This is a genomic window from Apilactobacillus zhangqiuensis (genome assembly GCF_019656215.1).
Taxonomy (GTDB): domain Bacteria; phylum Bacillota; class Bacilli; order Lactobacillales; family Lactobacillaceae; genus Apilactobacillus; species Apilactobacillus zhangqiuensis.
In genome coordinates this window covers 57,672-115,342 of sequence record NZ_BPLK01000002.1, presented here as the reverse complement: position 1 = coordinate 115,342, position 57,671 = coordinate 57,672, and the positions used below count along the sequence as shown (strand labels likewise).

Genomic DNA, 57,671 nt, shown 5'->3' with positions numbered 1-57,671 from the left:
TTGCAAAGAGAGTTCATGGTTGGTGGAAATGAACGTTTCAAAGTTATCGAAAATGGTCTCTGAACCTTCGGGAGTGAATAATTTAGCTTCCGACATTTGTGTATGTTACAACACGAAGGAATCAACAGGTTCTGGATAAGATAGTTAATGATATCAATGTATCATTTTAGCTATAAAACTAAGGTGGTACCGCGAAGCATTCGCCCTTTTGTAAGGGACGGATGCTTTTTTTATTTCTAAGGAGGTTTATTTATGAGTTCACATCAGTTTTCAAAAAATTTAAAGGCCAGAAATCTAATCACCATGTCACTTGGTGGTGTAATTGGTACTGGTATCTTCATGAGTACAGGATATTCAATCCAAACGGCTGGCCCAATCGGGACAATTTTAGCTTACGTAATTGGTTCAATTCTGGTCTGTATGGTAATGGCGTGTCTGGGTGAACTATCTGTTCACGATCCAAATACCGGTGCATTTCATACATACGCAAGTAAATACATAAATCCCGGAGTTGGTTTTATTACCGCCTGGATGTATTGGCTAACTTGGACAATTGCGTTGGGTTCCGAATTCATCGCCCTTTCCACCATTGGTCAACAATACTTTCCAAGCATCCCCGTTTGGGGCTTCAGTTTAATCTTCACCGTCATCATTTTATTGCTAAACATCATCAACATGAACCTATTTTCTTCGAGTGAATTCTGGATGTCATTGATTAAGGTATTAGCCTTGGCCGTTTTCTTAGGACTGGGTATCTTAATCATCTTTAAGATCATCCCAATTCATCACACCCAGTTCAAACCATTCTTCGGTCAACTAACCGCTAATGGTATCTTCCCCAATGGTCTAATTCCAGTCATTTCAATCGTGCTATCAGCTAACTTCGCCTTCTCAGGTGCTGAAATGATTGCTGTCGGGGCTGGTGAAAGTCAAAACCCAGAAAAGACCGTCCCACAATCAATCAAACATACTCTAATCATTTTGGTAATTTTATTCATCGGTACCATCGTGGCGTTGGGTTCAATTTTGCCACAAAATGATTCATCACTGGCACAAAGTCCTTTCGTTACTATCTTATCTAACATCAATATTCCATATGCATCAGACATCATGAACCTAATCCTATTTATCACCATCTTCTCGGGTGCTAATTCAGGAGTATATGCTGCTTCAAGAATGCTTTGGTCACTTGCCGACAAGAACACCCTACCAAAAGGACTAGCCAAGTTATCCAAGAACGGCATTCCCGTTTATGGTCTAATCCTAACCATCGCTGGAGGATTATTGGCACTATTCTCTAGTATCTACGCACCCAACACCGTTTACCTAGCGTTGACCGCGATTTCAGCGTTTGCCGTCGTCTTCGTCTGGTTGGTAATTGGTTGGGCGCACTTCAACTTCAGACGCCATTTTATCAAGGTTGGCCACTCCACTAGCGAGTTGAAATACAAGGCTACACTATTTCCACTCCTACCAATTTTAGTCATCATCATCTGTTTGCTTTCATTGGTCGGAATCGCGTTTGACCCTAACCAACGTATCGCCATCATCATCGGAGTGCCATTTGCCATCATCTGTTATGTATGGCACGCACTAGTATATAGAAAGAAGGATCATCATGAATAAAGTAATTAACTGGATTAATCAACGAGACCACATCTTAATCGACAGCTCAATGTCTACCGGTTTGGAAGAACGTGGATTAAAACTAAACTCAAACCTATGGACTGCAGCCGCTCTTGAATCACACGAGAACCTAATCGTCGACGTCCACAAAAAGTACTTCGACGCTGGTTCATCAATGACTACCACCAACACCTACCAAGCCAGTGTGCCTGGTTTAATTAAAGCCGGCTACAGTGAAGAACAAGCTATCGCGTTAATTAAAAAAGCCGTTGAACTAGCCACCCGTGGACGCAATGAATCGACTAACCCTGACCCCAAGTGGCTATTGGGTGGTGTTGGACCTTACGGTGCCTTTCTTGCTAACGGTTCCGAATACACCGGTGACTACTCATTGACAGATGAAGAATACGTTGCCTTTCACGAGGGTCGTATCAAGGCGATGGTCGAAGCCGGCATCGATGTGTTAATCTTAGAAACATTCCCTAACGTCAAAGAACTAAAGGCAATCACCGAGTACACCAAGCAATTCGATGTTCCGGTGATTGTAGCGGCGTCGTTGAGGGATGAATCACACCTAGCTGATGGCAGTTCACTAATCGAGGTGGCATCATTTTTAGAATCACAAGAACACGTCATCGCTTATGGTATAAACTGTACCAAACCACAACTAGTTTCCCCTGCATTAAAGGTATTAAAGCAAAGTCACCCTGCACACAAACCATTCATTGCCTTTCCTAATTCTGGCGCAACCTACAATCCAGAAATCAAAGAATGGAATCATGACGATTTATCATTTGAAGAATTCGATGCATTAATTAATGAATGGTTTGATCTAGACCTTAAGTTTGTCGGTGGTTGTTGTTGCATGACAGAGGCACAAGAACAACACATTCACGACAAGTTTTTTTAAGTAATAAAAGCACCTGATTCCTTTCAAAAATATTTTTTCTCTACTATAATAAAGTCTAGAAAAATTAAGGAGACTTATTATGCGTAGTTTTGAAGGATTAAGACCAATCATCACTGAACATTTTTACATGGATTGGTTAACAGAATTTAAGCTTCAATCAGTCATCGATTTTCAAAAACAACAAGATGAAAAAGCTGATATTATGAGCACTTCCAATTTCATCAATGCAATCATGAATGACATCATGAGCCAAAAAGGATTACTATGGGGTGTCATGGATAAGAACACCAAGCATTTCATCGGTGTCGCTGGTATCTCTAACCTACAAAGCGAATCGCCCATTGTTTACGTCAATGTTTTAAACATTTCTGATGATGCCGAACTGGAATTAATTAGACGAATTGTTCAATTCAAGCATCAATACTGGCCAGAAAAATCGGACCAATTTAACATTTCACCTCTAAACGATAAAATCAAGAGCGCAATTGACGCTTTATAGTTGATTTTATTTGATTTATTAACTTTTTAACCTTATTATTAGGATAGAATAGTTATAAAGTAATAATCAAAGGAGGTAGAGTGTTTGTCTAACGAAATGTATGAAAAGGCATTGGAAACCTTGCGCAGTAACAATGTAAGAATTACGCCTCAAAGGCAGATTATATTAAAGTATTTAATTAATCATGATAACCATCCTTCTGTAGATACTATCTACGAAGCTTTGAAGCAAGAATTTTCTAACCTAAGTATTGCAACCATTTATAACACGTTACAATTATTCGAAAAGTTAGATATCATCATTGCACTACCTGCTGAAGACGGTGGAATTAGATACGATTTCTTTGGTTCTCCTCACTTCCACGCTATTTGTGATAATTGCGGTGAAATCGAAGATATTGACTTCCCTAACTACAAGCAATTAAAGCAAGAATTAGCCAAGGAAGCGATGGATCAAGCCGGTTTTCAAACCAATAAGATTCATATCGAAGTCTTTGGTTTGTGCAAGAATTGCCGCGAAAAATTAGCTAAAGAAGATAATCAATAACAACAAAAAAGAGCTACATTCAAATTGAATGTAGCTCTTTTTATTTACCCTTTAACCATGGTAGTAGTTTTCAGGGACACGAACTAAATCACGCTTTACTAATTCTTCGGCGTTTTGAACAGTGTTCCAAGCAGCACCCTTTAACAAGTTATCCGCTACCACCCACATGTTAAAGCATCCAGGATTTTCTTGGTCTGCACGAATACGACCAACGAAAGTTGAACGCTTGCCTTCTGCGGTAATTGGTTGTGGATATACTTGATGATCTGGGTCATCTTGTAGAACTGCACCATCAAATTGATTGATAACGCGTTGAATATCTTCCTTAGTAGCTGACTTGTCTTCTACTTCGAAGTATACGGATTCACCATGAGAGATGGCAACTGGGACACGAACACAGGTAGCGTTAACCTTGATGCCGGTAGCATCCATGTCGTTTAGCATAATCTTCTTAGTTTCATGAACCATCTTCCATTCTTCATGGGTAGAACCATCTTCTTCAAAGACGTCAATTTGTGGTAATAAGTTAAATGCTAAAGGATAGTGCTTCTTGTCACCCTTAGTAGGCAAAATATCAGCGCTCATTTCTTTACCATCTAGGTAATCTTGAGCTTGACCATAAAATTCATTTAATGCTGATTGTCCAGCACCTGAAGCGGCTTGGTAAGTGGATACAACAATTTGGCTTAAACCAAACTTTTCAAAGACAGGTTGTAAGGCAACCACCATTTGAATGGTTGAACAGTTAGGGTTGGCGATAATCCCGCGATGGTTAGCTAATTGATCAACGTTTACTTCTGGAACAACTAGTGGGACATCTGGGTCCATACGGTATGCACTGGTGTTATCGATACATACTGCACCACGCTTTACAGCTTCTGGTAAGAACTTCTTAGAAGTTGAACCACCAGCTGAAGCTAACACGATATCAACTCCTTCAAATGAATCCGGAGTAGTTTCTTCTACTTCGATTTCTTCACCCTTGAATTCAATCTTAGTTCCGGCTGAATGGTTTGAGGCAAGTAATTTCAAATTCTTAACTGGGACGGTGGAGTCCTCTAGTTGTCTTACCATTCTCCTACCAACTGCACCTGTTGCTCCTAAAATCGCTACGTTATACTCTCTCATTTTTACAAACCTCACTTTTTATCTATTTTGAATAGACACCTGTCTTTTATATACATACACTTTATTATTAATATACTTTATTTTTCAGATTTGTCAATTCATTTTTCTAATAATTGGATAAATTTATTTAGTCGATCGAGACCGGCTGTTAGTTTTTTCTCACTAGCTGCGAAGGAAATTCTGATGTAGCCTTCCCCACTCTTACCAAACATGCGACCTGGGATTACTCCTAAGTCGACCTTTTCTGCTAAATCTAAACCAAATTGATAGTCATCTTTACCATAGCTATCATCAATTTTGATGAAGCAGTAAAAAGTAGATGTTGGCATGACGTAGTCGACACCCATTTCATCTAGTCTGTTTGATACTAGGTCTCGACGTTTTTGATAAATTGCCTTAGCTTCATAGGCGTCTTCTTGACCGTTCGTCATGGCTTCTAGTGCTGCGTCTTGAACGTTATCGGCAACACAGGTCACCATGTATGCGTTAATCATTTTGATTCGTTGCATAATTTCGATTGGACCACATATGTATCCAAAACGCCATCCGGTCATTGCATGTGATTTTGATAAACCATTGATGTATAGCACTTGATCTGGAATTTCTCGTGCTAATGAGTAATGGTCGTGGTCAAAAGTCAATTCACCATAAATTTCATCTGAAAGAACCCAGATCGGTGATTTTGCGATGACTTGTCCTAACTGTTTAATCTCTTCTTCGGTGTAAGATACACCGGTTGGATTGTTAGGATCGTTAATTACTAATGCAACAACGCCTTGATGTTGTTTTATGGCATCTTCAAGCAATTTTGGTGTTAATTTAAAGCCAGTTTGACTGGTATCGACATCAACTACGTGGCCTCCCAAAATTTCAATGATTGGTCCATATAATGAAAAGATTGGGGTTGGAATGATGACTTCATCCCCGGGGTTCACGATTGCTTGTAGTGCTGAATAAATTGATTGCGTCGCACCATTAGTAACCACGACTTCTTCGGCGTCGTATTGAAGGTGCCAACGAGTAGATAAGTAATTGGTAATTGCTTGTCTTAATTCGACCTTCCCAGCTTGAGCTGAGTAATGTGAATCGTTGTCGTTAATTCCTTGAATCGCAGCTTGCTTGATATGTTCAGGGGTATCTAAATCAGGTTCCCCTAAAGTTAACTTGAGCAAGTCTTTATTTTGCGAAATCGTGTCGTCGAAGTGACGAATTTTAGATGGTGCGATTCCGTTTAGACGATGGTTATAAGTTCTCAAAAGCTGTGGATTATTTCTTGGCATACAATCACTTCCTACAAAATATTTTCTAAACCATCGACTAGACCGTGTAGTTCAGGAAGCTTTTCTAGTGCTACCCATACTCCTTGCATGAATGATTCACGATCGAATGAATCTTGTCGAATGGTTAATGCTTCACCGGGACCACCGAATAATACTTGTTCGTGGGCCACGTAACCTGGCAAACGAACGGCATGAACGGGAACGCCCTTGTAGTACATCCCTCTGGCTGGTTCGTCTTCTTGGTTGATGTTTTCACCTTGTTTGGTTTCACTCATCATGTCTACTGTATGAATTGCAGTCCCCGATGGTGAATCAGTCTTGTCTTCATGGTGCATTTCGATTACTTCTACGTCTGAGAAGTACTTAGCAGCTTGTTGTGCGAATTGCATTAGTAGCACTGCTGATAACCCAAAGTTAGCAGCGATTAGACCGTTAACATTTTCGCGGTCAGCTAAGCTGATTAGTTCTTGTTTTTGGTCCTCGGATAATCCACTAGTACCGACGATTGGTGAAATGTGGTGATGAATTGCGTATTTGATATTGTCAAAGACAATATTTGGTTGAGTGAAATCAATCCAGACATCGTAGTCACCTTCGATAGCATCTAAACTATTAAAGACATTAACGTCGTCAGATAGGTTGTAATCACTTGGGTTCACATCTGTTTTACTAGTTAGAATCCCTGTGATGTCATAAACTTCTTTGTCCGCTAGTAAGTGGACCACCTTTTGGCCCATTGATCCGGTCGCTCCTGCAAGAAAAATATTCATTAGTTTCTCATCTCCAAACCTAAGTCATGTAGTAATGCGTCTTCTGGTAGTTGCAAGTGACGTGCTAAGTTTCTGCGTTCTTCGTCGTCCAATGGCAAGATTGGTAGACGGCATCCCCCAACCGCAAAGCCTTGTGCGTTTAACACGGCCTTAACTGGTGATGGTGATGGATACATGAATAATGAATTCATACGTGGGGTTAGCCATCTTTGTAGTTCACCGGCATGCCGGTAATCACCAGATTCTAGTGCTTCATACATTTCACGCATTTGAGCGCCATAGATGTGAGCAGCTACTGAGATGATTCCATCAGCTCCAATCGCCTTGGCGAATAGTGATTGAGCATCTTCACCGCTGTAAACGTGGAAACCATCTTCAGTATGGTCTACCAAGTATTCTAGGTCTTCCATTGATGTACATTGCTTTAAACCGATGATGTTTTGATGGTGTGATAGTTCAACCACAGTGTCGTTTGCCATGGTTACACCAGTTCGTCCTGGAATGTTGTAGATGTAGATTGGAAGCGTTGCTTGATCAGCAACTGCGGTAAAGTGAGCAATCATTGAACGTTGATCCGGCTTGTTGTAGTATGGTACGACTACTAACAAGGCATCGATTCCATCAATGGTTTGTACCTGACGGTTAAACTCAATGGTCGCTTCTGTGTTGTTACTACCAGTTCCGGCAATCACGTAGGCGCTATCGCCAACCATGGCACCAAAGTGGGTGTATAGTTCAATCTTTTCTTCTGTGGTTAGTGTTGGTGTTTCTCCTGTAGTTCCACCAATCACAAATCCACGACTGCCATTTTCTAGACAGTGTTGAGTGACTCTTTCTAATGCATCGTAATCAATGTTGCCATTGCCATCAAACGGTGTGATGATGGCGGTCATAATATCAATATTTTGTGTCATTTTAATCGTCTTCTCTCATTTCGAATTCTAAAAATGAACTGATTGCGTTAATTCCCTTTTCAATGCAGCTTTCATCTGGATTGAATGTATCGGTGTGAAGTGCCGATGTGTTACCAACACCCAGCCAAAACATGGTTCCATCAAAATGGTGAAGAATGTATCCGAAGTCTTCTCCAGTCATTGCGGTCATTGTGATTGTGAAATCCACATCTGGATTTGCTTGCATAAAGTTCATAAAACGGTCGGTCAACTTTTGGTTATTGTTAACTGGGTAGTAACCACCTTGGTTGATATCAACCTTAACCTGGCAGTTGAACCCAACTTCAATTCCCTTACATATTTCAATAATTCTGGTCTTAACAGTTTGAATCATTTCTTGGTTCAAACCACGAATAGTTCCTTTGATATCTACCCTACCGGCAATTACGTTTCTAATCGTTCCACCATTGATTTGACCAAAGGTTAATACTGCTCCTTGGATTGGATCAACGTTTCTTGAAACAATGGTTTGTAATTGGGTAATTAGCATTGCTGAGGCCACCACCATGTCGTTTGCTTGGTGTGGGTAAGCAGCGTGGCCACTCTTACCAATCAATGTAATATCGACCTCACTGGTTCCAGCAAATAATGTTGGGTAGCAACAACCGATGGTTCCGGCTGGTAGTTCTGGTGTGTCGTGTAATCCGTAGAATTCGTCGACATTCCAGTCATCTGAAAACAAGTTACTATCAACAGCAGCCTTCGCTCCACTTTCACTTTCTTCGGCTGGTTGGAAGAAAAAAATCAAGTCATCAATTGGTTGGTGTTGCACAAAGTGTTCCAACAATCCGATTGCAACCGTCATGTGGATATCATGTCCACATGCGTGCATCACCGATTCGTGCTTTGATGAAAATTCTAAACCAGTCTTTTCACTAACCGGTAGGGCATCCATATCGCAACGGTACCCAATGGTTTTACTTGAGTTACTTCCTTTAACCTTTACCAAGATTGCAGTTGGTAATTGTTCAGGCGTAAAAACTTCCATATTATCTGTAGCAAATTCGTCGATTAATTCTAATAGGTATTGATGGGTTTGACTTTCGTGCATCGCCAATTCTGGGATTTGATGCAAATGACGTCTCACCGCGATTAAATCTAAGGTCATATCATCACAACTTTCTTAGTGCGTCTTCTAATTGAGTCTTTCCTTTTGTTTGATCATCAATATCTTTAATTTTACGGGCCGGGTTTCCAGCTACTAATGTGTTTGGTTCAACGTCATGTAAAACGATTGATCCGGCAGCAACAACTGCACCTTCACCAACGTGAACACCTTCGATAACAACAGCGTTAGCACCGATTAATACGTTGTCGTCGATGCGAACTGGAGTTGCTGAAGCTGGTTCAATCACACCCGCTAGTACTGCACCTGCACCGATGTGACTGTGCTTACCAACGATGGCACGACCACCCATGACAACTCCCATATCAATCATGGTGTCTTCACCGATTTCACAACCGATGTTGATAACAGCCCCCATCATGATAACGGCACGGTCACCAATTTTAACTTGGTCTCTGATAGTAGCACCTGGTTCGATACGAGCATTAACGTTTTTAATGTCTAATAATGGAACAGCTGAGTTTCTAGCATCGTTTTCCAATTCGTATTCAGTTACTAAGTCTGACTTTAGGATTGGTTCGATGTCTTTCCAGTCTCCAAAGACTGTTGCGCTTTGATCATTACCGAATACTTTTACTGATTCTGGGAAGTCAATTTGTGCAATTCTCCCATTAATATATGCCTTAACTGGTGTCTTCTTTTCTGCGTTTTGAATGTAGCTAATAATTTCTTGAGCGTTTAGTTCTGCCATAATAATTAATCTCCTAATTCTAAGGTATTATCTAGTTCATATAAGTTTTCAAATGATTGACGCTTTGTAACTAATTGCGCCTTGCCCTTTTCAACAAAGACAATTGCTGGCTTTAGGTTCAAGTTGTAGTTGGAAGACATTGAATATCCATAAGCCCCTGTGTCTAAGACAGCAACAACGTCACCGGCCTTTAGACTTGGAACTGATGCGTTCTTGATTAAAACGTCTCCTGATTCGCAATACTTACCAACCAAGCGAACCTCTTCAACAGGTTCTGCACGAGGACTGTTTGCTAATACTACTTCGTATTCAGCGTCGTATAACATTGGTCTGATGTTATCACCCATTCCACCGTCAACTGCAACGTATGGCTTGATGCCATCAACTCTCTTTTGTGATCCAACGGTGTAAAGGGTTAGCCCTGCTGAACCAACAATGCTTCGACCTGGTTCAATCCAGATAGCTGGAATTTGTAGATTGAACTCGCTAGCTTGTTCCTTGATGGTGTTGATAATACTTTCAACAAATTTTTCTGGCGCTAAGTAACCATCGGTTGAAACATATTTGATTCCAAATCCACCACCTAAGTCCAAGACTTCAGTTGTAAAGCCATATTCAATTTTGAACTTGTTGGCTAGTTGCATCATCTTAACAGCCAATGCGTTGAATCCGTCTGGAGATGAAATTTGTGAACCGATATGAGCATGAAAACCTAATACGTGAACTCGTAGGTTCTTATGTAGTAGTTCAAACCCTTCTTCAACCTGACCAGACACAAGATCAAAACCAAACTTGCTATCAACCTGACCGGTTCGAATAAATTCATGAGTATGAGCTGTAATGCCTGGTGTAATTCTCATGATGACGTTGGTAGTTGTGTCTAATTCTTCAACTACTTGATTGATTAGGTCAATTTCATGGAAGTTATCTACCATGATGACGCCAACGTGATTTTGAATTGCTAGTCTTAATTCTTCTAAAGACTTGTTGTTACCGTGGAAACTCATCTTTGCAGCTGGAAAACCAGCGTGTAGTGCAACTGCGATTTCTCCTCCGGAAACAACATCGATATGTCCGCCCTCTTGGTTCACCAATTGATACATCGCTGTATTGGCGAACGCCTTGCTGGCGTATGAGATTTCGTAATCAATATCGTTTTGTTCAAAAATCTTATTGAACTGATGAAATTGATTGCGAATAGATGAAACGTTGTAAACCATCAATGGTGTACCAAATTGATGAGCAAGTTCAATTGCATCGCAACCATCTATCTGCAAATGTCCATCTGCATTAATGTCATTATCTGTAATTTGATTTGTCATAATAAACAGCCTCTCTAATCGAATGATTTTTAGGTCGTTTTAAACTCGACAGATTGAAAACAAAAAAGGTTCTTTTGGATGAGTGGGCACACTATCCAAAAGAACCTTTAAAATTTTTACTAATCAATTTCTAATTTTTAGGATTCAATTGTCGAAAGCGCTCCACAAGACATATTTTCTTGTGACAGTCCGTGCATTCTTAACACACGTCCCAGCAAATGATCTCTGCAAAAAATCATTAACTTCGGCAAGTTCACCTTTCAATAAAGCTCTTAGTCATTGCAGTGACTGACTTTATCTACTATTCTCGCTTGCGACCTCTTCGATTAATGTTAACTATATTCTAATAGTTGGATTACGTCAAGGAATTTTTTTAATAAAATTTTTTAAAGTTTTTTTATTACTATATGAGCAACTTGAATTTCGTTTATTTTTTAAAATGATAACTTGTCTAATTATTTTTTAATGTTAAAATACAAATCAATAATTCAAGATTGCGAGTTGATTTACATGTCAAAGTTAGTAAAATTTGGCGGAAGTTCGCTAGCTAATAGCGAACAATACGCCAAGGTTATAAACATCATTTCAGAAGATGACCAACGTAAAGTCATTGTCGTTTCCGCTCCAGGTAAACGCTTCAGTGATGATGTCAAAATCACAGATTTATTAATTCAATACGCAACCCAAGTAATCGATAAGAAAGATTATCAAACTACACTCGATGAAATCATTGATCGTTATGCAGAAATCGCCAACGCATACAACGTTGACGAAGATGAATTTAACGGAATTAAGGACACATTCACTAATCTAGCCACAAACGATTACAAAAATGACGAATACCTAATGGCCGCTTTCAAGGCTAATGGTGAACGAATGAATGCTAAGTTAATGGCTGCCGTATTAAACAGTCGTGGTATGACAGCTCGTTTCGTCGATCCAAAGGAAGCTGGAATCGTCTTAGACAACATTAATCCGAATGCCGCCAACCTACTCGATGAGACCTATACCAATTTGGAAAACTTCGAATGTTCTGACGATGAAAAATTAGTTTTCCCTGGGTTCTTCGGATACACAAAGCAAGGAAATATCGCTACATTTGCTCGTGGTGGTTCAGACATCACAGGTTCAATTGTTGCTACTGGTTTACATATCGATACATATGAAAACTTTACAGATGTTAGCTCAATTTATGCGATTAACCCACACCTAGTTGATAACCCTTATCCGATTACTAAGATGAGTTATCGTGAAATGCGTGAACTTGCCTATGCTGGCTTCTCAGTCTTTAATGATGAAGCAATCATCCCTGCCATCAACGGCCACGTGACAATTAACGTTAAGAACACCAACCGTCCAGAAGATAAAGGAACATTGATTGTTCCAGAAGACGAAGTAAAGCACTCACACGTCATCACCGGGATCTCAGCCGATGACCGTTTCTCAGCTTTATACCTTCACTCATACCTATTGAACAAACAAATTGGTGCCACATTGACCATTCTTTCAATCTTCAAGAAATACGGAATTTCTTATGAACACATGCCATCAGGTATCGATGACTTGACCATCATCTTTGATAGAAATCAAGCACCTGACGAAACTATTCATGCACTATGTAAGGAAATTTCAGATGCTATTCATCCAGACAAACTGGAATGGATTCACAACTACGCATTGATTATGGTTGTCGGTGAAAACATGGCGGTATCAGTTGGATCAATAAGCCAAATCATCAAGCCGTTAGCTGAAAAGAAAATTCCAATTAACATGATTAACCAAGGTGCTTCGAAGATTTCGATTATGATTGGAATCGACCAAGAATACACAGATGAGGCTGTTGTAAGCATCTACAACCAATTCTTCAAGGAGGATTAATATTATGACAAAGTTACATTATGTACACGGTTCAGAGAACCATTTCTTCTTATTGGATGTTGATGAACTAAGAGATTCATTAGATGATACTCAATTAAGTCATCTTGCCCAAAAGTTAGCACAAAGCGACGTTCTACCTTATTCAGACGGATTACTAGTCGTTGATCACTCATATCAAGCTGAATGTATCGGTCAAATGAAGGTCTTTAACTCTGACGGAAGTGTTGCTTCTATGTGTGGTAACGGTCTTCGTTGCGTTGGTCGTTATTTGGCAGAAAAGTACAATCAAACAGATTTTAAGGTACAAACCATGCAAGCCAATTTAAATGTCCAGGTCTTTGCCAACATTGCAAAGGGCGTTTCATGGGTCGGAGTTCAAATCGCACCAGTTAAATTTGCACCATCAGATTTACCCTATACCAATTTAGATTTTGACCAAATTATTAACGAAAAAATTCCAGTATTTAGTGACCATCTAAAGTTCACTTCAATGGCCGTTCCTAATCCACATTTGATTAGTTTTGTTGAAGATGACGCTGCTTTAGAAGAACCCCTATTTAACTTAGGTACCCGTCTAAATCAACCTAATGACTACTATCCTGACGGAGTAAACGTTAACTTTGCCAAGATTTTAGGCAAGAACAAGATCTTCGTTAGAACATTCGAACGTGGTGTTGGTTTTACCAACGCCTGTGGTACTGGAATGTCTGCTACGTCAATGGCATTTGCCATGAACTATCCTGAATTAGTCGACGTCAACGAACCAATCGATGTCTTTAACCCCGGTGGTAAGGTACAAACTAAGGTACACGTAAAACTAGACAATCGTTGGATTCAACTAATGGGAAATGCGACATTTGTTGGCTACATCGAAGCCGAAGAAGTCGATTTATTATCAGAACCAGTTGAAAATAACTTAGTAGAATCCGGTGAAGAAGCTGATTACCTAACTTTCATCGATACAATTAAGCAATAAAAAAGACTAGCTGATGCTAGTCTTTTTTATTCTTTAAAATACAGGTGCTCGTGTAGTTCACACTTGGGATTAAATTTAGCGAAGCAATATGGACACACCTTTTCTTGGTACTGTTCATAGTTTAATTTGTGTTTACAGCGGCCACACATCACCGGAGTGGTGTCCTTGGTAGTAATTGGTACGAAGTCGTGATCAACGACTAAATTGTGGCATTGATAACACGCAAAGTATTGGTGACACTGACCACATTCCATGGCCGCTACATCGTTTGGCTGATGATAGTGAATACAGCGACTGTCACTATCTAATTGAATTCCATAAATCATCGAATCATCCCGATTTCTTTTATTGATTGTTTTCACTTGTCTTCTTTAGTAGGTATTGCTCGTATAAATGATTATTCTTACTCAAGAAATTAATCTCGGTGGTCTTATTAATCCTAATGGTCGTGTTACAGTTCTCATGCTCGTTTAAATCAGCGAGATACTCGGATTCGTTGAGGGTCATGACGTTGTCCGTCAATAGGACAATTTTGCCGTGCTCGACGTATTCACCCTCTAATGCACAAACACTAATCACCTTTTCGGCCTCAAAGCAGTTAAATAAGACCTGTTGAATCGTGTTAGCGTTAAACGTATCCCACTGGTTCATTAAATGATAAGGATCGTATAAATCATTTTCCATATTCTGTTCTATATAAGAATTAAGCATGTCGGTATATGCCGTTTCATACCTAATTTCTAAAATATCACTTTTTAAAAATGCTGTCACTGTGTCCAATGCACCATTCAAATCGATGGTCTTAACAACAACAAAATCACCTAAGTCCTTTAAAAAATAACCTAATGAAAAGCTGTCTAACTCGTATCCATCCCTGGATTTGAAGTACCATTCAGCTAATCGGCTATCTCCGATATATTGATCGTTTGTGACTATGTCCATGGCGACACCTTCTTTTTATCATTTACGATACTATACTCCATAATTTTTCTTTTGTCGCTCATCTGATACAATTAATATTATCAATTTAAGGAAGTGCTCAAATGAATCGCAAACAGTTTTTTATCATCCTGTCAGTGGCTCTAGTTTCCTTTCTAGGAACCGTTGACATGAGTATCGTAAATACCGCTTTACCGCAGATATCTAAAGACTTACATATTCCAATGAACCAAGCAGAATGGATATCTTCGGCCTACTTAATTCTAATCTGCATGTCTTTAATTTTATTCGGTAAACTTGGGGATCAAATAAGCAAGGCGAAAATATTTCAACTTGGAACTTTAATCTTTACCATCAGTTCACTAATCTGTGGAATCTCACAAGATTTAGTCGTTTTATTAATCGCCCGTTGTCTTCAAGGACTAGGTGCTTCAATGACGATGGCTACCAATTTAGGTATCATTACCGAATCAGTACCATTTAGTCTCCGTGGTCGTGCTTTAGGAATTAACACCACTATCGGTCAACTTGGCTACATTGCCGGTCCTGCCGTTGCTGGAATTATTTTATCTATCGCCAATTGGAACTGGATATTCCTATTCAATGTGCCAATCGGCATCTTCGCATATGTCTTTGGTGAATTTGTTTACCAAAAGCAATCAACTCAAACAAAGCAATCTATTCATATCGATTGGCCAGGTTTCATTATTTTGGCCGTCTTAATCGGTTTATTCTTTATTGGTGTATTTACTGGTCAACAAATTGGATTCGCTAATACCAGCGTTATTTTGGCATTTATCGCCAGTCTAGTTCTACTGATCGCCTTTATCGTAGTAGAACGTCGCGTCGACGACCCAATTCTAGCATTGAGCCTATTTAAGAATCCTGGTTTTTCAATCAGTATTATTGCCTTGATGTTCATGTACATCATTATCTACTTCAACAACGTCTTGCTTCCATTCTACATTCAAGACACTTTGAAGTTCTCACCATCCCACACCGGTCTATTAATGAGTGTCCTACCGGTGGTAAACGTCTTTACAGCTTACTTGGGTGGTGTGCTATGCGATAAGTACGGTGCTGTCATTATGTCATTACGTGCTTCACTTATTTTCGTGGCAGCAGAAGTCATCTTTGCCATCATGCAACCTAACTGGACACTAATGGTCATGCTATTAGGTTTTGTGGTCTTCTCGACTGCCAACGGTTTATTCCAAAACAACCCAATGGTGATGGAAAACGCAACCAAGGATCAGCAAGGCATTGCCGGTTCAATATTAGCGCTAAGTCGAAACATTGGCTTTACACTTGGTCTATCCTTCTCGACATCAATTCTATACGGTGCAATGAGCTTTAAGAACGGTAAGAAAATCACCACTTATCCATTTGGCAACGATTCCTTATTCGTCTATGGAATGCACTTCACCTACTGGGTGGCTGCCATCATCATGTTAATCGTTACTATTATGTTAATTTGGCTATTAAAACACAATCAAAACAAATACGCATAATAAAAAAGCTAGTGAGTAAATTATCACTAGCTTTTTTATTTAGAATTAACCTAAGAAATGTCTTAGACGTCCCATCTTTTCAATTAAGATTTCACGAACTTCTTGGTCATCAATACGAACTAAATCGTTTGCTAACTTAGCGTGTTCTTTTTCTTCTTCGTTAGTGGGTCCAGCCTTAATGTTGAATGCGTCTTCGATGGCCTGGATATCTTCTTTAACGCCCTTCCATGCAGCATTCTTTTCGATTAGTGAATCTAGGGCATCTGAGCTGTAGTACTTCAGGACATGGGCAAAGTCATGCTTCATGTTTGGATAGTATTGCTTCAATGCTCTGATTTCATCATCAGTTAATTGACTTAACACACGACCTGTACCTAATACTTCTGGTGGCACCCCAACTGAGTATAGTGATCCAGTGAAAGTAATGGCTCTTGGCATCTTGTATCCATCAACATCTCTAGAGTATCCGATGATACCAACGTGTTGGTGTCTATCACGACGCTTAGGGAATGAATCAAAAACTGATTGTAAGTCGTTGATTAGTGGATCTAGTGTTTCGTGGTATTGTTTTGCAGCCTTATCGGCAACAGATAGTAATGTCTTTTGGTCATCGTCATTGATGATTCTAAAGGCGTTGTGTTGTAATCCATCGCGTAACTTAGCTACGGCTGGTTTAACAACAGTTTCTAAGTCGAAGTCGTATCTGAATGCTGATTGGATGGTAGCAGTCTTTAGACCCGGGAATTCTTCTAAGTATCTGTCGACCATTAATGGAGATAGTCCTCCTCTAAAGATGGCACTACCAGTACCAGCGATTGGGTAAACATCGATACCGGTCTCGTTTTCAAATTCACCTAACTTAGTTAAGGCTAACTTGTTACCAATGATACTGTTTAAGAAACCATTTGATAAAGCTGAATCTGATCCAGCTAAGAACACACGAAGGTATGTTAAGTCTTCACCAAATTCTTCTTTATAAATTTCAACGTACTTCTTCAAAATATCTGGAGCGTTAAATTGAGCTTCAAAACTTTCGAATAATGGAATCATTCTTAAGCGGTCGCTGTTTTCATGACCATTTTCAAATTCCTCTGATTTAAAGTGAGCTAATCTTGAGAACTTTTCTTCCATGTTAACCAATTGTTCAGCGGTTCTAGCCATTGGCAAGATTGCTTCAAACAATGGACGGTCTTTGAAACCTAAGTCTTGAGCAAAATCTTCAGCTAATAAGATAGTAGTCATAGCTTGCATTAAGCTGTAACCAGTTTCTTCCCAGATGTTTGGCAAACGGAAAGTTAAGAACTTGTCGTTACCAAGTGGATGTTTACTGAAGTAATCGTAATGTTCAGAATACAAACGATCAATTACGGAAGAATCAGCATGTTTTCCTTCCCAATCCCACATGTATTCGTCTGCGTCTAATGTGGAGTAGTTTTGATACGCTTCGTTAATTTCATTGAATGCGGACACGAACTTGTCGTTATCGTTCTTAAAAAACGGAACGTTAGCGTTGTCCGGGTGTTGAGTCCCCATGATGTTTGGAATTCTTCTGTCCATGTTAATTACCCCTTTATTTCATAAAAATTTGTAATCGTTTTAGTGCTTCTAAAATAACTTCTTTAGATGAAGCATATGACAATCTGATGTACCCTTCTCCACCAGGTCCAAATGCGCTACCTGGAATAACACCAATTTTAGCTTTTTTGGCTAGTTCTAGTGCAAAGTTTTCATCGTCTTTACCATATTGAGCTGGAATCTTAGCAAACATGTAAAATGCTCCCTTTGGTTCTGGCACTGAGAAACCTAGTTCGGTCAAACCTTTGTATAGGATATCTCGTCTTTCTTGGTAAATTTTGGCCATTTCAACCGGATCATTTTCACCGTTGATCAATGCTTCAGTCGCCGCAACCTGGGCAGAATTTGTAACTGATGTAACTACGAACGCGTGAACCATTCCAACCTTCTTAATGAATTCAGCTGGTCCACAAATGTATCCAACTCGATAACCTGTCATCGCGTGTGATTTTGATAAACCACTTAGATAAATTGTTTGTTCAGGTAACATGTTGGCAATTGAGTAATGTTTTACTCCATATGTTAGGTCGCTATAAATTTCATCTGATAAAACATACATTGGATGTTGTTTAATTACTTCTGCAAGTCCGGCTAAGTCTTCTTTTGAATATTCAACTCCGGTCGGATTACTTGGATAGTTCAATAATAAGGCCTTCACTGAGTCACCATGTTCGTCTAGGATGGCCTTTAATTTTTCTGGTTTTAAGATGAAGTCGTCTTCAGATACATCGACCTTAATAACTTCTCCACCTAGGATTTCAATAATTGGGAAGTATAAAGCAAAAGTCGGCGTTGGAACAATTACCTTATCTCCCTTGTTAATAATTGTTTGGAATGTTGAGTATAAGGCTTCTGTGGCACCAACTGTCACAATCACTTCACTATCAGCATCATATTTTAAACCGTATTTATTAGATAAATGATTGGAGATTGCATCTCGCAATTCTTTTTTACCTGTTTGATCAGCATAATGGGAATCGTTATTTTTAATGCTATCGATTCCTGCTTGTTTAACGTGTTCTGGAGTATCCAAATCTGGTTCTCCAATGGTCAATTTAATTAAACCATCAATGGAAGAAATCTTTTTATCAAAGCTTCTAATTCCTGATGGAGCTAATGCATTCAATCGTTGGTTATGTTTACCAACAAGTGATGATGATAAGTTGGGCATGACAATTCCTCCTAAATATGCAAAAAAAGACCAATTGATTGTATTTAATCAATTAGTCCAATTTTCAATGAGCATCATATTGTTAAATACTATAATATAACTTCATTAAAATTACAATACAATTTTTAATCATTTTCTAATTCTATAGATCGTATAAGATATTGATATATCAACATTTTCAATAAATATTTTCTTAGCCATTGAAAAAATAATTGTTCGGTAGTACCTTAAAAATGAAGGGTTTACTTTACAAAAAAAGTGAATTATAATTATTACTAGTTAATAACCATTATAAACTAGAAAGGGCCTTCAATATGAAAAAGCAAACTTTAGCACAACGTATTAATATCATACGTGCCGGTGTCATGGGTTCTAACGACGGAATCCTATCGGTTGCCGGTATCGTTATTGGTGTTGCAGGTGCCACTAGCAACACCTTCTCAATTTTCATTTCAGGGATTGCCGGTATGATTGCCGGAACCGTTTCAATGGCCATGGGTGAATATGTATCGGTCAATTCCGAAAGTGATTCTCAAAAAAATGCGGTCGAAAGACAAAAGGACGCATTAAAAAATAACTACGAGACCGAATTTAACATTGTCAAAGAAAAATACATCAGCAGTGGTATTTCTGATGAACTAGCTACAAAAGCCACTACTGAAATGATGAACAAGGACGCACTAGTGACTACCGTTCGTGAAAAATACGGTTTTAACGTCAACCAATTCACCAGTCCTTATGCTGCCGCAATCGCATCGATGATTTCATTTCCAACCGGTTCAATCTTGCCACTGGTGGCCATCTCATTATTCCCTGCAAAAATTAAGATTATCGCAACTTTCATTGCGGTCCTAATCGCACTATCACTTACCGGATATTCTGCTGCCATGTTGAGTAACGCTAACCGTTTTAAATCAACAATTAGAAACGTTGCATCAGGTATGTTAACTATGCTAGTAACCTATCTAATTGGTTTACTAGTCGGAAGTCTAGCCTAGGGGAGGAATAACAATGGAAAAGAAAAAGCAAACCACCACTATGGACGAAAAGCTAAACACCCTAAGAGCTGGAGTGTTAGGATCTAACGATGGAATCCTTACCGTCGTAGGTGTCTTGTTCTCAGTGGCCGTAGCAACACCAAACATCTTTACAATCTTCATCGCTGGCCTATCGGATTTACTTGCTTGTGCCTTTTCGATGGCATCAGGTGAATACGCATCAGTAAGTTCACAACGTGACGCTGAAAGCTCCTCCGTTGAAAAAGAACGCTACCTACTAAAGAATGACTTATCAGGTGAAAAAAAGATTGTCCAAGAATTCTACATGAGTCGTGGAATTACCGAAGACACCGCTAAGCAAATTGCTGATGAACTAATTGCAAAAAAGCCATTGGAAACAATGGTCAGCATCAAGTACAACATTGAATTAAACCACTACATGAATCCTTGGTCAGCAGCCTTCTCATCCCTATTTTCAGCCGCACTAGGTGGATTATTCCCACTTCTTGCAATGAGTCTAACCAGTGGCATTTACCGCTGGCCAGCCACCATTTTAGCCGTTATCGTCTCAGTTGGTCTTACTGGTTTTATGAGTGCCAAGCTGGGCGACGGTAAGGTCAAGGTCGCAGTCATCAGAAACATTATCATCGGAATTCTAACCATGATCATTCACTATGCCATGGGAAAATTAATGAACGAATTCTAAATAAAAAAAGCCTAAGCGTTATCGCTTAGGCTTTTTTGTTTACTTCAAATAGTTAATCGCAATTTGTTTATATAGACGTATGAATGAATAAAATGATTCTAAATCAACGTATTCATCAGTTTGATGCGCAGTGTCATTTCCGGGACCTAGGATGATGACATCAACATTTTCGTTTCTAGCCTTAAATTTAGAAGCATCAGTTCCCATTGATAAGGCCTTCAAGTCCAACTTACCGCCCAGTTCTTGAACACTGGCATCTTGAGCAGCTGAGACGATTTCTGAATCAGGATCGTTTTTGACTGGATAACCACTGAAGTTAACTTCAAGTTCTAGGTTATAACCATCCTTTTGATTAAATGAATCTACCAATTCTTGCAAATCAGCAATAATTTGGTCGTTATTTAATTGTGGAATGGTTCTAACCATGACCTTTTGATAAGCAAAATCAGGAATGGAGTTAACCTGCTTACCACCCTCAAAGATATCAGGTGTGTAAATGGTCTTGCCCAAAATATCGTCTACTCCTGTTTGTTTAGCAAAGTATTACTTTTCAGCTTGACGATAGTTAATTAAGTTATCGATCGCATCGATTCCTAATTCTGGAGTCGAACTGTGAGCTGCCTTTCCGACACTCTTAACGGTGTAGATAAGGGCTCCCTTGTGAGCATAGACGATGTAATGGTGGTTTTGATTGCTTTGTCTTTGTCCGGTTGGTTCACCAATCACAATTGCGTCGACATCGTCAACATCCCCTCGTTGCGATAGGAAGTTGGCCCCACCTTGGGTTAATTCTTCCGAGATGGTTGCTAAAAATCTTAGTTGACCGTTTAAGTCAGCGTGTTGTTCATGCAATTCGATTAGAGCAATCACTTGGGCTGCTAGACCAGACTTCATGTCTGTCACCCCACGACCAAAAATTTTGCCATCTTCGACGACCGGAATAAATGGATCGTGTTTCCAATCAGCCAAGTTATTTTCGTGAACGGTATCCTCATGACCAGCAAAGGCCAAAACCTTGTCAGAAGAACTACCAATGTGAGCAACTAGATTACTTCTATTATCAAATTGGTCCACAATTTCACTTGCGATCCCATGCTTTTTAAATAGTTGGCTTAAATAATCTGCGATGTCTCTTTCGTTGGCATCCACCGTATTAAAAGCCACTAGGTCCTTTAATACCTGTAATTGTTCTTCTTTTTCCATTATTATCTACCTTCTTATTTTGCGTTTTCGTGATCGGTTAATCTGGCTAAGATATCACCAATGATTTGAATGACGAATACCAAAATCAAAATCAAGATTAATGATACAAAGGTAACGTCGTTTTCATATCTTTGGTAACCAACCATGACGGCCAAGTTACCAAGTCCACCACCGGCAACGGTACCAGCCATTGCAGTTAAACTGATCAAACTAATTAATGTTACCACGGATGAACGGATAATTTTAGGTAATCCTTCCTTTAGATATACTCTAAAGACGATTCCCCATGTTGATGAACCCATGGCTTGGGCTGATTCAACGATTCCACTATCCACATCTAGAAGGGCATTTTGCACTTGTCTAGCGTAGAAAGGAATTACAGCGATTACCAATGGAACGATACAAGCGGTTGTACCGATGGCAGTTCCAACGATAATTCTGGTAAATGGAGCAATCACAGCTAATAGGATAATGAAGGGAATCGCACGGAAGAAGTTCACAATCTTATCTAAGACTGTGTAGAAAGGAATGTTTTCACTGATTCCTTCAGGTCCAGTTAAGACTAGTAAAACACCGATAAATAAACCGATTATCCCACCAATTAGCGCTGTTACGAATGTCATGTACAATGTTTCGATTGTGGCTTGTTCAAAGTCCGGAATCATTGTCATAACATTTGGTAAATAGTGTGTTAAAAATGAACTCATCTGCTATCCCTCCTTACTATTTCTGATTTTTTCTTGATCCAAATTGATGTTGGTTAAATGAACATCTTTTGAAGCAAGGTATTGTTTAATTTCTTTGATAGTTGATTCTTCAGCATCGATTTCGATAATCAAGTTACCTAATGGAACATTAGAAATGAATTCAATGTTTCCGTAAACGATGTTGGCAACTGCACCAAATTTTTGGTACAGATCAACGATGATTGGTGTTTCAGTAGAAGCACCGATGTAATGCAATCTAAATAGTTGTTGGTTACGTGATAATTCAACAAAGCGTTCTTGAGAACTTAATGTTTCGACAGCTTCCTTAACGTTGTTGGTGGTGTCGATAAAGTCTTTGGTTAGTTGTGTCTTAGGGTTACTGAAAACCTCTAAGATACTTCCCTTTTCGACAACCTTACCAGTATCCATCACCGCTACCTTGTTACATAGTGATTTCACTACATCCATTTCATGGGTAATTAAGACGATAGTTACGCCTAATTGCTTGTTAATCTTCTTTAGTAATTGCAAGATTGCTTGCGTGGTCTTTGGATCCAACGCACTGGTTGCTTCATCACTAATTAGGATTTGTGGATTATTTGCCAAAGCCCTGGCAATTGCCACTCTTTGTTTTTGACCACCAGATAGTTGAGCTGGGTAGAACTTTTCCTTCCCGTTTAAGCCCACTAAATTAATCAAATGTTGAACACGTTTCTTGCGTTCTTCATTTGTAGTCTTAGTCCCAACCATTGGGTATAGGATGTTGTCTTCAATTGTTCTGGCGTTCATTAAGTTAAAGTGTTGGAAAATAAATCCAATGTTTTTTCTTAATTGACGAATTTGCGCATGACTGAATTTATCAATATCTTTGTTATCGATAATTACCTTACCATCACTTGGTTTTTGCAAGTGGTTAATTACTCGTACTAGAGTACTTTTACCAGCACCTGAATAACCAACGATACCGTAAGCATCACCTTTTTCAATCTGCAGTGTTACATCTTGTACTGCTTTTGAAACTTGGTGTTTTTGCTTAAAGGTGACATCAATGTGCTCTAGACTAATTTGTGCCATAATTTCACCTCTACCTCTATTTTGTTTCTAAACATTACTTGTTGAAGTTGATGTCCCATGCAGGAATGTTTTCACCCTTGTAAAGTTTCTTTAGAAGATCCTTAGTAGCTTGAGTTTGGTAAGCCTTTACAACCTTCTTGTAGTACTTGTTGTTAGCATCACTCTTGTTAGCTGAGATGATGTTGATGTATGGGATTGTTGCCTTGTTAGTTGGTTCCTTGAATAGGATGTCCTTTGAGCTTAGGTTTGAATCTAAGGCAAAGTTACCATTAACAACAGCAGAGTCTTCATCAGATAAAGCTCTTGGAGTTTGTGCAGCATCTAGAGGAACAATCTTTAGGTGCTTCTTGTTTTCAGTAATGTCACTTGGAGTTGGTAGTGCAGTGTTCTTTAGCTTAATTAGGCCAGCACTAGCAAGTAGTTTTAATCCACGAGCTTCGTTAGTAACGTCGTTAGCAACTGCAACTGAAGCACCATCTTTTAGATCCTTTAAGCTTGAAACCTTCTTGGAGTATAGAGTTAGTGGTGAGAAGATTGTCTTACCAATAGCTACAATCTTAGTGTGGTGAGCTGTGTTCCAGTTGTCTTGGAATGCATAGTTTTGGAATGCGTTAATGTCTACTTCTTTGTTAGTTAAAGCGTTGTTTGGTTGTGAGTAATCAGTGAATTGAACTAGTTGTAGATCAACGCCTTCTTTTTTAACACGTTGTTGAACGGCTTTCCAAACACGTGTGTCTCCACCCATGATACCAATCTTAACAACGTGTCCTGAACTCTTACCACAACTTGCCAATAGAGTTAGTGGTAAAACCAATAATAATGTAAATGCCAATAATAATTTCTTGTAATTCTTCTTCATAAAAATGACCTCCTAAAAAATATATGTACCGGATTTTTTAACTTAGCCAACAAAAAAACTCCGCTCCTAGATTAAATAATCTAGAAACGGAGTTCCGTGGTACCATTCTAATTCAGTGAAAGCTTGCACTTCCACCCTCAATAACGTCTATATAAACGCGTGCAATTAATAATGGTTGCCACCCCATCATCGCTTAATTATCAGCGATGCCAAATTACAGGCCATATTCATTATCTTCTGATTCATTCACTTTCAGCAAACGTGAACTCTCTGCGCAATCATTGGATAATTACTCTCCTGATCATCTTGTTTAGTTCGTATCGGTTAAGTTGTTTTATATACTACACCCATTTTCTAATATTGCAACACATTTTTATCATCATTTTTTAATTTAATATTTTTTAATAAATAAAAAAGAGCCGAACGTCGACTCTTTCAGCATTTTATAGCAATCTTACATTCTGAGAAAACATTAATTCAATGATTAAAATCAACACATCAACGGCTACAAAGAACCCGATGAATGCGAAAAATGTAAGACGAATTGCTTGAAGACGTTTATTTAAAACATCCCCGGTAAATTCACCATGCTTCTTTTCTAGGCTAGGTAATTTTAGACCTAAGAAGATGTAGATAGCTTCTAAAATGAATAGCACAATGATCAAGTAGTTATTGGCCATTTCCGGGAAGATGATACTTAAGACAAACGCCGTAGCAACAATTGCTAGAATTACATATTGTCCAGTTACCACGTTTAACTTCTTTTCACCAGATTTAAATGCTTCAATTTGCTTCTTGTCTCCACCAAATGAATCAAGTGTCTTTTGGTTGATGGTCTTATTCAACTTGTGAATCTTTGGTAGTGTTTCGTAGGCACCGAATAGTAATAGTGCAATTACAACAAAAAATAAAATTAAATAAATAACAGTATCCATTATCAGTCCTGCTTTCCTTATGTAATGACTTTATTATGTCATTTTTTATTTAATAAAAAAAGCTGAATGTCCCCATTACAGTCTTTCTTAATACTATCTTAAATATTTATCAAACCATTCATAAATATCGGATAATCGTTTGATTCTTAGATTTGGTAATCCGTTTCTAGAGAATCCATGGAATGATTGTGGATAACGAATGTAGTCCACCGGTGTCCCCGTTTGTTTAATCGCTGTGAATAATGCTTCACTTTGATTAACTGGACAACGCATATCGAATTCTCCGTGTTGAATTCTGGTAGGTGTCTTCACGTTGTGGGCGTACTTCAATGGTGAACAGTTCCAATAGTATTCCAATCCGCCTTCATCGTATAAATCCTTGCCAAGTTCTTTTCTAATGAAACGAACCCCAATGTCGGAAGTTCCATATAATGAGTGCCAATCAGATACCGGACGTTGCACAATCGCAGCGTTGAAACGGTCGGTGTGACCGATAGCCCAACTGGACATGAACCCACCGTATGATCCACCGGCGATAAATGTGTTTTGTTCATCTAAATCGGCGAATTGACTCAATGCTGCATCCAGACCGGATTGAACATCGGCAAAGTCTTCCTTACCATATCTTCCGATGACACCAGTTTCGAATTCTTGACCATAGCTAGTAGAACCTCGTGGATTGACATAGACCACGGCATAGCCGCGACTAGCTAATACTTGGAATTCATGGAAGAAAGTTTCACCATAGTTAGCTTGTGGCCCACCATGGACGTATAAAATCACTGGTAAGTGATTAGAACTGCCGGTATACTTCAATACCCATCCTTCAACAGTGGTCTTATCGTCTTTGGATGGAGTTTGAAATGGTGTTACATCTGCATAGTCGTGTTGAGCTGAGAAGTTAGCATTAGGATCAAACTTCACGTCTAATTGTTGGTCGACCAATTGCACTAACTGACTAGGTGTTGTTGGTGTTGAAAGACTGAAGTAGACTTCGCCGTCAATTGCTGTTAAATCAACGACATGACAGTGACCTTCAAACAATTTCGTAATGTCGTGACCATTGTATTCAAAGACAACGCTGTGACCATGAGTAACCCCACTAAAGACAAAATTAGTATCTGACATCCATACTAGGTGGTTACCCTCGTTTTGGATAAAATCAGCGGTAATTGAGCCAAACACTTCACCTTTGAAGTCTTTAGTAATACCAACTAATTTATCGGAGTCCAAATCATAAATATATAACTCATTTACTGTCGCATTAGGATACTTAGCGTCGTTTCCGACAGTCGCAATCTTTTTACCGTCTGGGGAATAACTAGCATAGCTAAATTCACCCTTGGCGATACTTGCGGTTACTTGTTCTTCGGTATCCTTGGTCAAATCAACATCGTAGACCGCTCTAGTCTCATCCGATTCAGTTTCCAATGTTGGATTCGTTGGTTTAATGACTAGCAAACGATTTTGTTTGGCATTAGCATCTTGCAAACTCAAATCATACTTGGAAGTGTAAACGACATTTTGTTGATTCATCTTAATGTTATATCGGTAAATGGTATTGGTTGCTTGATCATCGACCCATCCAATGCCGTCATGACGATTATCAAAGCGGTGTATTCTTCTAGTTTCTGGGAACTTGGCAGTTTCAAACTTAGCTGAAATCTTGCTGTCAGAAGCTTGGTAGAATACGGTTTGACCGTCTTTTCCACTAACCAACTTAGCAATCTTAGCATCCCTTGTAAGTTGTTCGGCACTACCACCTGATAGTGGCATTCTCATCAAGTCTCCATTATGTAGATAGACTAGATAATCACCAACTTGGGTGGGATTAGTATTTTTGCCACCATCGGTCCACTTTTTAACTTCGTTTTTGTTGTTAATGCTGATAATATCAGCGAAATAGGTATTTTCCTGCTTATCGACACGATTTAAAACAGCAAAAATATTTCCACTAATAGCAGTAACTTGCGTAATGGATTTTAATTTAAATAGGTCATTTGATTCTATTTTTTTATTCATTAACAACGCCTCTTTTCGATTTAAGTCTAGTATTAATTTTTATCGGCATAAATGCAATAAAAAAGTCCTAACTAAGTTAGGACTTTTTTTGTTTTTTTAAATTGTTCCGTAATCACAAATGAAGTAATTGGAATCGTAATGATGACACCGATTAGTGAGAACAATATGATGACGAACTCAGCATCAAATACCTTGTCATTTAAGATATCCCCTAATGAATAGGATAAGCCGTGGAACCAGACAAATAGCGACAATGATCCCCCAAACAGCCCGAAGAATAAGGTGTTTAAAGTGGTTCCGATAATTTGTTTTCCTACATAAATTCCATCGAAGAATAATCGATCTGGTTTGATGTCTGGATGTTGTTCCTTGATTTCATCTAATCCAGATGCAATCGCCATAGTAGCTTCAGCAATCGCACCTAAGGTACTTAGAATGGCTGTTGAGATGGCGATATCAATGAAACTAATGCCGATTGGCAATGATAGACCTTCCAAGTCATCACTATCTTCTAGTCCGAACCCTTGGACTTGAGCCCAATGTTCAACCGGAATAATTAACAATACCAATGCTAGTAATACCAACACAGAGGCGATGAAAGCTAAACGACTGGTTTCATCGTTAGTTCCACTCAAGAAGATGGTTAACGCCAATAGTATTACCCCAGAAATCAATGTGACGACGATTGGTGGGAAATGAAATGCCATCAGGACAATTGCGAAGAACAGGAATCCGAAATTAAGCACTAAACTTAAGAATGATTGGAATCCCTGCTTACCACCTACTAATACCATTAAGACGAATAGGACTAAACCTAAAGCAATAATCGCACTCATTATTTACGCCTCTTTTCTGCAAAAAAACTAGTTAATCCACTGGCTACAGGAACTGCCAAGACAATTCCAATTCCACTGATTAGACTTTGCACCATTCCCAATGACATGTTCATTGAAAATGAGTAACCCCAGCTATTACCGTTCTTTAGGAATAGTAATGTCATCGACAAAGTTTCCCCCATGAAGATGAAGAATAAAACATTAATTAGTGGTCCCATGATGGACTTACCAATGTTTCGACCAGATAAGAATAATTGCTTTCTTGAAACGTCTGGACGTTCCATTTTCAACGCGAATAATGATGAAATAATGTCGGTTGATTCATCCATTACGGCCCCTAATGAACCAATAATGGTTTCCGCCAAGAATAACGGGCGTGGTGGCTGAGTGACATATTGCATCGATTCGTAGAAAATCCCCTTTTCATGAGTGAATCGAAATACAATAAGACTGATTAGAATCGACAAAAAGGTACAAGCGACTGTCGATCCAAGTGTGACAAACATTTGGCGATTCCAACCAATCACTAACCAAAGGGTGATTGCGGAAAATAATACCGCTAAAATGGAGAAAATCCATAGGACGTTTGATCCATTGTTAAAACCATCGAAGTAGATGGCGACCATAAATAAGATGGTGTTAATGATGATACTTCCAATGGCTGTAATTCCCGCCATCTTAAGGAAGATAAACATCAAGGCAATTGCTAAATAAATTAAGAAGATGACTGGCGTATCTCGCTTAGCATCCTTAATCGTGCTTTCGCCTTGCCCGTGTAAGACAACAAATGCTTTTTGACCAACCTTATACTTCTTGTCCATCGCCTTTGAATCCGTATATGTATTGTTTAATGTGATGTGTTCACCCTTATGTTTTCCGTTGGTGATAACCCCACTTAGTTTTTGTACATAACTATAGTCAACATTTTGAAAAGTATCGACTTCCTTAGTCTTGCTAAGTTCTTCTACTTTTTGAATTTGCATAATTGGTTGAGTGTATAAAAAGTCATCATGACTGACAAAAATCATCAAAATTACACCAATCAATGCAAAAATCCCCACCATTTTGATGGGAAATTTTTTCAATAAATTACCCAAAATAATTCCTTCTTAATTTTTATATTTTAAACTCAAAAAATCCATTTTAAGCCATTTTAACACACTTTAATTAAATAAATCTTAAATGGCTCAATCATGCAAGCTTATGCCGTTTAAAACCGGCAAATCGGCATTTTGCGAGTGTAAGTTATTTGACACATAACATTTTTCTTTGTAATAATGGTACCTATGCTTTAATTAAACTACAATTTTAAGGAGGAAGATCATGACCAAAAAAGTTGAAGTTAAACATCTAACCAAGATTTTCGGTCGTCATGTTGGTCGTGCTAAAGAAATGATCAACGAAGGAAAATCCAAAGATGAAATTTTAGCTAAAACTAACAGCGTTGTTGGTGTTCACGATGCCAACTTCGATGTTAACGAAAATGAAATCTTTGTTATCATGGGACTTTCCGGTAGTGGTAAGTCTACTTTAATTAGAATGTTAAACCGTTTATACGAACCAACTGATGGTGAAATTCTACTAGACGGGGAAAGCATTACTAAATTCGATAAGAAAGAATTACGTGAATTTAGACGTAAGAAAATGAGTATGGTATTCCAAAACTTTGCTCTATTCCCTAACAGAACCATTATCGAAAACACCGCTTACGGTTTAGAAATCCAAGGAGTCGATAAGGAAACTAGACATCAAAAAGCACATGAATGTCTAGAACTAGTTGGCTTACACGGATACGATGATAGATACCCTAACGAATTATCTGGTGGACAACAACAACGTGTCGGATTAGCTCGTGGTTTAGCTAATGACCCAGAAATTCTATTGATGGATGAAGCATTCTCAGCATTGGATCCACTTAACAGAAAAGAAATGCAAGACGAATTGCTAGATCTTCAATCACACTTGAAGAAGACTATCATCTTTATCTCACATGATTTAAACGAATCACTACGTATTGGTGACCGTATTATGATTATGCGTGATGGTGAAATTGTTCAAATCGGTTCACCAGAAGACATCTTACAACACCCTAAGAATGAATACGTTGAAAAATTCATCGAAGGCGTGGACAGAACTAAGATTCTTACTGCTAGCCGTGTAATGATTAGACCTGATGTTATCAACATTGAAAAAGATGGTCCAAGAACTGCTCTAAGATTAATGAAAGATAACCACAACTCAAGTGTTTACGTTGTTGATTCAGAACATCACTTCAAGGGATTAATTGATGCTAAGGATGTCATCAAACAAATCGAAGATGACAAACGTGACCTAGAATCAATTCTTAAAACTGACGTTCCAACAACAACACCTGATACACCTATTAAGTCACTATTAAACGACATTTCCAAAACTTCAGTACCTTTCGCGGTATTGGATGACAATGATCGACTACTAGGAATTATCATTAGAAGTTCCGTATTAGGCGCAATTTCTGGAAACGAGGTGCAAAATAATGGCTAATCTATTTTCTTTAACTATGCAACCAATTCCATTTGCGGACTGGGTTAACAATTTCGTTAACTGGCTAACCCAATTCGTTGGTTTCTTCAACGGTATCACTGATTTTATTGGTGCTATCGTTAACTCATTCCAATGGGTATTTGATTTACTACCCGTTTGGTTATTCATCGTCTTAGTTCTAGGTATTACTTACTGGGCTTTACATGACAGTAAGCACTGGGGACTTATGGTCTTTGAATTAATCGGTCTTGTATTAATTTACAACCAAGGTTACTGGAGAGATATGACTCAAACATTAACACTAGTTCTTACCTCTAGTTTAATCATCGTTGTTATCGGTATTCCTTTAGGAATCTGGATGGCAAAGAGTCACACTGTTAAGGTAATCGTTAAACCAATTCTAGACTTTATGCAAACAATGCCTGCGTTCGTTTACCTAATCCCTGCCGTTGCTTTATTCGGTATCGGAATGGTACCCGGGGTAATTGCTTCTGTTATCTTCTCACTACCTCCAGTAGTTAGAATGACTAACCTAGGAATTGAACAAGTTCCTACTGATTTAATTGAAGCTGCCGACTCTTTTGGTTCAACTGGTTGGCAAAAACTAATCAAGGTTGAACTACCAATCGCTAAGAACACATTAATGTCTGGTGTTAACCAAGGTATGATGCTTGCTCTATCAATGGTAGTTATCGCTTCAATGATTGGTGCCGTTGGTCTTGGTTCAGAAGTTTACTTCGCCGTAGGTAGAAACAACGCCGGTTCTGGTTTCACTGCTGGTTTTGCAATCGTAATCCTAGCAATCATTCTAGACCGTGTTACTCAAGCCTTTAACAAGAACAAAAAACACTAATTAGGAGGATTTAAATGAGAAAGAAAACTAGATATGTTTTAGCAACATTAACCATGTTTCTTATGGCAACAGTTCTAACTGCTTGTAGTAGTTTAACTTCTCCATATAATCCTCATAAGAAGTTAGGCCCTCAAATCAACTACACCATCACTGGTATCGATGCTGGGGCCGGTATTATGGCTTCTACACAAAATGCGTTAAAGGAATATCCTTTAGCACAAAACAAGTGGCAACTACAAACTAGTTCAACTGCTGCAATGACTTCTACATTAGCTAAAGCAATTAAGTACAAACAACCAATTGTTGTTACTGGATGGCAACCACACTGGATGTTCAAGAAGTTCCCTCTTAAGTTCCTAAAGGATCCTAAGAATGTTTACGGTTCTTCAGAACAAATCCATACAATTGCTAGAAAGGGTCTAGCCAAGGATAATCCTGGTGCTTACAAGATTCTAAAGCAATTCCACTGGACTCCAGCTCAAATGTCAGACGTTATGCTACAAACCAATGCTGGTGTTGATCCTAAGGTCGCTGCTGATAACTTCATCAAGAAGAACCCTAAGTTATACCAAGAATGGACTAAGGGTGCTGCTCGAGGCAATGGTAAAGCAGTTAAGTTAACTTACGTTGCTTGGGATTCAGAAATCGCATCAACTAATGTGATGGCTGAAGTTCTAAACAAGATGGGTTACAAGACAACTATCCAAGCACTAGAAATGCAACCAATGTGGGCATCAATCGCAACTAACGCTGCCGATGCTTCACTATCAGCTTGGTTACCTAACACTGCCGGTTTATACTTGAAACAATACAAGGATAAAATCGACGATGTTGGTCCAAACTTGAATGGTGCTAAGGTTGGATTGGCTGTTCCAAAATACATGAAGAACATCAACTCAATCGAAGATTTAATCAATAAATAACAATAAAGAAAAGCTATTCTATTAACTTTAGAATAGCTTTTTTATATACTAGAGTTATAGTGAAAAAATAAAAGAAAATGAGGTGTCAACATGACTAACGACAAGATTAACGAATCTCTAATCAAAGACGACTTCTATCAAGCCGTTAACGGTGAATGGGTTAAGAATGCTACTATCCCATCTGACCACTCTTCAACCGGTGGTTTTATGGACTTAGTCGATAACATCGACAAAACTCTAATGAATGACTTTGACGCCCTACTTGATGGATCAATGCAACCATCAAATGACGATATGCAAGAATTCAAGAAGTTATACGATTTAGCAATGGACTTTGATAAGCGTGAACAAGATGGTGCCAAACCACTTAATGCCACCCTTCAAAGAATTGAAGATGTTAAATCATTCGATGACTTAAACCAACAACTATCTGATTGGACCCTATCGGGACTTCCACTTCCATTTGGTTTTGGAATCGAAGCTGATATGAAGAACGCTAAATACAATGCTTTGTATGCCAGTGGTGCTTCAACCTTCCTACCAGATAAGATATACTATGATAAACAAAATCCTGCTGGTGCTAAACTAATGCCTGTCTTTCGCGACATGGTACAAAAACTATTAGCAATGGTCGGATATGACGATGAACAAGCTAAAAACATTGTTGATGCCGCCGAAGAATTCGATCGTACAATTGCGCCGCGCGTTAAATCAGCTGAAGAAAATGCCGACTTTACCAAGATGTACAATCCAATGAGCTACGGCGACCTAGCTAGTCAAATTGACAAGTTCGACATGGATGAATACGTTAAGGGATTAATCGGCCAAGTTCCAGATCAAGTCATCGTGACTGAACCAGACTACTTCAAGGCCTTCAATGAAATCGTCAACGACGATACCTTCTACAAGATGAAGAACTGGATGATTGTGAAGGTCGTTAAGGGTTCAGCTGGTCTATTGTCAGAAGAATTCCGCCAAATCGGTGGTACCTTCTCACGTACTCTTTCAGGAAAGAAAGAAGCTACTAAGCCTAAAAAAGCTGCTTACTATCTAGCATCTGGTTTATTCGACCAAGTTGTAGGTGACTACTACGGTCGAAAGTACTTCGGTGAAAAGGCCAAACGAGATGTTCACGACATGGTTGTGAAGATGATTAACGTTTACGAAAAACGTCTATCACAAAACGACTGGTTGAGTGAAGACACTAAGAAGATGGCTATCACTAAGCTAAACGCTTTGGCTATCCACGTTGGTTACCCTGATGAAATCAACCCACTTTACCATCAATTCAAAGTCGTTGGTAAAGAAGATGGTGGTGACTTGTACACCAACGTTGAAAACATCGACAAGATTATCACCAAGGATAAGTTCAGCAAATGGAACCAACCCGTTGATAAGAGTATCTGGGATATGAGTGCTAACACAGTTAACGCTTACTACTCACCTCTAGAAAACGTGATTGTCTTCCCTGCTGCCATTTTACAAGCTCCTTTCTACAGCCTAGAACAATCATCAAGTCAAAACTTCGGTGGTATCGGTGCCGTTATCGCCCATGAAATCTCTCATGCGTTTGATAACAACGGTTGTCAATTCGACCAATATGGTAACCTAAACAACTGGTGGACCGAAGATGATCACAAGCACTTCGATGCATTAGCCGAAAACATGATTAAGGAATTTGATGGTTTGGACTTTGCCGGACAAAAGGTTAACGGTAAATTAACAGTTTCCGAAAATATTGCCGATGCCGGTGGTTTAAGCTGTGCCCTAGAAGCTGCCAAGGGCGAAGCAGACGTGAACCTACGTGACTTCTTCATCAACTGGGCAACTATCTGGCGTACCAAATCAACGGAACAATACAAGCAATTACTTCTATCAATCGATGTACACGCGCCTACCGAACTAAGAGCACAAGTTCAAGTGAAGAACCTAGAAGACTTCTATAAGACCTTCGACGTTCAACCCGGTGACGGAATGTACTTACCTGAAGATAAACGAGTAAATATTTGGTAATAAAAAAAGACCTGACAAAATGTCAGGCCTTTTTATTTTGATTTATTTTTTTGTGTTTTTAAGCATTAATGCCATTGCTAAACCGAATAATTCAATCACAAAGAATGTAATGAAGACGACATGGAAACCACCCATTTGGGCGATTGCATGGCTCATTCCTTTAGCAATGTTGTTATTCATCACGTTAGATAAAATCAAGGTTGCAACCAATACCCCGGTTGATCCTAATATTTGTCTAAATGTTGAGATAACCGCAGTACCATCTGAAATTAAATCATTTGGTAATGAGTTAGCACCCATTGTAACAGCTGGCATCATGACAAAGGCGTTTCCACCTTCGATGATTGCTGCAATGATCATCATTGGGACTAGACCAAGTGTGGCACCGGTGATGCTCAATACCAACCATCCGGCTAGAATCATAAACATCCCTGTTAACATGGTTGATTTAAAGCCAATCTTATCTGCTAACTTACCAGTTAATGGGTTTAATAAACTCAACACGATGGCACCAGGAGCTAATGCCAGACCAGAAACGGTCTTGCTGACCCCTAATACATCTTGGTAGTAAAGTGGGAAAATGATTGTAACAACAATCAAAGCAATGTATGAAGCACCAGTCAAACCAACTGATAAATCATAGTTAAAGTCCTTCAATACTCTCAATTGTAGTAGTGGTTGATCCATCTTGAATTGACGAATTGCAAACATCGCAACCATTAAAATACTTACAATTAGAATAATAATGGCTTCTGTCAAATCAATGTTGGTCTTACCAATCATATTAACCACGTACAAAATACCAATTAATCCAACTGATAGGATTACTGATGGGAAGTCTAAGTGACTTTCCTTTTGTGGCATCACATTCTTGATTGCGAATAATGAAATTACAAATAACACTGAAATGATTACAGCAAAGACGATGAATAATCCACGCCATGCTGAGAAGTGCAATACAATTGCTGAAAGAATTGGACCACAGGCTAGCGCTGATCCCATGATTAGGCCAGCGAATCCCATGGTAGTTCCCCTCTTTTCTTCAGGGGTAATGTATAACAATACTGATTGATATGATGGGAATAAGATACCCACCGCGATTGCTTCCATTGCACGTCCTAACATCATCACTGGGAAGTTAGGAGCAATTACCACAATCAAAGTTCCAATATCAAAGATTGCTAAAATCAATAAAAATAATTGCTTAAACTTAACATTGTTAAGTAGCCATGGACTTACCGGCATCATGACACACATGATTAACATAAAACCGGTAGTTAACCATTGGACAGTCGAAGCATCAATTCCAAATGAGCTCATTAAGGTAGGATAGGCTGTTGAAATTGATGATTGGCTCATCGACATTGTAAAACTACCTAAGAGCAATACAATGACGAACAAAAAACGATTGTATGGCTTACCACTTAAATCGTAATTCTTCAAAACCTTCATCTCCTAATTTAGAATGATTATAAATTAATACTTTTTCTATTTTATCGATTTAGGTTTAATAAGTAAACTATTTTGCTTTGCTTAATTTTCATCAAATAAGAATCTTGCGATAATGTGATCAACAAAGATGTTGTGGTGTAAACGACTGTGTTGACCATTAACTCCGTTAACCGGAATTTCTTCGTAATCCTTAACACGTTTTCCAATTAAGTATTTCAATGATCTAGCTGAAGCGACTGAAACAACTCCATCAGATTCTTGTTTGCTATTATCATTTCCATATATGTTCAAAACAGAAACGTCTTTAGGGAATGTCTTACAATCATTTAAAAGCAATTGATATGATGGGAACCACCTGTTAGCTTGTGAATAAATCATAGGTTTACCTTGTGAATCAACATAATTATCATAACCCATGCTACTTAACTTGATAATTCCATCGTATGGTCCGGCGATTGAAACAAATTTTTGTAGTTTTGGCATTTCTTCATCACTGTTATATCTAGCAGCTGTATCCAGAATGGTAACGGCTCCGGTAGAGTGACCAACTGCATTGTAGTACTTAAATCCGTAGTGGTCTTTTAGTTTCAATAGAATTGCATGTAACCAACTCACTTGTTGATCTACTGGTGTGAATTTTTTCTTAAAAATCACTTGAATAATTGGCTTTCTGGTATTTAGTTTAAGATTTCCCTTATACTTTATCTTCCCTCGTTTATTGACCAGGATAATTAAAGAACGGTTACCTCCATCACGAGAAGCAATTGTTGCCAAGTGATCAGTTGACTTACTAGAACCTCCTAACCCATGGACATACAATGTTGGAGTGTTTTGACCACCTCTATAAGAATCTGACATTAATGTGTTATCACTTCTAATTGCAAAGAAAATTGCGAAAAAGGCAACAATCAAAGTCAAAATAATCAAAATAATATTGGTCTTAGCTGTTTTACTCAAGATGATTCCCCTCTCTTTTACTCTACTCTCTATCATACTAGAAAATAAGAAAATTTACATCCATAATTATATGCATTAATTAGCCAAATTCATTAATTTGTAGTAGATTATAGGTATAAACTAAATATGAACGAACAAAGGAGAATTTATTTTGATTACACTTAAATCACCACGAGAAATCGAAATGATGGCCAAATCTGGTGAAGTCTTAGCTGGCGTTCACCTTGGCTTACGTGACATGATCAAACCAGGTCTAGATACTTGGGAAATCGAAGAATTTGCTGACAAGTACATTACTGAACACGGTGCTAAGGCATCGGAAAAAGGGTTCGAAGGCTACAAGTTCGCTACCTGTGTTTCAGTTAACGACGAAGTTGCTCACGGAATTCCACGTAAAGGTCTAAAGCTTAAGGATGGTGACATTGTTAAGGTTGATATGACCGTTAACAAAGATGGTTTCGAAAGTGATTCTTGCTGGACTTATGCAGTTGGAAACATTTCAGAAGAAGACCAAAAATTAATGGACGTATGTAAGGAAGCCCTATACCGTGGTATCGATCAAGCAGTTGTCGGCAATCGTTTAGGTGATATTGGTTTTGCTTGCCAAGACTTCATTGAAAACCAAAACCACATGGGTGACGTTCGTGAACTAATCGGTCACGGAATTCAACCTACCATGCACGAACAACCAAACGTTCCTGCTTACGGTGAACCTGGTAAGGGTCTTCGTCTAAAGGAAGGTATGACTATTACCATCGAACCAATGGTTAACCTTGGAACTTGGGAAATCACTGACAGATACGATGCTAAGGACGACTGGACTTACTACGTATCATCAGATGGTACTAACTCAGCTCAATACGAACACACAATTGCCATTACTAAGGATGGTCCAAAGATTCTAACCTCTCAAGGCGATGAAATCGACGAAAAATACAAACTATAAACAATAAAAAAATCCTCGTAAGATAATTTTTACGAGGATTTTTTTATTTTAATTTAATTAATCCAAGCCGTTAACGCAATGTTCAGGCTTTTCACCCTTCAATACTTGGTTAACTTCACTACTTGCCATATTAGAAATCTTAGTAAATGATTCTACTGAGAATCCTGAGTTATGTGGTGTCATAAAGACGTTTGGTAGTTTTCTTAATTCACTATCCATAGGAAGTGGTTCTTTTTCGAACACATCTAGACCTGCACCGGCGATTTCACCAGACTTCAAGGCTTCAATCATGTCTTGTTCGTTAATTACCGCACCTCTGGCAAAGTTCACGATGAATGCTGAGTTCTTCATCATCTTGAATGTTTCTTTATTAACTGAACCGATGGTTCCCTTCACTGCTGGTAGATGTAGTGAAACGAAATCAGAGCGTTTGAATAATTCATCCCATTCGACAAATTCACCATATTCTGATGTTTTTGGACTTCTGTTCCAGATTAATGTATTCACACCGAAACCTGAAAGCATCTTGGCAGCTTGTTGACCAATGTTTCCATAACCAACAATCCCAATTGTCTTACCTTTGATATCGTGTGATGGGTGATGGAATGCATATGAGTCATCACCTTCGTGCATTTTTTGAGAAACTGCGTATAGATTCTTAGATAAAATTAAGATATCGGTAACGGCACATTCAGCAACCGCAACTTCATTTCCACCAGGTGTATTAGTAACGTAGATACCACATTCCTTACAGTGGTTTAAATCGACATTATCGTATCCCACACCAAAACGCGCAATCACCTTTAGATTAGGCATTTGGTCGATAGTATCATTGCTCAATGGAGTAGCATTAAGCACCATTCCATCAGCATCTTTGTGTTGAAGTAGAGAGTCTGCGTATTGATCTTCTAATTCCACTACTTCAAAGCCATAATTCCAAAGTGGTTCGCTTAAATAATGAGCAAATTCTTTGGGAATAATTACTTTTTTAGCCATATTCTCTTCAACTCCTAATTTTTTATAACATATAAATACTATCACAAAAAAAGCCACTTCATGGATTTTTTATATCCATTAGTGGCTTTTAGCGACTTTAATGTCTATTAATTGTGTTTTTTGGCCATAAGATTAGCTTACCCTTGATGGCACTCTTTCGTTCAACAGTAACTGGTTTCTTCCCACGACGTGGCGTCCATCTTGGATTTCTAATTACGGTAGGATCATTTTTAATCATCTTAAAGACTGACATAATGATCAAGATGCAGACGAACATCAATGGGAATCCAGCTAAGGTACAGAACGTTTGAACTGTCTCAAATCCCCCAACGACAACTAAACTGAATGAGAATAGGATGAATACAACTACCCAGGTCATTCTGTTAACACGGCTAGGTTCTTTACCAGGACCAAGTGGCAAACTGGTAAATGAAGAAAGCACGAATGCTGACGATGAAATCGTGGTTGCCAAGAAGATGAAACATGAAATAAAGTAAAATGCAAACATGACATACTTCATAGGTAAGGTTCCAAGTACCGCTGAGATAACGGCAGCTTGACCTTGCGTATTTAAAATACGCGTTAAATTCAATGCACCGGTCTTTTGTAGCCATAATGAATAACCACCAAAGACGGCATAAAAACTCATACATCCCAATGCACCATAGGTAAGCATTCCCACGACGATTTGTCTGATTGTGCGTCCCTTGGAAATCTTAGCAATGAATAGTCCCATGAATGGCATGTATGATAACCACCAACCCCAATAGAAAATGGTTTCTTGTTGGGCGATTCCAGGACGACCGTTTGGAACGGTATTCATACTCATTGGAATGAATTTTTGAATTAATAATCCGACACTGTTTGTTTCTGAATTTAGAATGTATACGGTTGGACCAACTAGCAAGACGATTGCTAGGAAAATAATGGCGGTCCAGATATGGGCATTACTTAATTTATCAATCCCACCATTTAGTCCCTTAAAGACCGTTAGTGCAAAGATAATGAATAATACCAAGAATAGTCCTAGTTTCATATTTAGATTATCAGGAATTCCGGTTAAGGAACTTAGGACCTTAGAAATGATTGGAATTTCCAATCCTACGGAGGCTCCTACCCCTCCCATGATTCCAAATACTACTAGTAGGTTGACGATTTTTCTGGCAATGTTTTGCCAAAGTTTTTCACCATCTAAGATGGTAATCGCATCACTTAGAGATTGAATTTTGCGTTTCTTGTTATACATCATATAACCAATAGCAATCGTGGGTGCCGCAAACATCAACCAAGCCATTGGACCCCAATCGTATTGACCATACATGTGAGCTAAGTTGTAAGCAGTCACTGAGTATGGTTTAACAGATCCTTCTGGATGTTGAACATATCTCAATGGGTCCACCATGCTAAGCATTAAAATACTTGCATCGATGGCAGTCGCAAAGACCATTGAACCCCATTGGAAGTTCTTGTACACCGGCTTATCCGTTGGTTCACCCATACGAATATTGCCATACTTTGATAACATCAAATATACAAAAAACAAGAAATTGATGATGTAAATCCACATGTAACCCCAACCCATATTACTGGTTACCCAGTTCAATACGGTGTTTAGAAGTCCTTGAAGTGAAGAACCACCAATTATCAAAAATACTGAAACCCCTAAAAATAATACGACAGTAGGAATAAAGACGAGCTTGTCGATATTTTTACTTTTAAAAATAATAATCCTCCTCTGAGATTAAACACAAAAAGCTGCACAAATAAGTGATTCGTATATAACGAATGACCATCTGCACAGCTTTTCTACGGTTATACAAATTAAATTCGAATTATTTTTGCATTTCAATTATATTATACACAAATAACAATTTATGTAAAATGTGGTCGTACAGGCGTTTGAAAAGCATTTTTTTAATTCCTATTTTACAGTTTTAATAACACGAGCTGGGTTACCAACAATCACCACATTGTCACCAAATGATTTGGTAACAACTGATCCGGCACCAACAACAACATTTTCACCTAATGTAACACCAGGTAATACTGTCACATGTCCTCCTAGCCAGCAATTATCTCCGATTGTAATTGATTTACCCATTTCAACATCGGCTTTTCTTTGGTCCGGATCTAATGGATGCACCGGTGTGTACAATCCAACATCTGGACCAAAGTAACAATGATCTCCAATTGTAATTGGGCATGTGTCCAACAATGTTAAGTGGTAATTAGCGTAAAAATCGTCTCCGACATGGATGTTGTATCCGTAGTCGAATTCGACGCCAGTTTCAATCCATAGATTCTTACCACTGTCGCCAAATAATTTGGCTAGTCGTTGGTTTTGTTCTTTATTGTCTGAGAGTGAATTAATGGCGCTTAACTCTTTACGAACAAAAGTACGTCTTTGTTGTAACTCTTCGTCGTATTGTTCGTAGGGTTCTCCTGCCGTCATTTTTTCACGTTCTGTTTTCATATTTTGCCAGCTTTCATAACTTATTCAATATTATTGTATCATATGAAATTAATTATCAAAGAACCCCAAATCACGAAGGCTCTTTTCGATGTCTGATACCGATTTATCCTTGTCGATGTATTCCTTTGCCGTTTCAGTTTTTCTTGGTTGTGGTTTTTCTTCCGATACCTTTGGTTCAGGCTGCTTAATCAAAGTTGGATCAATCTTTTGGACTTCATCATCTAACAATTTTTGAATCAAAGAAGTTTGCTTAGCACCATTATCAAAATTAGCATTAGTAAACTTAATGTGTTCAAACGAATCCAAAACATTCGCTAATTGTTTAATTTCTTCAACATTGGTAATGACTTCGCCATTAAATCCCTTCCAACCATGATTTTTCGCATAAGCTAGCTTTCCATCATTTATAGTTTGAGAAACGTACAATGAAGATGTGATGACCTCAACTGTTTTTTGGTTCAAGTCCATTTCGATTAACTTCTTTAAACCATTGATAACAGAAATCAATTGCATTTTAGAATTACTGATTCCTAGCATTCCACCACTATCACTTGTCATTTCATCATCGAAGTCGATACAGTATGCCCAAATCGATGGTCCATTTTTTGCGACGTATTGGTTCAAACCAGAAGCATTAATATGCTTGCCATGTGCATACAACTTAATGATTTCTTCGACCTTTTTTTCAGGTGTTTTTGGTTGTTCAAATGAAGAGTGAACAGTCGTCTTGTTTGAATGATTTAATTTCATATCATCCATTGTGTCGTTCAAAAGTTTATCAACAAAATTGTTTCCAGCATTTTCAGCATGACCCTTAGTCCATTTAAAGTTTAAGTGCTTAAATTGACCTAGTAGTGCGGATAATTGCACAAATTCATTCTTGTTTTTAATGACTGATCCATCGCTTTTCTTCCATCCTCGACGACGCCATGAGTTTAGCCATCCCTTGGTAATCGAATCCAAGACGTATTTAGAGTCCAATATAGCGTCGATAGACTCGTTTTGCCATCCCTGGTCAATGATATATCTCAAAGCATTAACTAGCCCTAAGACTTCCATTTTGTTGTTCGTAGCTCCAAACTCACCGGCTGAGGCATAATGTTTCTTTCCATTGCGGATAATTAGGTACGCCCAAGCTGCCTTATCATCATCTTTAACGTGTTGACCTAGCTTGTTTCCGTGGTTACGCGAACCACCATCACTGTACAATCTAATTGATCCACTCTTAGCCATCTTGGTAGCCGGTTTCTTTGCTGATTTAGCTAATCCCATGTACTCTCTAGCTTCACTTTGCGTCTTAAAACTTTTATATTCGGCACCGGCGAATCCATTCACTTGAGCTTTGCATTCGTCCCAGGTGCCATAGATACCGGGCTTTTTTCCTTTTCTTACTGCATAAAATTTACTAGCCATCTTTATCTCCTTTTATGTACAAAAAAAGACCCAGAAAATCTGAGTCCAAAAGATTATTTAGCAGGCTTTGACTTCAAGAATTTTTGTAAGTCAGCAACTTCTTTTTGTTTCTTGTTACGCTTGTTGTTGTTGATTGGACGACGTCCTTGAACACCATTTGGATGACAAATTCTCACTAGAGACACCCCTTCCTGTTAACCATAAATTAATTAGTACCATTATAATATAAAGACGGTACCTAACGCAAATTAGAATTATTCACTCATTATTATATCGATATTGTTTACAATTTACAAGTTTGTGTTAAAATAACTTCAATTTAATAATAAGAGGTGGCAATTTATGACAAATGATTTTCCCCAAGTTTTAACCATTGCAGGTTCAGACAGTGATGGAAGTGCAGGAATGCAAGCCGATTTACATACTTTCTTTATGCACCATACATACGGAGCTTCCGTAATTACAGCGTGTGTTGCAGGTAACTCATTTGGTATTCATGACAGTGTCTCTATGCCAGTTTCATTCATCAACCAAGAATTCAAAGACTTAGCTGATGACTTTAAGATTTTAGCATCAAAAACAGGAATGTTAGCCGATGCTGAACTTATTCGTACCGTAGTTGAAAACTACAAGAAATACGATTTTGGTCCATTAGTTGTTGATCCAGTTATCATGACTAAACACGGCGCTATGTTATTAGAACAAGCTGCTTACGACACTTTGAAGGAAGAATTAATTCCTTTAGCCACAGTCTTGACCCCTAATTTCTATGAAGCTCAAAAGTTAGCTGACATGGAAATTAATTCAGACGAAGACACCAAGGTTGCCGCCAAAAAGCTTCGCGAATTAGGTGCTAAAAACGTTATTATTAAAGGTAAACACGTCGCTGGTGAAACCGACGTTGTTAAGGATTACGTTCTATTAGAATCTGGAGAAAACTTCTGGATTGAAGGACCTTACTATCATACAGAACATAAGAATGGTACTGGTGACTCTCTATCAGCAGCCATTACTTCTGAAATTGCTAAAGGCACTTCCATCGCCGATGCTATCAGAATTGCTGACGACTATGTCGACAAGGCAATCAAAAACGAAATTTCAGTTGCTCACAAATTTGGTCCAATTAATCACTGGGCTCAATAATAAAAAAGACTCGCATCCGCGGGTCTTTTTTATTACCATTTATCAGGACTCCACATTCTACCGTCCAATTCGTCTTGGGCTTGTTGGAGTCTTTTTTGTTGTTCTTGATTAATATCCTTAATTCCATCTAGGAAGGATAACAATTTAAAACTGGTTTCGTATTTTTTCATTTCTTCAATTTGTTGATTCAACCATTCATTTTGACTAGCCACTATTCATCATCCTCCTTCTTGATTAGATCAATTTCCCACTTTAATTCATCTAATTGATCATAGTTAGATTGAAGGTAGTCGATTAAGATATCCATTTGTGCCTTTTTATCATCATCTAGGGATTCCTTTAAAACACGAAGTTGTTCGATGTACCACTTTTGCATGCTAGTGAAACTATCGAAGTTATCATTGGTTAGATAACTTCGGTAATCAATCAATAACTTTTGTTTTTGGACATCAGTCATGTATGCGAATTGTGAAATCACAAATGGTTTCAAGAATTTCATTTGTCCTCTTTGTGCAATCGCTTGATAAGGTTTCAATAATTCTGAAATGCTAAAACCTTCTCTACCGCCGACTTGGTAGTCTTTGATTGGATCACCTAATGTGGTAATAATCCCCATTTCTTTTCCCTCCAACTTACCTTCCTGTTCAAAGGCGATAAATTTCTTGGTAAAAACATCGTCTTCATATTTTTTCATCAATGCGGGCGCACTATACCAATACATAGGAAATTGAAATAGTATGCGATCATATTGAGTTAGTCTGTCTTGTTCTTGTTCTTTATCAAAACTAAAATTATTTTGAATTTTATCCAATACGACCCAATCAACATTTTCAATGTCAGATTGGCATTGTTTTAAGAATGCTTCGGTCATTGAATTATCATATTCAGGATGTGATACTAACACCAAAGTTTTCATATTCGTTCCCTCGTTTCTTTAATAACACCATTCTAAATGATTTAGAAGCAAATTTACACTATAAAGAATTTACGTATATTTAACATTAAAAAATTATAATCGTTCGTGTATTTTAAAATTATTTTTTAAAAATTTTTTCGTTGCTTTTTAAGAATTAGCGCCCTTTATATGACGATAAACGCCTTTGTATCAACGGTTTGTACTAGTCGTCTATTATTAAAAATAAATAAAAATATTATTCTTATATTAGTTGACATCACCCCCTATTTCGGGTATATTATTACCAATGTGTTACATAGTTTCGATTGTTAAGGTTACTTGTTTTATAGTTTTATGAAATGACCCCTTGATTCAGGCTTTTGATACATTAAGATTTTATAACGCACGATATGTGCAAGGAGGTTTCATATTATGAAACAAGGTACTGTTAAATGGTTCAACGCTGATAAAGGTTACGGTTTTATCACTACTGAAGACGGTGACGTATTCGTTCACTTCTCAGCTATCAACAAAGAAGGTTTCAAGACTCTAGAAGAAGGCGAAAAGGTTACATTGGACGTTGAAGACGGCGACCGTGGACCACAAGCTGCTAACGTTACTCCTGCATAAGGATAACCTCTTAGTTAACTTTTAGTTTAAAAAGAGATCAAAAAAACACCCGAGATTATCTTGGGTGTTTTTTTATTGCCTAAAAATAAAAAACTCCCAATCGCATACGATTAGAAGTTTAGTTAATTTTGAAATGCATGTACTTGGAAACGAAGATAACCAATGATTGTATTGGTTCTTTCATGCCATCTTCGGTCCAAGTAATAATAATTTCTGTTAATCCTCCAGCAATCAATGAAACTAACATCTTAGAAGATTCTTCACGGGTTTCCAAGACATTTTCATCGATTAAGTCTGAAATATAGTATTTTAGTCGTTCTAATAAAATCATGGATAAATCATTTTTCATAATCATTTCCATCATATCTTGATCTTCCTTCACTAATTCAAAGAAGATAGTAGCGATATCAGTTAGATTATGTGACTGACTTGATGCTAAACGTTGGATAAACGTGGTAAATGAGCTATCAAATCTGTAAATAATGATATCTTTTTTATTATGAAAGTTTCGATAATACGTCATTCGTGAAACATCAGCTTGTGCACAGATATCTTTCACATTAATTTCATCAAATGGCGTTGTCTTAAGTAGTTCGAACATTCCATTAACAATTTTATTCTTTGTTGCAAATTTATCTCTCATAAACTTTTGCCTCACTTCAATATATTTATGAATATATACGAAATTGGGTTTAAATGCAAGTTAAGTCGCCCTACTTCCCTATTGTTAAATTTCGGAAACATAATTTTTAACAAATGTGAACATAAGAATTATAATGTAATTGAGCTTTAAAAATAAGGAGGAAATTTATTATGGCAATGACTGCTGAACAAAAAGTAAATGATAGAGAAAGAGTATTGGACACACCAATGAACAAGGAATTCGATTGGTCAGAAGATACTACACCTGTTCGTGACGCTTTATGGAATCACTACATGGAAGAAGATGGCAAGGACACCATGGCTACTGAAGCTAAGATGCACCCTTACCTAGACATGTCTAATGACGAAGTAGCAGCAAACGCTGAAAAGATTCTAAAGAAGTAAGCATTTGCTATTAAATTCGACGCTTAACAAAGCTCAACTTACTTATTAATAAGCTCAACTGGTTATAACAACGCCATAAAAAAGACTTGATACTAATCAAGTCTTTTTTTTGCTTGCTCTAATTGTTCATCGCTTAGGACTTCACTGGTAAATCTTTGTAACGGCGTGTATTCATGACGATCCTTGAACTTAACTGGTTCATAGTCTACAACAGCTACTAACATGTTGTTTTCGGTTAAGAACAATTGACCGATGCCCTTGAATTTACCCTTAGTATGCTTCCCGGTTCTCCAGTCATGAAGCTTAAATTCACCTTTATCGTCTTTCTTGATTATGTATTGGCCAGACTGATCTTCATCAACCACAACACCAATATATCTGTTTACTTCGTATTTACCCTTCATATCAATCACCTTTCTTATACTTTACCATATTATATTGCAATATGTGATATCATTAAGTTACTTAATTCACTTTAGGAGATGATCGTTATTCGATCTGTTAATACATTAAAAACTAGAATTATTGCGTTAATTTTTGGACTATTGTTAAACGCTTTCGGAAACGCACTCACAATTGTATCCAGTTGTGGTTCTGGTATTTGGACCGCAGCCTCTGTAAACATCCATCAATTGTTTGGTGTCGATGTTGGTATTATGATTTTTGCATTTGGAATTATCAATGCTTTAACCAATCAAATATTGATTAAACATATTGATATTTTACGTTTCGCTGAAGAATTAATCTTTATCATTTTCTTCAGTTCATTCATTCAAATCTTTACCAACTACTTTGAATCGTTAGGTTGGAATCACTTGTCACTGTACATTAGAGTGCCAATGGCATTAATCGGTGTTTGCTGCTTCTGCACAGCCATCTCACTATACCAACGTGCCAATATCTTCATGCATCCAAACGATGATACAACCAATATTCTTCGTTTTGATTATTTAAAGGGTAGTGCCATTAAATCACAACTACTTGATTTTACGCCCCCTATTATAATCATTTTAATTTGCGCGATTTTCTTACACCGTATCTACTCTGTAAGTGTCGGAACACTATTCTCAATTGCATTTAATGGTATCTTGATTCAAACAGCTGATAAGTATATTTTCCCATCTCTAAAACATAATGAAAACATTAATACCCAAATTCAAAAACATTTTGAAAAATAAAAAAGAAGCGTTTCATTACGAAACGCTTCTTTTTATATGCTTTTTCCATCTTAGAATTAGATAAATCATAATTCCGGCAATCAATCCCATCCAACTAAATACTGTAATCCATAGTAAGGCTAGAAGCATTGGAGTTGCGTGATAGTAAATTTCTAATTTGTTATGACCAGGCTTTGATTTAACGATTACACTACCAATTTGGGTTTGCTTAACATCGCCAATATGTTTGCCATTTAAAATCAGCTTAGTATCGTCATACTTAAAGATTGGTAATTGCATTGATTTATTGTCGTCTGAGTCATTATCCCAAGTTAGTAATAGATGTCCATTGCGTTTAATCGTCTTGGTTACTTCACCCTTATAATTTATGATTTGATCACCATAATTACCATATGGATGATAATCAAAATAGTTATAAGCTGTCATCTTATATTGAACTGGCAAGTAATCCGGTGTTGCCTTCGTTAACATCTTTAAGACGGCACCAGTGTCGTGAGATGACAAACTATCTCTAATTGCATTGGTGTCCGTTGTTTGATAATGAAGATTATAGTCATTTTGAACTACCTTAGGCGAGAAGAAGTGATGCACACCATTTCTCACAGGTCCACCTGCATTGTAGATAATGAAGAAAGTTAATATCAACAATGCATAATTCTTTAATGAATTAATCCATTGTTTTTTAGAAGTGTCGTTAATCATGATTCCAGCACAGATTAATAACAAGACAAATGGAATCACAACAAAACGACGTGGCATTTGAATTAGGTATGAAATACTTGGAAACTTCTTGTCTAATGGTCCCCATGGGAATAACACGGATGAAATCCACATGAAGAATAGCCCGGTAATAAAGATAATCTTTCTAGATGAACTAATCTTTCTAAAGTTCACCGCAAAGTAAATGGCAACAATGATAAATCCGATCGAATATAGCGGAGGCAATACGAAGACGTTTTTACCATACAAGGCAACCGAATCTTCATACATATTTAATTGTGGGGCCACTCCCAACGCGTGGTTGGTGAATGATATTTGCATCATTCCGTACCAAACGTTGGCGGTTAAACATAGTGTTAGTAGCACTGATAAGATGGCATTACGCCACATTTTGAGCTTTTCATTACTATGAACAACACCATAAATAAACATTGGAATCAACGCCAATGCTCCGGTCAAACTGCTCAACATGTGAGTTTGCAACATAATCGACATCGGAATGGCTAGTTTTAATATGTTAATTGATTTGTAATCAACCATGTCAAAACCAGCAGCTAATAGCCAAGGTAATAAAGCTGCGCCCCAACCAGTGAACTGCATACCTACTACCCATCCCATAATCAAATAAGACGACATGTAAGCAATTCCGACAAAGACCGCATATATTTTCTTGATATGGGTTCTGATTGCTAGGTTATACATCGTAATTCCACTGACGGATAACGTTAGCAATGATGTGACAATTTGGAACCTAACCCAATTGCCGGTAACCAGGAGGATCAAACCGTTAAAATAAGCCGCTAATGGCCCATATAACGCGTTGATAATTCGCCCTGACTGTTGGTATCCATAAATGGATATAAAGTAACTTAAATGGCCAGTTTTTAGTTGCATAGCCGCATCATAGAATCGATTCATATGAAAGATTGAATCAACTCCCAAAATAAATGATCCGGTCACAATTTGTGGCAGCATAATTAACACGGCAACCAAAAAGATTGTCATGTATGGCCAAAACTTAATCGCTTTTTTCATCGATATTCTTCCTTAAACTATAATTTACATGTTTTATATTACCACATAAAAAAGAAGCGAACCTTAAAATTAGGTCGCTTCTTAGTGTAATATCAGTATTTTTTAAGCTTCGCTATGTTTGTCGATTGTCAACTTACGATGGGACTTTTGTAAGATGAAAATTGCCAAGATAACTAGAACTGCACCGATGATTTCAATAAAACTAATTGAAATGTGGAAGAAGATGATACTTAAAATAAAAGTAACAACTGGTTGAGTCGCGTCAACTAGACTAACAACTTCTGATGGTGCAAAGTTCAAAGCATGTAGTAATAGCATGAATGGAAGAATTGTTCCGAATAGAATAATTCCACCAACTCCGAATACGACACCAGCGGTTAGGTGTGGCATGTGTACCCAGATTGGTTGCTTTAAGTTAAAGATAATTCCGGCAATCAAAGTTCCCCAACCTAAAATTACCATTGGTGAGCTTTGACCAACGATTGGACGTGGAAGTACCACGTATAGCGCAGCAGTTACACCAGATAAAATTCCCCAAATCAATGATGCAGGAGTAATTGATAGTGATGAGAAATCACCCTTGGTTAGAGATAATACAACCCCTGCCAAAGCAATTACGAAAACCATAATATCGATTGGTAATGGTTTTCTGTGTTGGAATACGATTGATCCCAATAGAATAAATAGTGGTGCTAAGTATTGCAAAATAGTAGATGCATTAGCATTACCGGTTTGAACACTCATGTAGAATGTGTAAAGGTTAGCACCTAGACCAAATACTCCGTAAGCCACGATGCAAATAAATGATTTCCATGACTTAAAGACGTTGAAAATGTGTCCCTTATAAACAATTGCAGAAATAATTAATAACACAATTCCAGAAATCATGGTTCTAGTTGATAAGAACCAGTTAGCTTCCAAATGTTCAGTTTGAGATACGAATTGTAAAATTGTACCTGAAACACCCCAAAGTGCTGAAGCCAAAAAAGCCCAGAAGATACCTTTCATAACATTAGTTTCCAAAAGGCCTGTTTCGTTTTCCATATTTTCACCCCATATAAAGCTATAATTCCAACAGATGTAAAGTTTTCTTACTTGAAACCTATATTAAAAAGATATCATAAGTAAGAAAGCTTGAAAATAGAAAAAGACCATTTCCACGAAATAATGCGTAAAAACAGTCTTTTCGATAACTTTTTTATACAAACTATCTAATATCTGGGTCTTCCTTATCTTTCTTTTGGTGAGATCTTTGTAGGAAGTAGATAGATACGATGATGATGATTGCACCAAGTGCTTCGATTGGTGTTGGAATTAGGTGGAATACAATCATACTTAAGATGATAGTAACCACTGGTTCAACGGCATCAACGATACTTGAAACTTCTGATGGAGCAAACTTCAAACTGTATAGAACAGCTGAGAAAGCAAAGATGGTACCAACTAAGATAACACCACCGATACCTAATACGATACCTGGTGTAATCTTAGGAGCATCAGTCCAGAATGGGTGGTATGCGTTAAAACCGATACCAGCAATTAAAGTACCCCAACCTAGCACAACGAATGGTGAGTTTTCTTTTGATAGTGGCTTTGGAACTGAGTAGTATACGGCTGCTGAAACAGCTGATAGTAAACCAAAGATAACGGCAGTAAATGGAACTGATAGTTCACCGATGTGACCATTAGTGATAATCAAGAATACCCCTACTAAAGCTAGTAAGAATGAAATAACATCAGCCTTTAGAGGCTTCTTCTTCATGAAGATTAAACCGTATAGAACAATAAAAATTGGTGCTAAGTATTGTAGGATTGTGGCAGTAGCAGCGTTACCTTCTTGAATACTTACGTAGAAAGTTGACATGTTAACTGCTAAACCAAAAATTGCATAGATGAATAATCTAATGATTGATTCTTTTGATTTCCAAACATCAAAAACATGTTTACCAACGTGAATTGAACCAATAGCTAACAATAAAATACCTGCAAATAATGTACGAACTGAAATGAACCATTGAGTAGGCACTGCTTCGTTTTGAGCAACGAATTGCATGATAACTCCTGAGAAACCCCATAGGGTTGAAGCCATCGCAGACCAGAAAATACCTTTCATGACGTTTTCAGTCGTTGTATGTTGTTTTTCCATTTTTAAAACTCCCCGTTTGTCCATAACAACGAAACGTTATTATGATTTGTTTGAACGGCTATGTTTAATTCCATAACCGAAGTAAATACATAATCCTCCAGCAAACCAAATGATTGCTAGAATCCATGTATCAAGTGGTAATTGCGTTAATAAATAAATACATGCCACCGCTGATACAATTGGTAATACTGGATATAATGGAACTTTGAATCCATCATTTTTGATGTCTTTACGTTTTCTTAGGAATAAAATCCCAATTGACATAAATGTAAAGGCGATCAATGTCCCAATATTAACTAAACTGGCTAGCTTATCTAGTGAGAAAATTCCACCCATTAGAGCGATCACAATGGTCACAAAGATAACACTGTGAATTGGAACATTCTTCTTAGTGTCTATTTTACTCAAATTCTTAGGTAAAAGTCCATCACGACCGATGGAGTAAATTAGACGTGAACTACTAAATACCATGTTTACCATCATTGTAAACATACCTGCTAGTGCTCCCAATGAAATTAAAATTCCAAGCTTGTCCAAGTGAATCATTTGTAGTGCAAATGTTACTGGATCAGAAACGTTTAATTTAGTATAAGGTACGATTCCCGTAAGAACGATTGAAACTAATATGTACAAGATTGTACAAATGATCAATGTCCCAATAATTCCGATTGGCATCGTTTTTTTAGGGTTCTTTACTTCACCTGCAGAGGCAGCAATAACATCAAAACCTAGGTAAGCAAAGAATACTAATGAAGCCCCTGTGAAGACCCCACTTACTCCGAATGGCATAAATGGGTTCCAGTTAGTTGGCTTAACAAAGAATGCCCCAGCAACTACAAAGACAATAATGATTGCAATTTTTACTAAAACCATTATGTCGTTTAAACGTGTGGATGATTTAACACCCCTCGTTAAAATCCATGAAATCAATAACACTACTAGAATCGCTATCAAGTTAACATATGAGCCGTGATTCGGATCATAGTTAGCTGATAGTGCCTTTGGCATGTGAATTCCGAAATTAGCCAGTAATGATTGCAAGTAAGCTGACCAACTTGATGCAACAGTTGCTACTGAAAGCATGTATTCCAAAATTAATCCCCATCCGATAATCCATCCAGTAATTTCTCCGAAGATAACATTACCAAATGTGTAAGCACTCCCTGCAACCGGTAGCGCTGAAGAAAATTCAGCGTAACACATTGCACAAAGTGAACATACGACTGTCGCAATTACGAATGAAAGGATAATTCCTGGTCCAGCAGTAGTAGCTGCAACCGTTCCTGGTATTACGAAAATTCCTGCACCAATAACCGCACCGATTCCCATCATGATTAAATCTTTAATGCCGATAGTTCTTTGTAAATTTTGATCCCTATCAATGAACTTAGCCAATGATGTCTTACGATTCACCTTAGACAGAATATTCATAAAAATCCCCCTTTTTTACATGAATAAATAAAAACCGCACTAGTTCTCCTAACTAGTGCGGTAAAAAAGCACTAGAAAGAATAACTGCTTACCAGCCATTTTTCTAGTGCTTCCGAAGTTTTCATAGCGAAATAATCTCTTCTACGTACTATACTAAACGACTAGTTCAGATTAAAGAAGAAATTATTATTATCTTGTTTTATTGTCAGAATATAACAAGTAGCCATGATTGAACCTCCAATTTTTATTCGTTCATTTATTTGTAATAATCTTACCGAAAATATATGGAGATTGCAAGTTTTTTTATTTATTCTTAGCTTTTCTTTCCTTTAATTCAGCGTTTAAAGATTCTAAGCGCTTATTAAGAATTAACTGAACTTGTTGATTCTTTCTCATATTGTCGTTAGTTTTCTTAATTAATTCTTCAATCTCAGTGTTGGTGTAACCAGACATTTGTTTTTGCATAATGTAGGTATCTTGATAAGCGCTACTTACGATATCGTAACCACGTTTACCTAAGCTAACCAATCCACCAGCTGCATCATGTAGGCTTGGTCTTTGACTGAAGTGATCGATATGAGTCATCAATTCACGACTAATTGTGTTGTTCCAGAAACTAATCAATGAACCCGCAAAGAATGCTGTAAAGATAGTCATGATTCCAAATGGACCAGATACAACAATGGCCACAATCATGAAGATGATATCTTGAGCACTTCTGACTTTTCTGTATTCAATGTGTGTCTTTTCTGAAATGATTGGCGCTAGCGCATCATAAGGTGATACCCCTAATTTGGTAGCCATGTAGATAGAAGTACCTAATGTAAAGACTAAAATACCGACAATCGCATCGAAAACCATCATTGGAATACTAATCTTACCTGGGAAAATCATTGAGTAAAAAGTACTGAAGTATTCAATCTCATATCCCACTAAAACCATGTTAAAGATGGTTCCTAATCCAATTTGCTTACGATCAAAAATCAAAACAATAATGAATAATACTAAGTTAGCAAACAATTGAAATGAACCTAATGAAGTTCCTAACTTGGTAGCCATCCCTGCATTCATTGCAGTGAATGGATCAATTCCAACATGTCCTGAGCGCATGAATGCAGCACCTAAAGCAATTAAGGTAACCCCCACTAGTGACATAATTGCGCGTAAAAAGAAGTCCAACGGCTTGTTAATAACGTTTTTTGAGTTATCGTATGAAATATTTTCCATGATGTTTATACCTTCTTAATGTTTAATATTTTTAGTTATGATTGCGCTTACATTATAACTCTTTTATAGTTTCAAATGAAATAATTTATACTAAAAAAGAGACGATGGAAAAATCCATCGTCTCTCATTCGTATTATTTTCATCTATTCTTTATCTTCAGATTGGCCATAAGTCAATTTGATCAATGCTGAAATTAGCATTGGAATGATAAATACTAGGATGATTAATCCAACAATTACCCCGATGGCAACTTGAATTAGAGTCAATACTCCTGATGGCATTAGAGCCGCAAAAGTACCACCTAAAATGATTGCCGCTGAGATAACCACTGTACCGATAACAGCACAGGCATGTTGAATTTGTCTTTCAGCTGTAGCATCAACGCTACCGAATTCACGGTATTTCATCATCAAGAAGATACTGTAATCAACACCTAATGCGATTAGCATTACGAATGTGAAGAATGGTGTGTTCCAAGTTAGGAACTTTTCACCTAATACAGCTGAACTAATTAGCTTAGTGATGCTTAATGATGAAACGTAAGCAATAATCAAAGTACCTAGAATGTAGAATGGTTGAAGAATTGATCTGGTAATAACCATTAATGCAATCATAATTCCGATTACCATGATAATTGCGGTTCTTAAGAAGTCAGAACTTGCAATGTGGTGAGTGTCAGAAGTAGTTGCGGTTTGACCACCAATTGCAACCAAACTGTGATCTAGTGAAGTACCTGAAATGTTGTTGTATACCTTAGTTTGTAAATTATCAACTTGGTTCATTGCACTTTCAGAGTTAGGGTCTTTATCTAGAACAACAGTAATCTTTGCAGTCTTCTTATCTGCTGATAGATAAGTGTTAACTGAACGCTTAAATGTGTCGCTCTTCAAGACGCTTTCTGGAATATTGAATGAATCAGAAGCTTGTGAGTTTGATAGAGAGTTTAGGTAATCGTTAGCACTACCCATTCCCTTTTCAATCTTATCTAAACCAACGCCAGCCTTCTTTAGCTTAGCTTGAGTTTCTTTCAATTGAGCGGCTAATGCCTTGGCGTTGTCACCAACACTTTGAGTATTTGAAGCAATTCCTTGCAATTGTGTTTGTAAACCACTCAATAGACTTTGTTGTTTAGTTGCACTTTGTTGTAACAAAGCACCCACAATTTGTAGTTGGGTTTGACTAAGTGGTTGACCCACTGAAGCCATCTTTTGTTGTAGTTGTGTCAATACAGCTTGACCATTGGTGTTACCTGTTTGTCCACTCATTGCTTGAATATTCTTTAGGTATTGGCCAATTGTCATTGCTGAAGAACCAATGTTTTCCAATGGAGTAGCGTTGAATGATGAGTTCTTAGTACCTTGTTTGATGGTGCTAATACCCTTCTTAGCTGTCTTCATCTTAGAATTTAGTGTTTCTAGTTGGTCATTTACGTAAAGTTGATTAATTGGCATTCCACTTGGTTGGGTTACTGATGCCACAGTCTTTACGCCTGATTGTTTACCCAATTGTTGGGTTATTCGATCAATTTCATTCAAGTCTTTTTCGTTATTTAGATTGTGGTCGGACTTAATGTAAATAGTTGAAGGTTCAGCAGTCCCCTTTGAGAAGTGCTTTTGAACGGTCAATAGTCCTTGTTTAGCAGGAACACTATTTTGAAGTTCCACACTGTTATCGTAGTTTAGGTTATTCTTGTAAGTTGCCATAAATGGAACGGTCACAAGTAATACCAACACGATAGCTGGAATTGCCCACTTAGTTGATTTGTTTGATAAGAAGTTCCATAGTTTGTTTTCACCTTCACCATCGAAGTTCTTTGATGGCCAGAAGATATTCTTACCTAAAACAGCCATGAAGAATGGGTTCAATGTTACTAATACAAGTAGTAATACGGCAACACCGACCGCTACACCAACGGCTGATTGGTAAATTGAGAACTTAGCTAAAGCTAGAGTTGCAAAACCGATTAATACTGATGCTCCTGAGTATAGAATTGTCTTTCCGGCAACTTTTCTAGCATCAATAGTTGCTTGAATTTGATTCTTACCCCTACTCAATTCTTCCTTAAATTGGTTGTATAGAAGAATGTTGTAATCAGTACCAATACCGAATAGAACAACCACCATGAATACACGAGTAAAGTTTGAAAGTGGGAAACCGAAGTATTGAACAAGGTTCATTACGATGCTCAATGAAACAATGAATGACACACCCACAGTCAATAGTGATACCAATGGCACGATTGGTGATCTAAATACGATAATCAATACGATTAGAATAAATACTGCAGCGATAACTTCAGTCTTTTGAATTCCTTCTTGTGTAGAAACTCTAAAGTCATCGTTTAGGATATCTCCACCAGTAACGTAAGTTTTTACTCCAGTGGTCTTAACAGCATCTTTAAGTTGGTTGTTAACGCTTTGAATTGAACGTTTCTTAGTTACGTTTAATTGAACAATTTCAGTGGTCTTATCCTTTGAAATTAATTGTTTTTTAGTTGCGTCATTATCAAATGGTGCAGTTACACCCTTGATACCGTATTCGGACTTGTGGTCCTTTAATTTTTGAATTGTAGCATCAATTTTCTTTTGGTCACTTGAAGTGATTTTACTATTACCGTTATTGAAAACAACAACAGTATCCATGGTATTACTAATACCATGACCCCAATGCTTTTGAATGGTTTCAGCTACTTGGCTTTGTGAAGTGGCTGGAATCTTAGTTTGGCCTTTTTGGGCAACTAGGTTAGACATGTTTGGTAAAAAGACAATACTTAGAATTACAACTACCAACCATGCAACCAGGCTACCAGTATACTTCTTAATAAACTTTGGCATCTGAATTCTCCCCCTTATTTTTTGATATTAATTAAATCTTGTGGCGCGGTTCTTTGCGTCGTCTTAATGATTTCAGCGATTTGACTAGGAGACTCTGGATGTTCTTTACTCATCCAATAAACAACAATACTCATCAATCTATCCAAAATAATTTCCATAACGTAATCTTTTGGAATTCCAGGATGGAACTCAATTTCAGAAGGTGCTGCGTGGAATGATTCGACAATCACTTCTTTGAACATCTTCTTAATCTTACCAATTAAATATGGATCACCGTCTGGGCATAATAGGGCAGACAATAATTTAGAATTTTGGTAAAAGTAATCAAGGGTCTTGATTACTAATTCAGATGGAGCATTTTCACTATTTTCGGAAAACGCCTTTAGTTCTTCTGGAACAATTGCATTTAAAATATCCTGAATTTCACCTAATAGACGTGTTTCTGTCTTTGACAATAAATCAAACTTATCTAAATAATGAATGTAAAACGTTCCACGACCAATTCCTGCTGTTCTGGTTAAGTCAGTAACACTCAAGTTATTGAACCCCTTAGTATGAATCAATTCAATTAAGGCATCAGTAATTTGGGACTTGG

54 protein-coding genes, 2 pseudogenes, 1 riboswitch and 2 other annotated features (2 of these 59 cut by a window edge) are annotated in these 57,671 nt (G+C 37.8%); of the genes and pseudogenes, 19 read left to right on the top strand and 37 right to left on the bottom strand.

What is annotated here, in order from left to right:
- Window positions 1-211, top strand: a binding site (T-box leader) (it extends 36 nt beyond the left edge of the window).
- Between the two features lie 41 nt (window positions 212-252).
- The 4 genes from K5Q07_RS01785 (at window position 253) to K5Q07_RS01770 (ending at window position 3,581) form a co-directional block, all read left to right on the top strand.
- Window positions 253-1,626, top strand: a complete 1,374-nt coding sequence (locus tag K5Q07_RS01785) for an amino acid permease (RefSeq protein ID WP_220729322.1) — start codon at window positions 253-255, stop codon at window positions 1,624-1,626.
- Window positions 1,619-2,536, top strand: a complete 918-nt coding sequence (gene mmuM / locus K5Q07_RS01780) for a homocysteine S-methyltransferase (protein WP_220729321.1) — start codon at window positions 1,619-1,621, stop codon at window positions 2,534-2,536. Before K5Q07_RS01785 ends, mmuM begins: the two co-directional genes overlap by 8 nt.
- Before the next feature lie 79 nt (window positions 2,537-2,615).
- Entirely contained in the window at window positions 2,616-3,035 is a 420-nt protein-coding gene (locus K5Q07_RS01775; protein ID WP_220729320.1) for a hypothetical protein, read from the top strand.
- 84 nt (window positions 3,036-3,119) lie between these two features.
- A complete protein-coding gene (locus K5Q07_RS01770; protein ID WP_251067615.1) occupies window positions 3,120-3,581 on the top strand; it encodes a Fur family transcriptional regulator in 462 nt (153 codons plus the stop codon).
- A gap of 51 nt (window positions 3,582-3,632) precedes the next feature.
- Here K5Q07_RS01770 and K5Q07_RS01765 read toward each other — a convergent pair whose 3' ends face one another.
- The 7 genes from K5Q07_RS01765 to lysA form a co-directional block, all read right to left on the bottom strand.
- A complete protein-coding gene (locus K5Q07_RS01765; protein ID WP_220729319.1) occupies window positions 3,633-4,709 on the bottom strand; it encodes an aspartate-semialdehyde dehydrogenase in 1,077 nt (358 codons plus the stop codon).
- Between the two features lie 98 nt (window positions 4,710-4,807).
- Window positions 4,808-5,989 carry an aminotransferase class I/II-fold pyridoxal phosphate-dependent enzyme gene (locus tag K5Q07_RS01760; RefSeq protein ID WP_220729318.1) on the bottom strand — a complete coding sequence of 394 codons (1,182 nt, stop codon included), beginning with the start codon at window positions 5,987-5,989 and terminating at the stop codon, window positions 4,808-4,810.
- Window positions 5,990-6,000: 11 nt separating this feature from the next.
- The gene (gene dapB, locus K5Q07_RS01755) at window positions 6,001-6,759 is read right to left on the bottom strand and encodes a 4-hydroxy-tetrahydrodipicolinate reductase (RefSeq protein ID WP_220729317.1); all 759 of its coding nucleotides are present in this window, start codon (window positions 6,757-6,759) and stop codon (window positions 6,001-6,003) included.
- Window positions 6,759-7,673: a 4-hydroxy-tetrahydrodipicolinate synthase gene (gene dapA, locus K5Q07_RS01750; RefSeq protein WP_220729316.1), complete on the bottom strand. Its 915-nt coding sequence runs from the start codon at window positions 7,671-7,673 to the stop codon at window positions 6,759-6,761. Before dapA ends, dapB begins: the two co-directional genes overlap by 1 nt.
- Before the next feature lies 1 nt (window position 7,674).
- A complete protein-coding gene (locus K5Q07_RS01745) occupies window positions 7,675-8,820 on the bottom strand; it encodes an N-acetyldiaminopimelate deacetylase (RefSeq protein ID WP_220729315.1) in 1,146 nt (381 codons plus the stop codon).
- A 4-nt stretch (window positions 8,821-8,824) separates the two neighbouring features.
- Entirely contained in the window at window positions 8,825-9,529 is a 705-nt protein-coding gene (dapD, locus tag K5Q07_RS01740; RefSeq protein ID WP_054606880.1) for a 2,3,4,5-tetrahydropyridine-2,6-dicarboxylate N-acetyltransferase, read from the bottom strand.
- A gap of 5 nt (window positions 9,530-9,534) precedes the next feature.
- Window positions 9,535-10,851, bottom strand: coding sequence for a diaminopimelate decarboxylase (gene lysA / locus K5Q07_RS01735; protein WP_220729314.1), 1,317 nt, complete (start codon window positions 10,849-10,851; stop codon window positions 9,535-9,537).
- Between the two features lie 146 nt (window positions 10,852-10,997).
- A riboswitch (Lysine riboswitch) is annotated at window positions 10,998-11,182 on the bottom strand.
- A 179-nt stretch (window positions 11,183-11,361) separates the two neighbouring features.
- Here lysA and K5Q07_RS01730 point away from each other — a divergent pair.
- The 3 genes from K5Q07_RS01730 to K5Q07_RS01720 all read left to right on the top strand — a co-directional run bounded on the left by K5Q07_RS01730 (window position 11,362) and on the right by K5Q07_RS01720 (window position 14,057).
- The gene (locus tag K5Q07_RS01730; RefSeq protein WP_220729313.1) at window positions 11,362-12,729 is read left to right on the top strand and encodes an aspartate kinase; all 1,368 of its coding nucleotides are present in this window, start codon (window positions 11,362-11,364) and stop codon (window positions 12,727-12,729) included.
- A gap of 4 nt (window positions 12,730-12,733) precedes the next feature.
- Window positions 12,734-13,705, top strand: coding sequence for a diaminopimelate epimerase (gene dapF / locus K5Q07_RS01725; protein ID WP_220729312.1), 972 nt, complete (start codon window positions 12,734-12,736; stop codon window positions 13,703-13,705).
- A 175-nt stretch (window positions 13,706-13,880) separates the two neighbouring features.
- Window positions 13,881-14,057 (top strand): hypothetical protein, encoded by a 177-nt coding sequence (locus K5Q07_RS01720; protein ID WP_220729311.1) that lies wholly within the window; start codon window positions 13,881-13,883, stop codon window positions 14,055-14,057.
- Here K5Q07_RS01720 and K5Q07_RS01715 read toward each other — a convergent pair.
- Window positions 14,051-14,647 carry a hypothetical protein gene (locus K5Q07_RS01715; RefSeq protein ID WP_220729310.1) on the bottom strand — a complete coding sequence of 199 codons (597 nt, stop codon included), beginning with the start codon at window positions 14,645-14,647 and terminating at the stop codon, window positions 14,051-14,053. The genes K5Q07_RS01720 and K5Q07_RS01715 overlap by 7 nt on opposite strands.
- 101 nt (window positions 14,648-14,748) lie before the next feature.
- Between K5Q07_RS01715 and K5Q07_RS01710 the strand changes: the two genes are divergently transcribed.
- Complete coding sequence (locus K5Q07_RS01710; RefSeq protein ID WP_220729309.1) at window positions 14,749-16,155, top strand: MFS transporter; 1,407 nt, start codon at window positions 14,749-14,751, stop codon at window positions 16,153-16,155.
- Window positions 16,156-16,200: 45 nt separating this feature from the next.
- Here the strand turns inward: K5Q07_RS01710 and ppcA are convergent, their stop codons facing one another.
- Both ppcA and K5Q07_RS01700 read right to left on the bottom strand, forming a co-directional pair.
- Window positions 16,201-17,712: a phosphoenolpyruvate carboxylase gene (gene ppcA, locus K5Q07_RS01705; RefSeq protein WP_220729308.1), complete on the bottom strand. Its 1,512-nt coding sequence runs from the start codon at window positions 17,710-17,712 to the stop codon at window positions 16,201-16,203.
- 13 nt (window positions 17,713-17,725) lie between these two features.
- On the bottom strand, window positions 17,726-18,901 hold the full coding sequence (locus K5Q07_RS01700; RefSeq protein ID WP_220729307.1) for an aminotransferase class I/II-fold pyridoxal phosphate-dependent enzyme: 1,176 nt from the start codon (window positions 18,899-18,901) through the stop codon (window positions 17,726-17,728).
- Window positions 18,902-19,215: 314 nt separating this feature from the next.
- On the opposite strand from K5Q07_RS01700, the gene K5Q07_RS01695 reads away from it, so the two are divergent.
- On the top strand, window positions 19,216-19,899 hold the full coding sequence (locus K5Q07_RS01695) for a VIT1/CCC1 transporter family protein (RefSeq protein ID WP_220729306.1): 684 nt from the start codon (window positions 19,216-19,218) through the stop codon (window positions 19,897-19,899).
- A gap of 13 nt (window positions 19,900-19,912) precedes the next feature.
- On the top strand, window positions 19,913-20,605 hold the full coding sequence (locus tag K5Q07_RS01690) for a VIT1/CCC1 transporter family protein (protein ID WP_251067614.1): 693 nt from the start codon (window positions 19,913-19,915) through the stop codon (window positions 20,603-20,605).
- Between the two features lie 39 nt (window positions 20,606-20,644).
- Here the strand turns inward: K5Q07_RS01690 and K5Q07_RS01685 are convergent.
- The 9 genes and pseudogenes from K5Q07_RS01685 to K5Q07_RS01645 all read right to left on the bottom strand — a co-directional run.
- Window positions 20,645-21,121 (bottom strand): annotated as a pseudogene (locus K5Q07_RS01685) (M20/M25/M40 family metallo-hydrolase); the annotation flags it as partial.
- A 27-nt stretch (window positions 21,122-21,148) separates the two neighbouring features.
- The gene (locus K5Q07_RS01680) at window positions 21,149-21,808 is read right to left on the bottom strand and encodes a M20/M25/M40 family metallo-hydrolase (protein WP_220729304.1); all 660 of its coding nucleotides are present in this window, start codon (window positions 21,806-21,808) and stop codon (window positions 21,149-21,151) included.
- Window positions 21,809-21,822: 14 nt separating this feature from the next.
- A complete protein-coding gene (locus K5Q07_RS01675; protein WP_034532587.1) occupies window positions 21,823-22,515 on the bottom strand; it encodes a methionine ABC transporter permease in 693 nt (230 codons plus the stop codon).
- A 3-nt stretch (window positions 22,516-22,518) separates the two neighbouring features.
- Window positions 22,519-23,589, bottom strand: a complete 1,071-nt coding sequence (locus K5Q07_RS01670) for a methionine ABC transporter ATP-binding protein (protein WP_155443803.1) — start codon at window positions 23,587-23,589, stop codon at window positions 22,519-22,521.
- Between the two features lie 34 nt (window positions 23,590-23,623).
- Window positions 23,624-24,448, bottom strand: a complete 825-nt coding sequence (locus K5Q07_RS01665) for a MetQ/NlpA family ABC transporter substrate-binding protein (protein WP_220729303.1) — start codon at window positions 24,446-24,448, stop codon at window positions 23,624-23,626.
- A gap of 79 nt (window positions 24,449-24,527) precedes the next feature.
- Window positions 24,528-24,762: a binding site (T-box leader), on the bottom strand.
- A 129-nt stretch (window positions 24,763-24,891) separates the two neighbouring features.
- Window positions 24,892-25,383, bottom strand: coding sequence for a hypothetical protein (locus K5Q07_RS01660; protein WP_220729302.1), 492 nt, complete (start codon window positions 25,381-25,383; stop codon window positions 24,892-24,894).
- A gap of 93 nt (window positions 25,384-25,476) precedes the next feature.
- Window positions 25,477-27,405, bottom strand: coding sequence for a S9 family peptidase (locus K5Q07_RS01655; RefSeq protein ID WP_220729301.1), 1,929 nt, complete (start codon window positions 27,403-27,405; stop codon window positions 25,477-25,479).
- A 71-nt stretch (window positions 27,406-27,476) separates the two neighbouring features.
- A complete protein-coding gene (locus K5Q07_RS01650) occupies window positions 27,477-28,241 on the bottom strand; it encodes a YibE/F family protein (protein WP_220729300.1) in 765 nt (254 codons plus the stop codon).
- Window positions 28,241-29,305: a YibE/F family protein gene (locus tag K5Q07_RS01645; protein ID WP_220729299.1), complete on the bottom strand. Its 1,065-nt coding sequence runs from the start codon at window positions 29,303-29,305 to the stop codon at window positions 28,241-28,243. Before K5Q07_RS01645 ends, K5Q07_RS01650 begins: the two co-directional genes overlap by 1 nt.
- A gap of 259 nt (window positions 29,306-29,564) precedes the next feature.
- Between K5Q07_RS01645 and K5Q07_RS01640 the strand changes: the two genes are divergently transcribed.
- The 4 genes from K5Q07_RS01640 to K5Q07_RS01625 all read left to right on the top strand — a co-directional run bounded on the left by K5Q07_RS01640 (window position 29,565) and on the right by K5Q07_RS01625 (window position 34,553).
- On the top strand, window positions 29,565-30,764 hold the full coding sequence (locus K5Q07_RS01640) for a quaternary amine ABC transporter ATP-binding protein (protein ID WP_220729298.1): 1,200 nt from the start codon (window positions 29,565-29,567) through the stop codon (window positions 30,762-30,764).
- Complete coding sequence (locus K5Q07_RS01635) at window positions 30,757-31,617, top strand: ABC transporter permease (RefSeq protein ID WP_220729297.1); 861 nt, start codon at window positions 30,757-30,759, stop codon at window positions 31,615-31,617. The genes K5Q07_RS01640 and K5Q07_RS01635 overlap by 8 nt, the downstream gene beginning before the upstream one ends.
- A 14-nt stretch (window positions 31,618-31,631) precedes the next feature.
- The gene (locus tag K5Q07_RS01630) at window positions 31,632-32,540 is read left to right on the top strand and encodes a glycine betaine ABC transporter substrate-binding protein (protein WP_220729296.1); all 909 of its coding nucleotides are present in this window, start codon (window positions 31,632-31,634) and stop codon (window positions 32,538-32,540) included.
- 90 nt (window positions 32,541-32,630) lie between these two features.
- Window positions 32,631-34,553, top strand: coding sequence for a M13 family metallopeptidase (locus K5Q07_RS01625; RefSeq protein WP_220729295.1), 1,923 nt, complete (start codon window positions 32,631-32,633; stop codon window positions 34,551-34,553).
- Between the two features lie 42 nt (window positions 34,554-34,595).
- Here the strand turns inward: K5Q07_RS01625 and K5Q07_RS01620 are convergent, their stop codons facing one another.
- Both K5Q07_RS01620 and K5Q07_RS01615 read right to left on the bottom strand, forming a co-directional pair.
- Window positions 34,596-36,005, bottom strand: coding sequence for an MFS transporter (locus K5Q07_RS01620; RefSeq protein ID WP_220729294.1), 1,410 nt, complete (start codon window positions 36,003-36,005; stop codon window positions 34,596-34,598).
- A gap of 81 nt (window positions 36,006-36,086) precedes the next feature.
- Window positions 36,087-36,962 (bottom strand): alpha/beta hydrolase, encoded by an 876-nt coding sequence (locus K5Q07_RS01615; RefSeq protein ID WP_220729293.1) that lies wholly within the window; start codon window positions 36,960-36,962, stop codon window positions 36,087-36,089.
- A gap of 151 nt (window positions 36,963-37,113) precedes the next feature.
- Between K5Q07_RS01615 and map the strand changes: the two genes are divergently transcribed.
- A complete protein-coding gene (gene map / locus K5Q07_RS01610) occupies window positions 37,114-37,908 on the top strand; it encodes a type I methionyl aminopeptidase (protein WP_034532573.1) in 795 nt (264 codons plus the stop codon).
- A gap of 57 nt (window positions 37,909-37,965) precedes the next feature.
- On the opposite strand, the gene K5Q07_RS01605 is transcribed toward map, so the two are convergent.
- From K5Q07_RS01605 to K5Q07_RS06840, 5 genes and pseudogenes are all read right to left on the bottom strand, one after another.
- Complete coding sequence (locus K5Q07_RS01605) at window positions 37,966-38,904, bottom strand: phosphoglycerate dehydrogenase (protein ID WP_220729292.1); 939 nt, start codon at window positions 38,902-38,904, stop codon at window positions 37,966-37,968.
- 97 nt (window positions 38,905-39,001) lie between these two features.
- Entirely contained in the window at window positions 39,002-40,591 is a 1,590-nt protein-coding gene (locus K5Q07_RS01600) for a BCCT family transporter (protein ID WP_220729422.1), read from the bottom strand.
- Window positions 40,592-40,825: 234 nt separating this feature from the next.
- The gene (locus K5Q07_RS01595) at window positions 40,826-41,377 is read right to left on the bottom strand and encodes a sugar O-acetyltransferase (protein WP_054606905.1); all 552 of its coding nucleotides are present in this window, start codon (window positions 41,375-41,377) and stop codon (window positions 40,826-40,828) included.
- A 747-nt stretch (window positions 41,378-42,124) separates the two neighbouring features.
- Window positions 42,125-42,790, bottom strand: a pseudogene (locus K5Q07_RS06815) (ribonuclease H family protein); the annotation flags it as partial.
- Between the two features lie 53 nt (window positions 42,791-42,843).
- Window positions 42,844-42,966, bottom strand: coding sequence for a hypothetical protein (locus tag K5Q07_RS06840; protein WP_257719910.1), 123 nt, complete (start codon window positions 42,964-42,966; stop codon window positions 42,844-42,846).
- 166 nt (window positions 42,967-43,132) lie between these two features.
- Between K5Q07_RS06840 and thiD the strand changes: the two genes are divergently transcribed.
- A complete protein-coding gene (gene thiD, locus K5Q07_RS01585; protein ID WP_220729290.1) occupies window positions 43,133-43,933 on the top strand; it encodes a bifunctional hydroxymethylpyrimidine kinase/phosphomethylpyrimidine kinase in 801 nt (266 codons plus the stop codon).
- A 32-nt stretch (window positions 43,934-43,965) separates the two neighbouring features.
- Here the strand turns inward: thiD and K5Q07_RS01580 are convergent, their stop codons facing one another.
- Entirely contained in the window at window positions 43,966-44,145 is a 180-nt protein-coding gene (locus tag K5Q07_RS01580) for a hypothetical protein (protein ID WP_220729289.1), read from the bottom strand.
- Entirely contained in the window at window positions 44,145-44,849 is a 705-nt protein-coding gene (locus K5Q07_RS01575; RefSeq protein WP_220729288.1) for an NAD(P)H-dependent oxidoreductase, read from the bottom strand. The genes K5Q07_RS01580 and K5Q07_RS01575 overlap by 1 nt, the downstream gene beginning before the upstream one ends.
- A gap of 411 nt (window positions 44,850-45,260) precedes the next feature.
- Here K5Q07_RS01575 and K5Q07_RS01570 point away from each other — a divergent pair, with 411 nt between their 5' ends.
- Window positions 45,261-45,458: a cold-shock protein gene (locus K5Q07_RS01570; protein ID WP_034530568.1), complete on the top strand. Its 198-nt coding sequence runs from the start codon at window positions 45,261-45,263 to the stop codon at window positions 45,456-45,458.
- Window positions 45,459-45,576: 118 nt separating this feature from the next.
- On the opposite strand, the gene K5Q07_RS01565 is transcribed toward K5Q07_RS01570, so the two are convergent.
- On the bottom strand, window positions 45,577-46,101 hold the full coding sequence (locus K5Q07_RS01565; RefSeq protein WP_034530570.1) for a TetR/AcrR family transcriptional regulator: 525 nt from the start codon (window positions 46,099-46,101) through the stop codon (window positions 45,577-45,579).
- Between the two features lie 170 nt (window positions 46,102-46,271).
- On the opposite strand from K5Q07_RS01565, the gene K5Q07_RS01560 reads away from it, so the two are divergent.
- On the top strand, window positions 46,272-46,505 hold the full coding sequence (locus K5Q07_RS01560; protein WP_373301460.1) for a P8 family protein: 234 nt from the start codon (window positions 46,272-46,274) through the stop codon (window positions 46,503-46,505).
- Window positions 46,506-46,597: 92 nt separating this feature from the next.
- Here the strand turns inward: K5Q07_RS01560 and K5Q07_RS01555 are convergent, their stop codons facing one another.
- Window positions 46,598-46,909, bottom strand: coding sequence for a DUF7671 family protein (locus K5Q07_RS01555; protein WP_220729287.1), 312 nt, complete (start codon window positions 46,907-46,909; stop codon window positions 46,598-46,600).
- A 78-nt stretch (window positions 46,910-46,987) separates the two neighbouring features.
- On the opposite strand from K5Q07_RS01555, the gene K5Q07_RS01550 reads away from it, so the two are divergent.
- The gene (locus K5Q07_RS01550) at window positions 46,988-47,683 is read left to right on the top strand and encodes a DUF6198 family protein (protein ID WP_220729286.1); all 696 of its coding nucleotides are present in this window, start codon (window positions 46,988-46,990) and stop codon (window positions 47,681-47,683) included.
- A 15-nt stretch (window positions 47,684-47,698) separates the two neighbouring features.
- Here the strand turns inward: K5Q07_RS01550 and K5Q07_RS01545 are convergent, their stop codons facing one another.
- From K5Q07_RS01545 to K5Q07_RS01515, 7 genes are all read right to left on the bottom strand, one after another.
- On the bottom strand, window positions 47,699-49,438 hold the full coding sequence (locus tag K5Q07_RS01545) for a putative glycosyltransferase family protein (protein ID WP_220729285.1): 1,740 nt from the start codon (window positions 49,436-49,438) through the stop codon (window positions 47,699-47,701).
- Window positions 49,439-49,540: 102 nt separating this feature from the next.
- The gene (locus K5Q07_RS01540; protein WP_220729284.1) at window positions 49,541-50,482 is read right to left on the bottom strand and encodes a DMT family transporter; all 942 of its coding nucleotides are present in this window, start codon (window positions 50,480-50,482) and stop codon (window positions 49,541-49,543) included.
- 163 nt (window positions 50,483-50,645) lie between these two features.
- Window positions 50,646-51,584, bottom strand: coding sequence for a DMT family transporter (locus K5Q07_RS01535; RefSeq protein WP_220729283.1), 939 nt, complete (start codon window positions 51,582-51,584; stop codon window positions 50,646-50,648).
- A 39-nt stretch (window positions 51,585-51,623) separates the two neighbouring features.
- Window positions 51,624-53,015, bottom strand: coding sequence for an amino acid permease (locus tag K5Q07_RS01530; protein ID WP_220729282.1), 1,392 nt, complete (start codon window positions 53,013-53,015; stop codon window positions 51,624-51,626).
- A gap of 303 nt (window positions 53,016-53,318) precedes the next feature.
- The gene (locus K5Q07_RS01525) at window positions 53,319-54,242 is read right to left on the bottom strand and encodes a YczE/YyaS/YitT family protein (RefSeq protein ID WP_054606914.1); all 924 of its coding nucleotides are present in this window, start codon (window positions 54,240-54,242) and stop codon (window positions 53,319-53,321) included.
- Between the two features lie 143 nt (window positions 54,243-54,385).
- Window positions 54,386-57,076 carry an MMPL family transporter gene (locus K5Q07_RS01520; RefSeq protein ID WP_220729281.1) on the bottom strand — a complete coding sequence of 897 codons (2,691 nt, stop codon included), beginning with the start codon at window positions 57,074-57,076 and terminating at the stop codon, window positions 54,386-54,388.
- A gap of 14 nt (window positions 57,077-57,090) precedes the next feature.
- Window positions 57,091-57,671 carry the 3' portion of a TetR/AcrR family transcriptional regulator gene (locus K5Q07_RS01515; protein ID WP_220729280.1) on the bottom strand. Its footprint extends 31 nt past the window's final position, so only the last 581 of its 612 coding nucleotides appear in the window; its start codon lies off the right edge, out of view; it ends in the stop codon at window positions 57,091-57,093.

Excerpts from the sequence above, each read along its gene's own strand:
- K5Q07_RS01555 (WP_220729287.1), bottom strand. The coding sequence starts at position 46,909 with ATGAAGGGTAAATACGAAGTAAACAGATATATTGGTGTTGTGGTTGAT.
- dapD (WP_054606880.1), bottom strand. The coding sequence starts at position 9,529 with ATGGCAGAACTAAACGCTCAAGAAATTATTAGCTACATTCAAAACGCA.
- K5Q07_RS01535 (WP_220729283.1), bottom strand. The coding sequence starts at position 51,584 with ATGGAAAAACAACATACAACGACTGAAAACGTCATGAAAGGTATTTTC.
- K5Q07_RS01560 (WP_373301460.1), top strand. The coding sequence starts at position 46,272 with ATGGCAATGACTGCTGAACAAAAAGTAAATGATAGAGAAAGAGTATTG.
- K5Q07_RS01570 (WP_034530568.1), top strand. The coding sequence starts at position 45,261 with ATGAAACAAGGTACTGTTAAATGGTTCAACGCTGATAAAGGTTACGGT.
- K5Q07_RS01745 (WP_220729315.1), bottom strand. The coding sequence starts at position 8,820 with ATGACCTTAGATTTAATCGCGGTGAGACGTCATTTGCATCAAATCCCA.
- K5Q07_RS01655 (WP_220729301.1), bottom strand. The coding sequence starts at position 27,405 with ATGAATAAAAAAATAGAATCAAATGACCTATTTAAATTAAAATCCATT.
- K5Q07_RS01690 (WP_251067614.1), top strand. The coding sequence starts at position 19,913 with ATGGAAAAGAAAAAGCAAACCACCACTATGGACGAAAAGCTAAACACC.
- K5Q07_RS01635 (WP_220729297.1), top strand. The coding sequence starts at position 30,757 with ATGGCTAATCTATTTTCTTTAACTATGCAACCAATTCCATTTGCGGAC.
- K5Q07_RS01520 (WP_220729281.1), bottom strand. The coding sequence starts at position 57,076 with ATGCCAAAGTTTATTAAGAAGTATACTGGTAGCCTGGTTGCATGGTTG.
- K5Q07_RS01605 (WP_220729292.1), bottom strand. The coding sequence starts at position 38,904 with ATGGCTAAAAAAGTAATTATTCCCAAAGAATTTGCTCATTATTTAAGC.
- K5Q07_RS01595 (WP_054606905.1), bottom strand. The coding sequence starts at position 41,377 with ATGAAAACAGAACGTGAAAAAATGACGGCAGGAGAACCCTACGAACAA.
- K5Q07_RS01670 (WP_155443803.1), bottom strand. The coding sequence starts at position 23,589 with ATGGCACAAATTAGTCTAGAGCACATTGATGTCACCTTTAAGCAAAAA.
- K5Q07_RS01775 (WP_220729320.1), top strand. The coding sequence starts at position 2,616 with ATGCGTAGTTTTGAAGGATTAAGACCAATCATCACTGAACATTTTTAC.
- K5Q07_RS01650 (WP_220729300.1), bottom strand. The coding sequence starts at position 28,241 with ATGAGTGCGATTATTGCTTTAGGTTTAGTCCTATTCGTCTTAATGGTA.
- K5Q07_RS01730 (WP_220729313.1), top strand. The coding sequence starts at position 11,362 with ATGTCAAAGTTAGTAAAATTTGGCGGAAGTTCGCTAGCTAATAGCGAA.
- K5Q07_RS01765 (WP_220729319.1), bottom strand. The coding sequence starts at position 4,709 with ATGAGAGAGTATAACGTAGCGATTTTAGGAGCAACAGGTGCAGTTGGT.
- lysA (WP_220729314.1), bottom strand. The coding sequence starts at position 10,851 with ATGACAAATCAAATTACAGATAATGACATTAATGCAGATGGACATTTG.
- K5Q07_RS01660 (WP_220729302.1), bottom strand. The coding sequence starts at position 25,383 with ATGGATACTGTTATTTATTTAATTTTATTTTTTGTTGTAATTGCACTA.
- K5Q07_RS01710 (WP_220729309.1), top strand. The coding sequence starts at position 14,749 with ATGAATCGCAAACAGTTTTTTATCATCCTGTCAGTGGCTCTAGTTTCC.
- dapA (WP_220729316.1), bottom strand. The coding sequence starts at position 7,673 with ATGACACAAAATATTGATATTATGACCGCCATCATCACACCGTTTGAT.
- K5Q07_RS01645 (WP_220729299.1), bottom strand. The coding sequence starts at position 29,305 with ATGGTGGGGATTTTTGCATTGATTGGTGTAATTTTGATGATTTTTGTC.
- K5Q07_RS01540 (WP_220729284.1), bottom strand. The coding sequence starts at position 50,482 with ATGGAAAACGAAACAGGCCTTTTGGAAACTAATGTTATGAAAGGTATC.
- K5Q07_RS01630 (WP_220729296.1), top strand. The coding sequence starts at position 31,632 with ATGAGAAAGAAAACTAGATATGTTTTAGCAACATTAACCATGTTTCTT.
- K5Q07_RS01620 (WP_220729294.1), bottom strand. The coding sequence starts at position 36,005 with ATGAAGGTTTTGAAGAATTACGATTTAAGTGGTAAGCCATACAATCGT.
- K5Q07_RS01565 (WP_034530570.1), bottom strand. The coding sequence starts at position 46,101 with ATGAGAGATAAATTTGCAACAAAGAATAAAATTGTTAATGGAATGTTC.
- K5Q07_RS01715 (WP_220729310.1), bottom strand. The coding sequence starts at position 14,647 with ATGGACATAGTCACAAACGATCAATATATCGGAGATAGCCGATTAGCT.
- K5Q07_RS01575 (WP_220729288.1), bottom strand. The coding sequence starts at position 44,849 with ATGAAAACTTTGGTGTTAGTATCACATCCTGAATATGATAATTCAATG.
- K5Q07_RS01530 (WP_220729282.1), bottom strand. The coding sequence starts at position 53,015 with ATGAATATTCTGTCTAAGGTGAATCGTAAGACATCATTGGCTAAGTTC.
- K5Q07_RS01545 (WP_220729285.1), bottom strand. The coding sequence starts at position 49,438 with ATGAAAAAAGCGATTAAGTTTTGGCCATACATGACAATCTTTTTGGTT.
- K5Q07_RS01675 (WP_034532587.1), bottom strand. The coding sequence starts at position 22,515 with ATGAGTTCATTTTTAACACACTATTTACCAAATGTTATGACAATGATT.
- K5Q07_RS01525 (WP_054606914.1), bottom strand. The coding sequence starts at position 54,242 with ATGGAAAATATTTCATACGATAACTCAAAAAACGTTATTAACAAGCCG.
- thiD (WP_220729290.1), top strand. The coding sequence starts at position 43,133 with ATGACAAATGATTTTCCCCAAGTTTTAACCATTGCAGGTTCAGACAGT.
- dapB (WP_220729317.1), bottom strand. The coding sequence starts at position 6,759 with ATGAATATTTTTCTTGCAGGAGCGACCGGATCAATGGGCCAAAAGGTG.
- K5Q07_RS01640 (WP_220729298.1), top strand. The coding sequence starts at position 29,565 with ATGACCAAAAAAGTTGAAGTTAAACATCTAACCAAGATTTTCGGTCGT.
- K5Q07_RS01665 (WP_220729303.1), bottom strand. The coding sequence starts at position 24,448 with ATGAAGAAGAATTACAAGAAATTATTATTGGCATTTACATTATTATTG.
- K5Q07_RS01625 (WP_220729295.1), top strand. The coding sequence starts at position 32,631 with ATGACTAACGACAAGATTAACGAATCTCTAATCAAAGACGACTTCTAT.
- K5Q07_RS01785 (WP_220729322.1), top strand. The coding sequence starts at position 253 with ATGAGTTCACATCAGTTTTCAAAAAATTTAAAGGCCAGAAATCTAATC.
- K5Q07_RS01760 (WP_220729318.1), bottom strand. The coding sequence starts at position 5,989 with ATGCCAAGAAATAATCCACAGCTTTTGAGAACTTATAACCATCGTCTA.
- K5Q07_RS01700 (WP_220729307.1), bottom strand. The coding sequence starts at position 18,901 with ATGCCCAACTTATCATCATCACTTGTTGGTAAACATAACCAACGATTG.
- K5Q07_RS01550 (WP_220729286.1), top strand. The coding sequence starts at position 46,988 with ATGATCGTTATTCGATCTGTTAATACATTAAAAACTAGAATTATTGCG.
- K5Q07_RS01680 (WP_220729304.1), bottom strand. The coding sequence starts at position 21,808 with ATGGAAAAAGAAGAACAATTACAGGTATTAAAGGACCTAGTGGCTTTT.
- dapF (WP_220729312.1), top strand. The coding sequence starts at position 12,734 with ATGACAAAGTTACATTATGTACACGGTTCAGAGAACCATTTCTTCTTA.
- K5Q07_RS01695 (WP_220729306.1), top strand. The coding sequence starts at position 19,216 with ATGAAAAAGCAAACTTTAGCACAACGTATTAATATCATACGTGCCGGT.
- ppcA (WP_220729308.1), bottom strand. The coding sequence starts at position 17,712 with ATGGACAGAAGAATTCCAAACATCATGGGGACTCAACACCCGGACAAC.
- mmuM (WP_220729321.1), top strand. The coding sequence starts at position 1,619 with ATGAATAAAGTAATTAACTGGATTAATCAACGAGACCACATCTTAATC.